Here is a 48,524-nt window from a genome sequence, read left to right as displayed (position 1 = left end):
ACGCACCGGCGTTCACGCAGGTCATGGCTCGGTTAAGGGTGCCCCGGCGGGTCGGCCGTCCGCGGGTCAGACCGGAGGCGGTCCTGGCCGACAAGGCCTACTCATCCCGGGCGATCCGCCATCACCTGCGGCAGCGCGGGTCCGGGCGGTGATCCCGCAGCCCGCCGACCAGGCCGCCAATCGCAAACGGCTCGGCCGGCTTGGCGGCCGTCCGCCGGCCTTCGACCGTGTCGCCTACAAGCAGCGGAACACCGTCGAACGCTGCATCAACAAGCTCAAGCAGTGGCGCGGCCTGGCCACCCGATACGACAAGACCGCCACCATCTACCTCGCCGGACTCCACCTCGCCGCCATCTTCATCTGGTCGGCGAGATGATCCGAAGGAAAGGCCCTAGCCGGACCTGGCCGGGCCTGGCCGGGTGTACTGGGGCCTACTGGGGCCCGGCTGAGTTGTACCGGGTACTACTGGGCCCACTGGGTACTACTGGCCCACCGTGTCCTACCGGAGAGGTACCCCGCTCGTCCTTTCGGCCGGGGTGCGGGCGCCGACGCTTGGCCGGAAGGCCGATACCCGCAGGCGCGCCTCCTTCCTAGCGTGGGCCGGGTGACCACCGAGCCCCGCCTCCGCCGCACGCCACAGCCTCCGGGTCACGGTCCCGCCCACCCTGGCGACCACCGGACGACGGCGATCGCCGTCCTGCTGCTGGCCGCCTCCGCCGCAGCCGTCACCTGGCTGCTGCTCGGCAGCGGCGGCCACGAACTTCAGACCGTTCCCACGACGGCCTCCACCCTTGCCGGAACCGACCGGACTGACCGGACTGACTGGACCGACCGGACTGACTGGACCGATCGGGTCGTCCGGTTCGACCGGCTCAACCGGACCGCCCAGTCCGGCAGCGCCGCCCGCCCCGGCGGCGACTGTCCCGTACGAGCACCCAGGCCGTCCCGCGACGGCCCGGAGCCGCACTGTGCCGCTCGGGCTCCCGGCCCCCGCGCTTGCGAGCACGCCGGACGCCCGGGCCCGCACCCACCGGCCTGCTGCCGAATCCCGCATCCGCCCGTCTGCTGCCGGCCTCCGCACCACGACGGTCACTGCGCCCCACACGCCGCCCGCCGGTGACCGGGCCGGGCCCGGCCCAGCGGTTGCGGGGCGCGATCACCGCAGGTCAGATGGAACGCAGCGGAGGGACCCGGACCGATGCCGGGCACCGGGAACGGGACGCGGCGCACGACGTACGGCGCACGGACAGCGCGAGGAGCACAGGAGCACAGCAACACAGGGGCACAGGAGCACAGGGACACATGGCGATCAGCGTGGTCATCGCGGACGACCAGGAGATGGTCCGGACGGGCTTCCGGATGATCCTGGAGAGCCAGCCGGACATCGAGGTCCTCGCCGACGTCGTGGACGGCGCGGCGGCCCTGTCCGCGGTGGAGCGGCTGCGCCCCGACGTCCTGCTGCTCGACATCCGGATGCCCGAGGCCGACGGCCTGGAGGTCACCCGTCGGCTCGCCGAGCGCGCCGCCGCCCACCCCGAGTACGGGCACAAGCCGCGCATCGTCATCGTCACCACCTTCGACCTCGACGCGTATGTGCACGCCGCGCTGCAAGGCGGTGCCTCCGGCTTCCTGCTCAAGGACGCCAGCCCCGCCATGCTTGTGGAGGCCGTACGCGCCGCCGCGGCCGGTGACGCGCTGATCTCGCCCGCGATCACCGTACGGCTGCTGCGCGAACTGGCCCCCGCCACGGCCGCCGGCACCACCCGTACCCTCACCGAGCCGCTGACCGAACGCGAACAGGACGTCGTACGCGCCCTCGCCCGCGGCCGGACCAACGCCGAGATCGCCGCCGAACTCTATGTCTCGCTGTCCACCGTCAAGACTCACCTCGCCAACGTCCAGGCCAAACTGGATGCCCGCAACCGCGTCGAGATCGCCGCCTGGGCCTGGAAGAGCGGGCTCGCCGCGGGCGGCACCGGCGGCGGGCCGGCCGTATCGTGAGCCCGCTGACCGGCTGGGCCCGTGCCCACCCGCGCAAGGCCACCGCCGGCAAGGCCGCCCTCGCCGCGGTCCTGCTCTTCCTCATCGGCTTCGAGAGCGTCGCGCTGGCCCGGCAGCCCACCCGCCCGCACGCCACGGTCGTCGCCGCCGCTGTCGTCGTCTGCCTGTGTGCCGTACCCAACGCGCGCGTGCCACTGCGCGTCCGTGCCTGGACCGCCGCGAGTGTCTCCCTCGCCGCCTCGGTGGTCCTGATCGCCGGACAGCACGCTCTCGCGGTGTGGGGACTCGGCGAAGGCATCGCCCTGCTGGTCCTGCTCACCGGCGTGGTGCACCGCGCCCCCGGCCGCACCGCCGCGATCCTCGGTCCCCTGCTGGGCCTGGCCTGCGTCCTCGCCCCGATGCGCGACATCCGGCTGGGCCTGTGGACCGTCGTCTACGGCGTACTGACCGTCGTCGTCAGCGCCTATTCGCTGATCCTGCGCTGGCAGGACGCCCAGCGGATGCGTGACCTGGCCGCCGTACGGACCGCCGAACGCCTGGAACTCGCTCGCGAACTGCACGACGTCGTCGCCCACCATGTCACCGGCATCGTCGTCCAGGCCCGCGCCGCCCGCTTCACCGCACTCGACGGGCCAGGGGCGGACGCCGCCTTCGAACGGATCGAGACCTCCGGCGGCGAGGCGCTGAGCGCGATGCGCCGCCTGGTCCACGTCCTGCGGGAGAGCGCTGTCCGCGGCCGGCCGCTCGCCGGACTGGCCGACGTGCACACCCTCACCGAGGCATACGCCCGCACCGGCCCGCCCGTCGCCCTGCACATCGAGAAGGGCCTCGACGGGACGGTTCCCGCCGAAGTCGCCACCGCCGTCTACCGCATCGTCCGCGAAGCCCTCACCAACATCCGCAAGCACGCCGCGGACGCCACCGTCGTCCGCATCAATCTCCGTACCGTCCCGTCCGGCCTGGAACTGCGCGTCGCCGACGACGGGGGACACCCCGTCCGCCTCTCCGAACAGGCCAGCGGCGGCGGCTTCGGCCTGGCCGGACTCACCGAGCGCGCCGAGGCGATGGGCGGCCGGCTGACCGCAGGCCCCGCACCGGAGGGCGGCTGGGAGGTACGGGCCGTGCTGCCGCTGGGGGAGGGGGAGGCAAAGGTAGGGGAAGAGGACGGGGGGTACGGGAAGGAGCCCCCCGGCTGCCCCGGCTGCCCCGGCTGACCCGGCTGCCCCGGCTGGCCCCGCTGGTCCGGTGAACCCGGTGGCCCCAGCGGCCCGTACGAGTCGTACGAGCCGTACAAGACCTCCTCGGCACCGATTCGTTAGTCCAACACCTCCCGCCCCTTTGTCCATGGGCGCGCCCGCCGCGCACCCAGCACCCTGTCCCGCGACGGACAGAGCCGGTGCGAAGGACGGAGAGCGCTTGTGAACGGACCGACAGGAGCGGAACAACCGGCCGGAGCGCAGCCAACGGGTGCGGGGCGACCGGCGGGCGGGGAGCCGATGGACGCGGGGCAGGCGGCAGGCGCGGGTGCCGCGACCGCCGGGGGAGGACCGGCGTTCGTACCAACCCCGCCCGACGCCGACACCCCGCCCCGTGCCGACACCCCGCCCGGTGCCGCCACCTCGCCTGGCCTCGGAATCCCGCCCGGCCCTGCCACCTCGCCTGGCCTCGGAATCCCGCCCGACGCCGCCACCCCGCCCGGCCCTGCCACCCCGCCCGGCCCCGGAACCCCGCCCGGCCCCGGAACCCCGCCCGACGCCGAGCCCGGCCCCACCCGCAGGAAGCTCGTCGTCGGTACCGCGCTCGCCGGAATCGCCGCCACCCTCCCGCTCGGCGGCACCAGCGCGTACGCCGCAAGCACCGGCACCGCACCGTACCCGCGGCCCCGGGCCGGTGAGGCGGTGCTGCGGTCCGGCGCCCTGGAGGTCCGCGTCGACACCGGCTTCCCCCGCGTCCTCTCTTACACCGACCGGGGCACCGGAGCCGTCCTGCACGGCCAGCCCGACCCGGTCACCCGGCTCCTCATCGACGGCACCGTCCGCACGCCCCGGGTCACCTCCCGCCCGGCCGCCGACCGCATCACCTACACCCTCGCCTTCGACGGCGGCACCGAGATCGACGCCGAGATCACCGTCGGCGGATGGCACGTCGACTGGCGCGTCACCAGAATCGCCGACACCCCGGCCCTCCGCGTGGGAACCCTCCAGATCCCCGGGCTCGCCCTGCTGAGCGTCCGCAGCGACCAGCCCGGCGCCGCCCTCCTGGCCGCCCGGATCGACCTGGACAAGGCCAAGAGCGGTGACACCCTCGTCCGGATCACGCCCGTCACCCCGGTGGACGCCGCCCCTACCGGATGCGCGTACGCGGTGGCCGCCACCGGCGAACTGGCCGCCGCCGTCGAGACCAACACCGTGTACGACACGCCCAGCGGCGCCACCACCTGGGAGAACGGGCGGCTGTGGCGGCAGACCACCGCGAGCGGCGGCCACCGCTACGCGCGCCTCGGTTGCGGCCAGTGGACCCACCGCGCGGCCACCGCGCCCCTGGACGACACCGAACCCCTGCCGTACGCCACCGTCGTCCTCACCCGCGACCGCAACGGCGACGGCACCGCCGACTGGCAGGACGCGGCCATCGCGCTGCGCGACATCATGGTCGACCCGCTCGGCGCCGACGACCAGCACCTGCGCGTCGTCGCCCACATCCCCTTCAACTTCGCCAGCCAGGCCACCAACCCCTTCCTGGCCACCCTCGACAACGTCAAGCGGATCGCGCTCGCCACCGACGGGCTGCGGCAGTTCACGCTCCTGAAGGGCTACCAGTCCGAAGGCCACGACTCCGCCCACCCCGACTACGGCGGCAACCACAACACCCGCGCCGGGGGCCTCGCCGACCTCAACACCCTGCTGCGTGCCGGAAAGGTCTGGCACAGCGACTTCGCCGTGCATGTCAACGCCACCGAGTCCTACCCCGTCGCGCACGCCTTCTCCGAGACCCTGGTCGACAAGAACGACGCCCAGTGGGACTGGCTCGACCAGTCCTACCGCATCGACGCCCGCCGCGACCTGGTCTCCGGCGACATCGTCCGCCGCTTCCGGCAGCTCCGCGAGGAGACCGACCCCGCCCTGAACACCCTCTACATCGACGTCTTCCGCGAATCCGGCTGGAACTCCGACCGCCTCCAGCGCCACCTGCGCGCCCAGGGCTGGCAGGTGACCACCGAATGGGGCCACGGCCTGGAGCGCTCCGCCCTGTGGTCGCACTGGGCCAACGAGACCGACTACGGCGGCGACACCTCCCGCGGCATCAACTCCCGGCTCATCCGCTTCGTCCGCAACCACCAGAAGGACGTGTTCGCGGACAAGTGGCCCACGCTGCTGGGCGGCGCCCGGATGGGGAACTTCGAGGGCTGGGTCGGCAAGACCGACTGGCACGCCTTCTACACCGTCATCTGGGTGGACGCGCTGCCCGCCAAGTACCTCCAGGCGTACCCGATCCGCACCTGGCGCGATCATGAGATCACCTTCGAGGGGCCGACCGGCACCACCGTCACCGACACCGGCGGCACCCGCCGCATCACCACCGACGGACGCCTGGTGTACGACGGCGGCACCTACCTGCTGCCCTGGGAACCCCGCCGCGCCACCGACCCCGAGAAGCTCTACCACTACAACCCCGGTGGCGGCACGACCACCTGGACGCTGCCCCGCGGCTGGTCCGGCACCCGGAGCGTGTACGCCTACCGGCTCACCGACCAGGGCCGGAGTCGGCCGGAGCGGCTGACCGTACGCGGCGGCAAGGTCACCGTCACCGCCGCGGCCGGCCGGCCGTACGTCCTCTACCGCCGCCCCGCACCAGCCCAGGGCGGCCGCGGCTGGGGCCAGGGGAGCGGCGGACACGGCCGGCACGGGGCCGGGCGGACCGGACCCGGCTGGGGCGAGGGCACGCCGCTCGCCGACCCCGGCTTCCACTCCGGCACTCTCGACGCCTGGCAGGTCAGCGGGCCCGCCACCGTCGAGCCGAGCGCCCTCGGCGACTACGAACTGGTCGTCGGCGCGGGCGGCGCGGCAGCCGTCAGCCAGCGGCTCGCCCGCCTCGCGCCCGGCACCTACACGGCATCCGTGCAGGTGGAGGTCGGCGCGCGGCCGGGGGAGCGGCGCCGGGCCACGCTGGAGGTGCGCACCGGCGACGGCGTCACGGCCGCCAACTGGACGGAGACCTCCACTGCCGGGAACTTCGTCGCCGCCGACCGCAAGCACGGCACTCGCTTCCAACGGATGTTCACCCCCTTCACCGTCCCCGAGGGCGGCGGTCCCGCCACCCTCACCCTCCGCACCGCGGCGGGCACTCCGCGTATTCGATTCGACAACGTGCGGGTGGTCGCCGCGGTTCCCGCCCGCCGGCCGGGCACCGTCGCGTACGAGGACTTCGAGCACGTACCGCAGGGCTGGGGCCCCTTCGTCAAGGGCGACGCGGGCCAGGTCACCGACCCGCGCACGCACATCGCGCAGCGGCACGCGCCCTTCACCCAGCGCGGCTGGAACGGCAAGAGCGTCGACGACGTCATCGACGGCGGCCAGTCCCTGAAGTCCCGCGGCGAGAACACGGGACTGGTCTACCGGACCGTGCCGCACACCGTGCGTTTCCTCCCCGGACGCCGCTACCGGGTCAGTTTCCGCTACGAGAACGAGAAGGCCGGCCAGTACGCCTGGATCACGGCCGTCGACGACCCCGGAGCCCGCGAACTGAGCCGCACCCCGCTGCCCGTCGCCACGCGGCCCACCTCGCACGCCTACGAGTTCACCGCCCCGGAGAGCGGCGAGGCGTGGGTGGGACTGCGCAAGACGGGCGGCGACGGAAAGGCGGAATTTGTCCTGGACGCCTTCGAGGTACGGGAAGCCTGACACGTCAGGCACCGGCGACCGGCCGGCCCGGCAACGGAAGACCGACGCGTCAGGGCACCAGGCGGGGCGCCTCTGCCCGCTCCCCCTCAAGGGCGGGGGCGCCCTCCAGCTCCAGCAGGAGCAGCTCGTTGGTGCCCGGACGCAGCGCCGAGCCGGGGACGAACAAGGTCCGCTGCGGACCGGCCGCCCAGTAGCGGCCCAGGCAGAACCCGTTCACCCAGGCGAAACCGCGCGTCCATCCGGACAGTTCGAGGGCGGCGTCGCCGGGGGAGGGCACGGACAGCGTGGCCCGGTGGAGGCCCGGCTGCCCGGAACCGAAGGGGCGGTCGCCGTATACCCTGAACGGCACCCGCCGCACCGCCGCCGCGTCCTCCAGCGCGTCCAGCCGCAGCCCCCGCGCCCGTACCCCGTGCAGGTACTGCCGCTCGTGCAGCACCCCGCCCCTGATGCCCTTCGGCTCCCCGAGCCGCGGACCGTAGTTGACGCGCCCCAGCGACTCCACCCACAGCTCCACAGTGGCGGGCCCGGACACCGCCGCACCGATCTCCGCGTCCTCCTCGCACAGGGTCGGCCCGCGCGCCCCGTCCACGTACGTCACCGCCAGATCGCGCAGCCCCGCCACCCGCAGCGGAAGCGGCCCGCGCGGCCCGGGGACCTCGAAGCGGTACCGCACCACACCACGGTCCACGTCCAGCTCCTCGAATGTCGGCGGCACACCTGACGCCACCTCGGGACCACCGAGGACCTCCAGCACGTCCGTGAGCGGCGCCCACCCGCCGGACTCCGCCCGTACGGGCGCGGCGAGGACCGGCGGCGGTACGGGGACCTCCGGCAGCGGGCCCGGCGCATACGCGGCCAGGACCTCGCGGAACCGGCGGAACTTCTCCGTAGGGTGCCCGCGTTCATCGATCGGCGCGTCGTAGTCGTACGACGTGACGGTGGGCTGCAACACCCCGTCGTGCAGCTCGCCGGAACGATTCGCCCCCGCCCAGCCCCCGAAGTTCGTACCGCCGTGCGCCATGTAGACGTTGACCGACGCACCGCACTCCAGGATCTCCCGCAGCGCGTCCGCCGCGTCCCCCGAAGAGCGCGCCACCGAAGCGTCACCCCAGTGGGAGAACCAGCCGCACCAGAACTCCATGCACATCAACGGGCCGCCCGGCTGATGACGGCGCAGCGCCGCGAAAGCCTCCCGCGCCCCCGAACCGAAGTTGGCCGTCGCCAGGACACCGGGCACCGAACCGCCGGTGAGCATGTGGTCCTCCGGGCCGTCCGAGGTGAACAGCGGCACGCTCACCCCCAGACCGCGCAGCAGATCCACCATGTGCGCCAGGTACTCCCGGTCGCTGCCGTACGACCCGTACTCGTTCTCCGCCTGCACCATCACCACCGGACCGCCCCGGTCGTACTGGCGCGCCACCACCTGCGGCAGCAGCCGCCCGAACCACGCGTCCACCGCCCGCAGGAACTCCGCGTCACGGGTCCGCACCCCCCGCCCCAGCGGGCCGGTCAGCCAATGCGGCAGCCCGCCGTTCTCCCACTCCGCGCAGATGTACGGACCGGGCCTGACCAGCGCGAGCAGCCCCGCCGCCCGCGCCGCGTCCAGGAAGCGGCCCAGCGCCTCAGGATCGCGGTGGACGCCCGGCCGCGGCTCGTGCAGGTTCCAGGGCACGTACGTCTCGACGCAGTTCAGCCCCATGGCGCGCAGCATCGCCAACCGGTGCCCCCACTGCGCCTCGTGCACCCGGAAGTAGTGCAGGGCCCCCGACAGCAGCCGCATCGGCCGCCCGTCCCGCTCGAAATTCCGCTCGCCCACCACGAACTCGCCCATACCGCCCACCCTGTCCCGTTCCGCCGTCCCGGCCCGCCCGGTGCTCGGCCCGTCCGCCGTCCCGGTCACCCTCACCTCTGGCGGCACGGGAATCCATGGACAAAGATCGGCAGTGATTGGACGGAACTCGGACGGAACTCGGGCGGCACAGGGGCAAGACCGGCCAGTAAGCGCAAGCAACCGGCCGACCGCACACGGACGCGGACACGGCCGCGCCACGGACGGACTCGGCGCGGCGCGCCACCCCGTACGAACACGCCCCCGTACGCGGAGACGGGAGGACGCCCGCATGTACCACACCTGGATGCGGTACTTCACACCGCGCCCGGTCCACCACCGGCTCGGCCTGGTCTGCCTCGGCGTCGGCCTTCAGCACGGCACCCTGCCACCCGTCGGCCCACGCGTCCTCGACCACCACGTCGCCGTCGTCGTCCACGCCGGCCGCGGCTGGTTCACCACCCCCGACGGCACCCGGGCCCCCGTCACGGCCCCCGCCCTCCTGTGGCTCCTCCCCGGCGTCCCCCACCACTACGGCGCCGACCCGCACACCGGCTGGGACGAAAGCTTCGTCGACTTCACCGGCCCCGCCACCACCACCTACACCGAACTCGGCTACATCGAACCCGACCGCTCCCTCGTACCGCTCGCCGACACCGCCGCCGCCCGCACCGCCATCGGCCGCATCACCCGCGCCGCCCGCCGCGGCAACCCGCTCCTGGAAGTCGAGACCGCCGCCGCCGTCCACGAACTCCTCGTCGCCCTGCGGCGCGCCCGCGCCGACACCGACGCGGACGGCGACCCCGTACTCCAGGCCCTCGCCCGCGACGCGTTCCTGCCCCTGTCCGTCGCCGAACACGCCGCCCGCCACGGCATGACCCCCGCCGCGCTGCGCACCGCCGTACGCCGCGGCGCCGGATGCAGCCCCAAGGACTACCTCCTGGCCATCCGCCTCGGCCACGCCAAAGAACTCCTCGCCGCCACCGAACTCCCCGTCGCCGCCGTCGCCCGCCGCGTCGGCTACACCGACCCGGCCTACTTCAGCCGCCTGTTCACCCGCCGCGTCGGCACCGCACCCGTCCACTTCCGCGCCCGCCAGGGGCACCACGTCCCCGGCGGCTGGTCCACCCGCGTACCCGACCCCGACGACCCGCCGCGGATCGGCTGAGACGGCCACGGCCCAGGGCACGCCGCCACGCACGCGGGGCACGCCCGGGGCACGCGCGGAGCACCGAGGGGCCCGGCCGGACCGGGAAAATCACGGGTCGAGTGCGCGGTGTCAGTGCCGTACGGCAGCATGAGCACATGCCCGCACTGACGCGCGACGAGGCGCAGACCCGAGCCCGACTCCTCGACGTCCACCGCTACGTGATCGACCTCGACCTCACCCACGGCCCCGAGCACTTCGTGTCCCGCACGGCCGTCCGCTTCAGTGCGCGCACCCCGGGCGACACCTTCATCGACATCGCACCGCACGAGCTGCGCTCCGCCACCCTCGACGGCCGCCCCCTCGACCCGGCGACCCTCGACGGCAACCGCCTGCCGCTCACCGGCCTCACCGAAGGCGACCACGAACTCCGCCTCGAAGCGACCATGCCCTACTCCCGCACCGGCGAGGGCATGCACCGCTTCACCGACCCCGCCGACGGCGAGACCTACGTCTACACCCAGTTGTTCCTGGACAACGCCCAGCGCGTCTTCGCCGCCTTCGACCAGCCCGACCTGAAGGCCGTCTTCGACCTGAGCGTCACCGCACCCGGCGGCTGGACCGTACTGGGCAACAGCACCGCCACCCGCCAGGACGGCGAGGCGAACCACGTCGTCCTCGCCCCCACCCCGCCCATCAGCACCTACCTCGTCGCCGTCGCGGCCGGCCCCTGGCACACCGTCCGCACCGAACACGCCGGACTGCCCTTCGGCATCCACTGCCGCAGCTCCCTGGCCCCCCACCTGACCACGGACGCCGAAGAGATCTTCGACATCACCCGCCGCTGCTACGACCGCTACCACACCCTCTTCGACGAGCCCTACCCCTTCGACTCCTACGACCAGGCCTTCGTCCCCGAGTTCAACGCCGGCGCCATGGAGAACCCCGGCCTGGTCACCTTCCGGGAGGAGTTCGTCTTCCGCTCCGCCGTCACCCACGCCGAGCGCCAGACCCGCGGCCTGGTCATCGCCCACGAGATGGCCCACATGTGGTTCGGCGACCTGGTCACCCTCCGGTGGTGGGACGACATCTGGCTCAACGAGTCCTTCGCCGAGTACATGAGCTACCAGGTGCTGTCCGAAGCCACCGGCTACACCGACACCTGGACCGACTTCGGCATCGCCCGCAAGGGCTGGGGCTCCGACGCCGACCAGCGCCCCTCCACCCACCCCGTCGCCCCCGCGGACGTGCCCGACACCGACTCCGCCCTCCTCAACTTCGACGGCATCTCCTACGCCAAGGGCGCCTCCGCCCTGCGCCAGCTCGTCGCCTGGATGGGCGAGAAGGACTTCCTCGCCGGCGTCAACGACCACATCACCCGACACCGCTTCGGCAACGCCACCCTCGCCGACTTCGTCGACTCCCTCGCCCAGGCCACCGACCGGGACGTACACGCCTGGGCCGAGAACTGGCTGCGCACCACCGGCATCGACACCCTCACCCCCGTCGTCGGCACCGCACCCGGCGGCGGCTGGACACTCCGCGTCGACCGGGACGGCAGCCGCCCCCACCACCTCACCGCGGGCCTCTACGACCGCGACCCCACCGACCCCACCCGCCTCGTCGCCCGCGACCACCTCACCTGGGACATCCCCGCAGCGACACCCCAGGACCCCGGCACCGCCACGGCCGCCGACGCGCCGGGCACCTCCGCGGCTCCCGGTGCGTCCGGCGCCACACGGGCCGCCGGCACCAACTCCACCGGCGCGCGGGACGGCGCCCCGCAGCGCCTCCACACCGCCCCCGGCCCCCGCCCCGCCCTGGTCCTCCTCAACGACGGCGACCTCACCTACACCAAGGTCCGCCTCGACCCCACCTCCTGGGACACCGTCCGTACCGCCCTCTCCGGCCTGCCCGACGCCCTCACCCGCGCCGTCGCCTGGAACGCCGCCCGCGACATGGTCCGCGACGGCGAACTGCACCCCACCGCCTACCTCGACACCGCCCGCGCCCACCTCCCCTACGAGACCGACATCGCCATCGTCTCCGGCGCCCTCGCCTTCGCCCGCGCCCAGATCGCCGACCGCTACCTCCCCGCCGCCGACCGGCCCGCCGCACTGAACAGCCTCAGCACCATCGCCCGCGACATCCTGCGCCGCACCGAAGGCTCCGAGAACGGCGACGGCCAAGGACTGCGCCTGGCCGCCGTCCGCACCTTCATCGACAGCGCCACCACCCCCGACGGCATACAGGACTGGCTCTCCGGCGGCAGCGTCCCCGGTGGCCCCGCCCTCGACCCGGAACTGCGCTGGCGCATCCTCGGCCGGCTCGCCGTCCTCGGCGCCACCACCCCCGCCGCCATCGAGGACGAACTGGCCCGCGACCCCAGCGCCACCGGCCGGCAGGGCGCCGCCACCTGCCACGCCGCCCTGCCGGACCCGGCCGCCAAACAAGCCGCCTGGGACGCCCTGTTCGCCACCGACGAGCACACCGACCTGTCCAACTACCTCTTCAACGCCACCGCCGTCGGCTTCTGGGCCCCCGAACAGCTCGATCTCGTACGCCCCTACGTCACCCGCTACTTCCCCGCAGCCGTGGCCCTCGCCGCCCGCCGCGGCCCCGCCCTCGCCGACTCCGCCGGCCGCTACGCCTTCCCCACACCGCTGGTCGACACGGCCACTCTCCAACTGGGCGAGGAGTGCCTGCGCACCGCCGACCCGTCCCCGGCCCTGCGCCGCAAGCTCATCGACCAACTCGACGATCTGAGGAGGGCGCTGCGGGTACGGGGGGAGTGACGGCGCGGCGCGCGGTGGCGGCGGGCCGACGGGCTCGGCGAGCTTCGGCAGGCTCGACGGATTCGACGGGTCCGGCGGATTCGGAAGGCGCGGCGAGACGCGCGGTCCGGCGGCCTCGTCAGGCCCGGTAGGTCCGGCGGGGCCGCCGGGGGAGTGACGGCCGCCGAGCCCGCCGGGACGCGAGCATCGCCGGGGCGGCGCCGGGCCCCGCGGAGACGAGCGCGTACAAGAGGAAAGGTTCCGTCACGCGCCGGCCCCGCTTCCGCCCCCAGCCCCGGCCGCATCCGCTCCCGGCCCCGGCCGCATCCGGTCCCTGCGCGCCCCCGACCCCCGCCCGCAACCCCTACGGACTGCATAGCAGGCAATCCGATCACCGCCGCCCCACCCAGCACATGGGTACCCCTTTCGGGTTGAGCTCGCCCAGCTCGGCAGGTACGCCACCCGGCCCCGGCCAGTCTGTGGTGTGCCCGCTGTCGCGCACCCGAAGGACCGCCCATGAACACCCCGCCCCTCGCCGGCGGAGCCGCAGGCCCCGATGCCCTGCGCCCCCTCCTCGGCACCGTCCTCGACGCGCTGCGCGACGGTGCCGAAGCCCGGGGCGGCCCCCTGCCCGCCGGGGGCCCCGGCCGTGTCGCCGCACGGCTGCGGGAGGCCACCGGGCCCGTCCTCCCCGAGACCGGCCACGGTCCGCACGAAGCGCTGCGCGCCCTCGTCCGCGCCCTGGCCGAAGGCGCGGCCGACCCGGCCGACCCGCACTGCGCGGCCCATCTGCACTGCCCGCCGCTGGCCCTCGCCGCCGCGGCCGAGCTGGCCGCCGCCGCCCTCAACCCGTCCATGGACTCCTGGGACCAGGCCCCGGCGGCCTCCGCCCTCGAAGCCCGCACGGCCCGCGAACTCGCCGCCCTCGTCTACCCGTACGGACCGGACGGCCCTGCGCACCCCCACGGACCGGACGCCTCCGCACCCCCGTACAGGCCGGGCGGCCCCACACCCCCGTACGGACCGCACGCCTCCCCGCCCCCGTACGCCCCCGCACCCCCGTACGCCCCCGTCGGCCCCCCTCTCCCATACGACCCCGACGGCTCCCCCCACCCGTACGGCCCCGGCACCTCCCCGAGCGCCGGACAGCCGCACGCCTCCCACGCGCTCACGGACCACCCCAGCCCCTACCGGCCCGGCACCCCCGCGAACCCCGGACGTACACACGAGGACGAACAGCCCGACGCCCTCGTCACCACCGGCGGCACCGAGTCCAACCAGCTCGGCCTCCTCCTCGCCCGCGAACACGCCCGTACCCGCCACACCGAACCGCTGCGCGTCGTCTGCGGCGCCAACGCCCACCACAGCGTCCACCGCGCCGCCTGGCTCCTCGGCCTCCCAGAACCTCTCACCCTCCCCACCCCTGACGGCACTCTCGACCCCCACACCCTCCACACCGCCCTCACCGACCTCTGCCACCCCGGCAGCCCCGGTGCCCCCACCGTCCCCGTCCTCGTCTGCGCCACCGCGGGCACCACCGACACCGGCGCCATCGACCCGCTGCCCGCCCTCGCCGACCTCACCCGCACCCACGGCGCCCGGCTCCACGTCGACGCCGCGTACGGCGGCCCGCTCCTCTTCAGCGCCACCCACCGCCCCCTCCTCGACGGCCTGCACCGCGCCCATACCGTCACCCTCGACCTGCACAAACTCGGCTGGCAACCGGTCGCCGCCGGCCTCCTCGCCGTCCCCCGCGCCGCCGACCTCGCCCCGCTCACCCACCGCGCCGCCTACCTCAACGCCGACGACGACACCGAAGCCGGCCTCCCCGACCTCCTCGGCCGCTCCCTGCGCACCACCCGCCGCCCCGACATCCTCAAGATGGCCGTCACCCTCCAGGCCCTCGGCCGTACGGGCCTCGCCGACCTCGTCGACCGCACCCTCGCCGCCGCCCGCACCTTCGCCGGCCTCATCGACGACCACCCCGCCTTCGCACTCCACTCCCACCCCACCCTCAGCACCGTCCTCTTCCGCCCCACCGGCGCCGACGACACCACCGTCGCCACCATCCGCCGCCGCCTCCTGCACCAGGGCCGCGCCGTCCTCGGCCGCGCCGCCACCCCCACCGGCCTCTGGCTCAAAGCCACCCTCCTCAACCCCTACACCACCACCGACGACCTCGCCTCGCTCCTCAAACTCGTGGAAGGCCACACCCCCCGATGAGCACCACCCCCCACCCCGAAGCCATCACCCTCCAACTCCCGTCCCCGGACCCCGGACGCCCCGCCCACACCGGCCTCCGCACCGCCGCCACCCGGCCCCCCGACCCCGAACCCGCCACCCCCCGGCCGCCCACCGACCCCGACACCCCCCTGGACCTCGCCGGCATCGGCATCGGCCCCTTCAACCTCTCCCTCGCCGCCCTCGCCCAGCCCCTCACCCACCTGCGCACCGCCTTCTACGACCAGCGCCCCGCCTTCCGCTGGCACCCCGGCCTCCTCATCGAGGACGCCACCCTCCAAGTCCCCTTCCTCGCCGATCTCGTCACCCTCGCCGACCCCGCCAGCCCCTGGAGCTTCCTGAACTACCTCAAGTACCGGGAACGCCTCTTCCCCTTCTACTTCGCCGAGCGCTTCCACATCCACCGCGCCGAATACGACGCCTACTGCCGCTGGGTCAGCGAAAACCTCCCCGGCCTGCACTTCCGCCACCAGGTCGACGCCGTCCGCTGGAACAGCGACCGCGCCTCCTTCGAGGTCGACTACACCCAGCTCGGCGACGACGGCGAAGCCGAAGCCCTCGGCCGCACCCATGCCCGCAACCTCGCCCTCGGCATCGGCACCGTCCCCCACGTACCCGACCCCCTCAAACCCCTCGTCGACGCCCCCGCCGTCCCCGTCCTGCACGCCGCCGACTACCTCGCCCACCGCGAACGCCTGCTGGCCGCCGACCACATCACCGTCGTCGGCGCGGGACAGTCCGGCGCCGAAGTCTTCCTCGACCTGCTGCGCTCCCGCCCCACCGGCCGCGAAGGCCTCCACTGGCTGGCCCGCACCGCCGCCTTCGCCCCCATGGAATACAGCAAACTCGGCCTCGAACACTTCACCCCCGACTACACCCGCTACTTCCACGCCCTCCCCGAACCCGTACGCGACCAGCTCCTCCCCGGCCAGTGGCAGCTCCACAAGGGCATCGACCACGCCACCCTCGCCGCCATCCACGACGAGCTCTACCGGCGCACCCTGCACGGCGGCTGGCCCGACGCCACCCTCACCCCCGGCGTCACCGTCCGCACCGCAGGACGCGTCGGCACCACCAAGGTCGAACTCCACCTCGACCACCCCCACCAGGGCGCCCGCTCCCGCCTGACCACCGACGCCGTCGTCCTCGCCACCGGCTACCGCGAAGGCCGCACCGACACCCTGCTCGCCGCCCTCGACCCCTACATGCGCCGCGACGCCGCCGGGCGCCCCCGTATCGACGCCGACCAGCGCCTCCTCCTCGACCCCTGCGTCACCGGCTCCGTCTACGTGCAGAACGCCGAACACCACACCCACGGCGTCGGCACCCCCGACCTCGGCCTCTCCGCCTGGCGCAGCGCCACCATCCTCAACTCCCTCACCGACAGCACCACCTATTCCCTCCCCTCACGCACCGCCTTCACCACCTTCGGCCTGCGCCCCTCCCCGCCCCGCAACCTCACCGACATCCCCCGCCCCAACTCCACCCTCATCGAGAACCCCTGACCCACCCGGCCCAGGCTCCGCCCCTACGGACACCTGGGCCGCCGCACACCGCGCCGGATCAGCGCACCCCGGGGTCAGAACACCGGCACCCCGTCCCGGGTCAGCCGCCAGTCCTCGGCCGCGAACCGCGCCGGGTCGATCTCCCCGGTCTCCTTCACCCACCCGATGATCACATTCCGGATCTCCTCCGACGTCGACCACACCTGCGGCGCCTTCGCCACATGGGGGAAATTGCCGCCGCCGCTCGCCCGGTAGTTGTTCACCGCCAGCACGAACCGCGCGTCGTCCGCCACCGGCTTCCCCTCGAACGACAGTTTCCCGATCCGCCGCCCCGGCTCCCGCGCGATGTCGATCTCGTACGAGACACCGCTCACCGCGTCGTAGTTGTAATCCGGAATGCCGTCCGCATTCGTCAGCCTCGCCGGATCGACCGGACCGCCCGCCGGCGTCCGCACGTAATACCGCGCGGAGAACTCCAGATACTCCCGCAACTGCTTCCCGGTCAGCACCCGCGCCTCCAGCGTATTGTCGAACGGATACAACGCCGCCATCGACCGGATCGTCACCTCACCCGCCGGAACCGCCGCCGACCGCGAGAAGCACGAAGCCTGCGACAGCACCGGCAACTTCGCGTACGCACCACCCGCCAAAGCCTTCCGCACCGCCTCCGCCTGGACGAACGCGATGAAATCCAGCACCGGCGTGTCCCGGTACGGCGCCTGCGCCGCGGTCATCTCCGCCTTCGACCGCCCGATGACCTGATTGACGTACGCCACCACCTTCCGCTGCTCGGCACGCAGCAGCCGAGTGATCCGCGCATCCTCCGGCACGGTATTGGAATTCAGCACCTTCGCCGACACCGAATCCACCGACCAGCGCCCCCGCGACCGCACCAGCTCGAAGTCGAACACCGTCAGCCGCTGCCCCCACTTCAACGGCTCCGACAGCACCACCGTGCGTCCGGTCCCGCGGTTCACCACCCGCCGCTCCGGCACCTCCACATGCGCGTGCCCCACCAGAACCGCGTCGATCCCCGGCACCCGCTCCGCCACCAGGGCCGCCGCGTTCTCCACGTGCGGCAACTGGTCCCCGTACGACGACGTGCCGCTCGTCCCCGAATGCGCCGACACGATCACCACGTCCGCGCCCATCGACCGCAGCTTCGGCACCCACTTCGCCGCCTGCTCCTCCAGCCCCGGAAACGCCAGCTTCCCCTGCACATGCGCCTTGTCCCAGATCGCGACACCCGGATTCGTCAGCCCCAGCACCGCCACCTTCACCTGACCACCGCACGGCGTACGGAGCCGCTTCATCCAGTACGGCGGAAAAGCCGGCCGCAGCGACTTCGCGTCCACCGCGTTCGCCCCCAGCAACGGGAAGTCACAATGCTCCTCGAACTTCCGGAGCACCCCCAGGCCGTAATTGAACTCGTGATTGCCGAGCGCCGCCGCGTCGTAACCGATGGCGTTCATCGCCTTCGCCATCGGATGCACCGGAGCGTTCGGACCCGTGATCGGATCGACCCTCGCGTAGTAATACGCCAGCTGCGTACCCTGAATCGTGTCACCCGCGTCGATCAGCAGCGTATTGCGCGCCCCCTTCTCCTCCCGTATCCGCCGCACCAGCGTGGAAATCTTCGCCAGCCCCACATCGTTGTGGTCCTTGTCGTCGAATTCCGCGTCGGCCGCGTAGTCCCAGTTGAAGACATTGCCGTGCAGGTCCGTGGTCCCCATGACCGTGAAGGCGTAACGCCGCGCGGACCGTGCCCCACCGCCGGACACCGGTGCGGCCGCCGCCGACGGCGCCCCCGTACCGATGAGCGCGGCCCCCGCGCCCGTGGCGACCGAACTCCCCAGAAACTTCCTACGGCCGAGCGGCATGAACATCTCCTTCGACGAAACACGGCGGCAGCGGACATCGGCGACGGCGACGGGCCCCGGCGGCAACGCGACGGGACCATCGCCCACCGGGACACTCCGACCACTCCGCCCACCACAACACTCCGACCACCGCGACACTCATGGACAACGCGCGTAGATTCTGACTCAGCAGCCCCACCCGCAACAGTCCCCACAGGTTGCGATCAGATGACCGCCCGGCCCTTCCCCCGGCCCTTCCCTGACAAACACCCCGCCCCGTGCCAGGCTGCCCCCATGACCGACCCCGACACCCGGCCCGCCGCCCTCCCGTACGGCACCCCCGACGCACCCCGCCTCGCCGTACGCGGCGAAGCCCGCATCGAGGCCGACCCCGAGATCGCCCGTATCGACATCACCGTCCAGGCCCGCGGCACCGACCGCACCGCCACCCTCAAGGACCTCACCCACCGCAACGACCAGGTCCTCACCCTCGTCAAGAGCTACGGCGACGCCGTCGAGAAACTCGACACCGGCGCCTTCTCCGTCACTCCCGAAATCACCGCCAAAGGCCGCCACGAACGCGTACGCGCCTACCACGGACGCGTCCGCATCACCGCCACCCTCGCCGACTTCACCGCCCTCGGTGAACTCACCACCCGCCTCGCCGACCTCGACCTCACTCGCGTCGACGGCCCCTGGTGGGCCCTGCGCCCCGACTCGCCCGCCCACCGCGAAGCCCGCCGGCAGGCCGTGCGTGAAGCCGTCCAACGCGCCCGCGAATACGCCGAAGCCCTCGGCGCACGCCTCGACGCCGTCCTCGAACTCGCCGACACCGGCGCCGACGACGCCACGCCGATGCCGCTGCCCGGCGGCGCGTTCCGGTCCGTCGCCTACGGGGGAGCGGACGCGGCCGAAAGCGCCCCCGCTCTCGACCTCGAACCCGCGCGCCAAGAGGTGTACGCACAGATCAACGCCCGCTTCACGATGACCCGCCCCGTCCTGTGACCCGAGCGCTGCGACGTTCGCTTATCCGCTCATCGGAGCACCGGCGCGCGCATTCAACTACTTGTCAAGAGCCTTTCACGTAAAGGCCGTTGGGCAGTCACTTCCCCACAGTTCCCTACCTATGAGTAGGTCGTAGGGTCGAAGCATGCGCCGAGCAAAGATCGTCTGCACACTGGGACCCGCCACCGACTCGTACGAGCAGATCAAGGCACTCGTCGAGGCCGGCATGGACGTGGCCCGCTTCAACCTCAGCCACGGCACCTATGCCGACCACGAGGCGCGGTACGAGCGGGTACGCAAAGCATCCGAGGAGACCGGCCGCAGCGTCGGCGTCCTCGCCGATCTTCAAGGTCCGAAGATCCGACTCGGCCGGTTCCGCGAAGGCCCCGTACTTCTCGAACGCGACGACGCCTTCACCATCACCGTCCGCCCCGGCGTCGAAGGCGACCGCCACTGCTGCGGCACCACCTACGAAGGCCTCGCCGACGACGTCACCCCCGGCGAACGCATCCTCGTCGACGACGGCAAGGTCACCCTCCAGGTCACCGACGTCCGCGACACCGAGGTCCACACCAAGGTCGTCGAAGGCGGCATGGTCTCCGACCACAAGGGCCTCAACCTCCCCGGCGTCGCCGTCTCCGTCCCCGCCCTCTCCGAGAAGGACTGCGAAGACCTCCGCTGGGCCCTGCGCATCGGCGCCGACATCATCGCCCTCTCCTTCGTCCGCAGCGGCGACGACATCGACGACGTCCACCGCATCATGCGCCAGGAGAACTGCTTCCGGCCCGTCATCGCCAAGGTCGAAAAACCTCAGGCCGTCGACGCCATCGACGACATCGTCGCCGCCTTCGACGGCATCATGGTCGCCCGCGGCGACCTCGGCGTCGAAATGCCCCTGGAAACGGTCCCGATCGTCCAGAAGCGCGCCATCAAACTCGCCAAACGCAATGCGAAGCCGGTCATCGTCGCCACCCAGATGCTCGACTCCATGATCGAGAACTCCCGGCCCACCCGCGCCGAAGCTTCCGACGTCGCCAACGCCGTCATCGACGGCACCGACGCGGTGATGCTCTCCGGCGAGACCAGCGTCGGCAAGTACGCCACCGAAACCGTACGCACCATGGCCCGCATCGTCGCCGCGGCCGAGGAAGACATCCTCACCAAGGGCCTGCCCCCGCTCACCGACCGCAACAAGCCCCGTACCCAGGGCGGCGCCGTCGCCCGCGCCGCCGCCGAGATGGGCGATTTCCTCGGCGCCAAGTTCCTCGTCGCCTTCACCCAGTCCGGCGACACCGTCCGCCGCCTCTCCCGCTACCGCTCACCCATCCCCCTCCTCGCCTTCACCCCCGAACCGGCCACCCGCTCCCAGCTCAACCTCACCTGGGGCGTCGAGACCTTCCTCGGCCCCAAGGTCGACTCCACCGACGAAATGGTCGCCCAGGTCGACGAAGAACTCCTGCGCATCGGCCGCTGCGAACGCGGCGACGTCGTCATCATCACCGCCGGCTCCCCACCCGGCGTAGCCGGCTCCACCAACCTGGTCCGCGTCCACTACATCGGCGAGGACGACTTCCCGAAGTAACCCGTCATCCGCGGACGGCACTTCAGTACTTTGGCCCGACGTGCACATCCATCAGCGCCACAGAGGCACGGCGGGCCACCGACACGTTCTGCGCGCGGCGGCTGTGACGGGCCTGACGCCACGCCACACCCACCGCGTCCAGCGTGTCCGTACAGAGCCGGACGATGTCTGCGGACGCATTGGTGAAGAAGTAGCGCGGATACTCGTACCGCTTGCGCTCGCCGCCCACGAGGCGGGTCGCCCAATTGGTGATCCGGCAGCCGTCGGAGTGGAAGAGGCCACGGAGGAAATCCCAGGGGTGGGCGTCGACGACGTGCTGCTGCCAGGGTTCCAGGACGATCGGGCGGTCGTGCTTCTTACCGGGCCCGTGCTGCGGGAAGAGACAGGGCCAGTGCGCGCTGTAACAGGACACCATGACGCAGCCCTGCTTACGCACCAGGCAGACGCTGTTGCCGGTTCCCGCACGCAGTACAGCCGTACGGCAAGCATCGATGAGGCCCGGCCACGCATCCGCACACGCGATCCGCATGACGAAGCCGCCGCGCGGGTGCGGACTGATGCAGCCGTCCCCCAGGTAGAGCCCGAGCAGATACGCGTACGCGGCGGCGTCGGCGGGCGGCCGCGGCACACTCGCGCACCGGACGCACTCCGTCCTCGGGCGGGCGAGCGGCTCCAGCCTGACCCGCCACTCGCGCATCGCCGACCGCGATATCCCGGTCTCCTTGCTGACGGAGTTGAGGCTGCGCCCTTGGGCCAGGAGGGCCAGGGCGCGTTTGCGGGTGGCGAGGTCGTACACGGTCGTGTTCCGCCTTCGGGGGATCAGTACTTCGGGCCGATGTGGGTGTCCATGAGTGCCACGGAGGCGCGCTTGGCCACGGAGATGTTGAACGGGGCGTCGAACTTCGGGGTGGCCTTCCATTCGATGCCCACGGCCGTCAGGGTGTCGGAGCAGATCCTCAGGATGTCCTCGGACTTGTTGGTGAAGAAGTAGCGCGGGTATTCGTACCGCTTGGACTGGCCGCCGACGAGCTGACTGGTCCAGTTGGTGACCCGGCAGCCGTCCGAGTGGATCAGGCCGCGGATCAGTTCCCACGGGTAGGCGTCGACGATCTCCTGTTGCCACGGCTCCAGGACGATGGGCCGCTCGTGCTTCCTGCCGGGGCCGTGCTGGGGAAACAGGCACGTCCAGTGCCGGGTGTAGGACTTCACCTCCACGCACCCCGTCTTCTGGCGTCGGCCGGTGGACGGCATGGCCATCACTTTGCGCATGGCCTCCTCGGCCTCGTCGACGAGGCCGGGCCAGGCACCACCGCAGTAGACGGACAAGTGGTGCTGTTTCGATTTCGAGACGGTGTGGCCGTCGCCGAGATAGAGGCCGAGTAAGTACGCATAGGCCCTGCGGTCGAAGGGCCGGGGAACGCAACGGGGGCAATCGTGGGCGCGCTCGAACGGCTCGCCGCGGCGCTTGCGGTCTTCGTGGCGCCACCAGCCGACGGTTCCGCGCGGGACGCCGAGTTGCTGCGCCACCACGCGATTGGTGACGCCCTGCCGTAGGGGAGTCAGAGCTCGCTGACGCGTATCAAGGTCGTACATGAATACGAGCTTGGCGGGATGGCTGCCCGAGCGGACTGATTCGCTACTGCGTTCACCGCGTAGAGTGAAGATCGCCAACCGCTGGATTACCTTCGAATCGAAGGTAAAGTGCCCTGGGTGGGATTCGAACCCACGCTGTCGGTGGTTTGAGCACCGTGTCTCTTCCGCTGGACTACCAGGGCTTACCTTGAAAACCAAGGCTAGCGGAGACCCGCCGTGCCTCAAACATACAGGAGATAGGTAGGCTCATGGGGCACCACCTGCCTGGAACGAGGAGACCCGTGAGCGCCGCCGAGCCCGAGCAGCCCGTCGCCGAGGACGATCAGTCGCATGTCCCGCCGCAGACGACCCGTGTGGTCATTGCCGAGGACGAGGCCCTCATCCGTCTCGATCTCAAAGAGATGCTGGAGGAGGAGGGGTACACCGTCGTCGGCGAGGCCGGGGACGGGGCGAAAGCCGTGGAGCTGGCGCGGGAGCACCGGCCGGACCTGGTGATCCTGGACGTGAAGATGCCGGTCCTCGACGGGATCTCCGCCGCGGAGCAGATCGCCGAGGAGAGCATCGCGCCGGTGCTGATGCTCACCGCGTTCTCGCAGCGCGAACTGGTGGAGCGGGCGCGGGACGCCGGGGCCATGGCGTACCTGGTCAAGCCGTTCAGCAAGAGCGACGTGGTGCCGGCGATCGAGATGGCGGTGAGCCGTTTCACGGAGCTGAAGACGCTGGAGAAGGAGGTCGCCGACCTCACCCAGCGGCTGGAGACCCGCAAGCTGGTGGACCGGGCGAAGAGCGTCCTGCAGACGCAGTACGGGCTGACCGAGCCGGCCGCCTTCCGCTGGATCCAGAAGACGTCGATGGACCGCCGGCTGTCCATGCAGCAGGTCGCCGAGGCCGTCATCGAGGACGCCGAGGAGAAGAAGCAGCAGAAGGACCAGCAGAAGGACAAGGACAAGAAGGCCAAGGAAGGCGAGTAGCGGTCAGGGCAGGCGCGCGGCGGCGGGGGTGCGCGGTGCCGGGAGGCCGAGCAGGACGCGTACGTCGTCGGCCTCGGGGACGCGCAGCGTCGTGAAGAGCCGTAGCGCCTCCTCCCAGGTGACGTGCGCGCGTTCCGGCCGGCCGGCTGCCCGCAGGGCGTGGCCGAGGGTGACGAGGACGGTGGCGCGTCGCCAGGTGCCGCCGTTGATCCGGAGAGTGCTGAGGGCGTCTTCCGCGTGGCGTGCGGCTTCGCGGGGCTGTCCGGCTTCGAGGAGGGCTTCGGCGAGCCGGTAGAGGGTGAGCCCGGCCCACAGGCTCTGGCGTTCTTCGTGGAAGAGCGCCAGAGCTTCGGCGTACCGGGACCGTGCCGCGTCCGGTCTGCCCGCCGCGGCCAGGGTGACTCCCGTCGTGTACAGGCCGTGGGCCAGCCGGACGGAGGCGCCGAGGGCGCGGTAGTGGCGGAGGGCGCGGTCCGCGGCGGCCAGGGCTTCCCGCTTGCGTCCGAGGCCGAGCAGGGCGCGGGACTGATGGGCGAGTGCCGCCGCTTCGCCGTACCGGTCGTCGTCGTGCCGGAAGGCGTCGAGGGCCTGGGTGAAGTAGGTGAGCGCGGCCGTGAGGCGGTGGGCGGTCAGTGCTTCGACGCCGCGGAGGTTCAGGGCTCGCCCGCGTACGACGGGGTCGTCGGCGAGCTGTCCGAGGGTGCGGGCCGCGCGGGACTGGATCTCGGCTTCCCGGAAGCGGCCGAGCCGGGCGCGGGCGCGGCTGAGGAGGAGGCGGGCGCGGGCTTCCGCCGGGGTGTCTCCTGCTTCCTGGGCGGCTTCGGCCAGGGTGTGGGCGGTCTGCTCGTACTGGGGGAGGAGGACGGCGGAGCTGAGCAGGTCCTGGGTGAGGAGGAGCAGGTCGGTGGCCGGGCGCAGCTCGTGGGGGCTCCGTCCGGGGGCGGCGGCTTGGCGTGCGGCGGCCAGGAGATTGGAGCCTTGGGTGAACACCCAGTCCAGTGCGGCGCTGCGGCTGGGGAAGACGGTGCCGGGCCGGGTGGCCGGGGTGAGGTGGTCGAGGAGCCGGTCGCCGGGGCATTTGAGCTGGTGGGCGTCGGTGGCGGTGGCGAGGTAGTGGTGGAGCAGCCGGGTGCGGGCGGCTTCGCGGGCCGGTGGGGGCTCGTCGCGTCCGGCGCGGGAGCGGGCGTAGAGGCGTACGAGTTCGTGGAAGCGGTAGTGGCCGGGGGCGGCGGACTCCAGGAGGGATGTGTCGACGAGGGATTCGAGGAGTTCTTCGGTGGCGTCGGTGCTGTTGGCCTTGTCGGAGTCGGAGTCGGAGTCGGAGTCGGCGTGCGCGTCGGTGTCGAGTAGGGCGGCGGCCGCGGGGAGGGAGATGTCGGGGCCGTCAGCGAGGCCGAGGAGCCGGAATGCCTGTGCCTGCCGGGGTGTCAGTCGTCGGTAGGTGAGTTCCAGGGTGGATGCGACGGCGAGGTCGCCGGTGCGCAGTTCGTCGAGGCGGTGGCGTTCGTCGGCGAGTTTGGCGGCGAGTACGGAGACGGTCCAGGTGCGGCGGGCGGCGAGCCGGGCGGCGGCGATGCGGATGGCGAGCGGTAGGTACCCGCAGGCGTGGACCACGTTCCTGGCTGCTTCGACTTCTGTGGCGACGCGCTGTTCGCCGACGATGCGGGTGAAGAGGGTAAGTGCCTGGTCCGGGGGCATCACGTCGAGGTCGACGAATTGGGCGCCGTCGAGGCCGACGAGGTGGGAGCGGCTGGTGACGAGGGCCGCTGAGCCGTTGGTGCCGGGCAGGAGGGGGCGGACCTGGGCGGCGTCGCGGGCGTTGTCGAGCAGGACGAGGACGCGGCGGTCGGCGAGGAGGGCGCGGTAACGGGCGGCGCGTTCGTGGACGCCGTCGGGGATGTGGGTTTCGGGGGTGCCCAGGGCGCGAAGGAAGGACCCCAGGACGGCTTCGGGGGCGGTGGGGGCATGGGTGGCCTGAAGGTCGACGTAGAGCTGGCCGTCGGGGAAGTGGTCGCGGACGAGGTGGGCGACGTGGACGGCGAGGGTGGTTTTGCCGATGCCGGCCATGCCGCTGATGGCTGAGACCGTCGTGGATGGGCCTTGGGCGGAGATGAGCTGTTCACCGAGTTGGGCCAGGGTGGCTTCGGGGGCGACGAAGTCCGGGACGGTGGCGGGCAGTTGCAAGGGGATGACGGGGGGCGGTTCGTCGGTGTTCGGGGGCGCGGGGAGGCCCAGTTCGGGATCGGCGGTCAGGATGCGCTGGTGCAGGGCGGCGAGGGTGGGGGAGGGGTCGACGCCGAGTTCGTCGGCGAGCAGGCGGCGGGTGTCGGCGAAGACGGCGAGCGCTTCGGCCTGTCGGCCGCTGCGGTACAGGGCGAGCATGAGGAGTTCGCGGAGGCGTTCGCGCAGGGGGTGTGCGGCGGTGAGCGCGGTGAGTTCCGGGACGGCTTCGGTGTGGTTGCCGAGGTCGAGGTCGAGTTCCAGGCGCGTCTCCAGGAGGGAGAGGTGCCATTCCTCCAGGCGGGTGCGCTGGTTGTCCGCGTAGGGGCCGGTGAGGTTGGCCAGTGGTTCGCCGTCCCACAGGGCGAGGGCGGAGTTCAGGAGGTCGCGGGCCGCGCAGCGGTCACCGGCGGCGCGGGCGTTCTCGGCTTCGGCCGCGTACCTTTCCGCGTGATCGAGGTCGAGGTCGAGCGGCTGGTTGCGCGACCCGCGCAGTGCGTAGCCGCCGGACTCGGCGACCAGGAGGTCCGCGTCGGCTCCGAGTGCTTTGCGGATGCGGGAGGCGTATGTGCGGAGGGCCGCGAGGGCGGCGTGCGGTGGTTCTTCGCCCCAGAGGGCGTCGACGAGTTCGGCCGCGGTGGTGGTCCGGCCGCCGCGAAGCAGCAGGGTGGCGAGGAGGGTTCGCTGCTGCGGGGAGCCGGTCGCGAGTGGTGTCGCGCCGCGCCAGGCGCGTACGGGCCCGAGGACGGTGAAGCGGACGGAGTTCTGGTGGGGGTCGGGTGCGCTGCGGTTCGGTGGGGGGCTTTTGACGGGGGGCGGGGGGGCCTGAGTGGTGGCGGGGTGGGGTGTGGCGGTGGTGATCGGCGGGGCGGGTGTGGTCGGGGGCGTTGCGTCGTTCTTGATCGCGGTGTGGAGTACCTGGAGGCGGGGTGGCAGGCTGGTGCCGTGTGCCGACTCCAGGGCCGCTCCGTAGCGTTCGAGGACGCGCAGGGCTTCGGCGGTGCGGTCGGTCCTGTGGAGGGCGGTGGCGAGGTGGGCGTGGAAGGTCTCGTCGTGGGGGTGTTCGGTTACGAGGGCGCGCAGTTCGGGGATGGTGCGTGCGGCGTGTCCGGTACGGAGGTCGGCTGTGATGCGCAGCCCGAGGGCTTCGGTACGCAGGTCATCCAGGCGTTGTATGTGGGGGGTGAGCCCGGTGCCGGTGGCGAGGCCGGCGAGGGCCGGGCCCCGCCAGATGGCGAGGGCGTCGGTCAGCAGGGTGTGGGCGACGGCGGGGCGGTCTTCGGTCAGGTGGACCCTGGCCTTGTCGACGGCGGTGACGAAGCGGCTCAGGTCGATGTGGTCCGCGGGAAGGTGCAGGGCGTAGCCGTCCTGCGCCCAGGTGAGGAGCCGGCGTCCGGTGCCGTGGCCGGCGGTCTTGTCGAACTGCCGGCGGATGCGGTGGACGTGGGTCTGTATCTGTTCTCTGGGGGTGGCGGGTGGGTCGGTGCCCCAGATGTCCGTGGTGAGGGCGGGGAGGGGGACGGTCTGGCCGTGGTGCAGCAGCAGGGCTGCGAGCAGTGCCTGCTGGCGGATGGCGGACGGGGTGATGTCGACGCCGTCCAGGGTGAGCTGAAGTGGTCCGAGGACCCGCGCTTCAAGATCCATCGCGTCGGTCCGCGGTGTCGTGAAGGGCGGCGTCGTACAGGGCTGCGTGATGCGGGGCGGTGCCGTGTGGAGCCGTGTCGTGGAGCGCGGTGCCGTGCAGGAGGGCCGCGTGGGCGTGTGCCAGAGCGGGCGGCCGGATGCCGTCGGTGCGGTGCCGTCGTTCGAGTTCTTCGCCGAGCAGGCGCGTGGCGCGGCTCTCCGCTCCGCCCGCGCACAGGGCGCGGGCCAGGGCGACGACGATGCTCTCGTCGTCGGGGTGCCGGTCGCGCAGGTCCTGGAGGGCGAGGGTGGCGCGGGTGACCGCTCCGGTGGCGAGCAGCGCGGTGGCCCGGCGTTTGCCGGTGTCCAGGTGGATCTCGGTGAAGGTGCGCCGGGTGGCGCGTACGAAGGCGGAGGGCTGGAGGCCGGTGAGGGGTTCGCCGCGCCACAGGGCCAGTGCCGCGTCGAAACGGGCGAGGGCGCCGTGGTGGTCGCCTCGGGCCTGGTGGTCGGCGCCGTCGTCGGCGAGGTGGCGGAAGCGGTCGGTGTCCACGTGGCCGGGGGCGACGTGGAGGACGTAGCTGACGTTCTCCGGGGTGTGGCCCGGGTGGGTGGCCAGGCGTGCCGGGTGCTCGCGGCCCGGGCCTTCGTACCGCGCCAGGGTGCGGCGCAGGTGGTGGATGTGCAGGTGGATCGCGGAGATCGCCGATGCGGGTGGCGGGCCGGGCCAGACGCGTTCGCGGAGCGCGGCGACGGTGAGGGCCTGTCCGGGCTGGAGGAGCAGGGCGGTGAGGACGGCTCTGCGCTGCGGGGGGCCCAGTGCGACGGGCGTGCCGCCGTAGTGGGAGGTCACCGGCCCCAGCAGGCCGAAGCGGAGCGTTGCCATGTCGGTGTGCCCCTTCCGGTGCTCCAGTGCGCTGTACGCGCTGCCGATGAACTTAACAGTGCATTCAGTGGACGTTAAGTGAGCGTGGATCAATGCTGGTTGGAGCCTTGGTCGGGGCGGTATAAAGGGGGTGTGTGATGCGTTCATCGTTCGTTTACAGGGTGCATCCACTCTTGCATGACAGCGTCCTGAGACTCATGCCTGGTCCGGCGCGCTTTCGGCGGGGCCCCGGGGGTGGTAGCCCGGGAGCCCTGCCTCGCCGTTTTTCTTTCCCAACTGTGGCCCATGGGGCGCGGTTTGGGCTACCGTCGTTCCGACTCTTCGCGTCGCCGTGTTCCGGCCGCGGGCTCCCTTACCACGGGCCTGTCCGGAGCGTTCCGCGGTCGTGCGCCGAGGTCGCCCGCTGGACTAGGCATGGTCGAAGGGAGAGTGCGTCATGCACTCGGATGTCTGGATGTGGCTTGCCGCCGGGGTGGTGGTGACGCTGGCCTTCTTCGGGCTGGTCGCCTACCTCGTACGGGAGTTGAAGTCGACGCGTCGGCTGCCGGCGGTGCTCGCGGCCGTCGCGGTTCTCATCGGGGCGCTGCCGGCGGTGCTCTACGCGCTGTATCACGCGGTGGTGGCGACTCTGTAGGGCCCGGGGCCGGGTGGGGCTCCGGGCCGGTGTTTCTTCGGCCGGAGCCCCGATCGCCCACAGTCCTGGACCCCCGCAGTCCCGAACCCCCGCAGTCCCGAACCCCCGCAGTCCCGAACCCCGCTGCCCCGGAACCCCGCAGCCCCGATACCCCGAACTCCCGCACCCCAGGTACCCCGAACTCCCGTGTCCCCGGCCCGCCTTCCTCAGTCCTCCCCCAGATAGGCCTTGCGCACGGACTCGTCGTGCAGAAGTTCCTCCCCGGAACCGGACAGGACGACGGTGCCGGTCTCCATGACGTGGCCGTGGTCGGCGAGAGAGAGCGCGGCCTGGGCGTTCTGTTCGACCAGGAGGATGGTGGTGCCCTGGGCGCGCAGTTCGCGGATGGTGTCCATGATCTTCTGCATCATGATGGGGGACAGGCCCATGGAGGGCTCGTCCAGCATCAGCAGTTTGGGCCGGGACATCAGGGCGCGGCCCATGGCGAGCATCTGCTGTTCGCCGCCGGAGAGGGTGCCGGACGCCTGGCGGCTGCGTTCGCCGAGGATGGGGAAGAGGTCGTAGACGCGCCGGATGTCGGCCTCGATGCCGTCCGGGTCCTTGCGCAGGAACGCGCCGAGCTTGAGGTTTTCGGCGATGGTCAGACGGGGGAAGAGGCGGCGGCCTTCGGGGGAGTGGGCCAGGCCGCGTTCGACGATCTTGTGGGCGGGGACGCCGGTGAGCGGCGCGCCGTCGAAGGTGATCTTCCCGGTGAGGGGTTTGAGGAGGCCGGAGAGGGTGCGCAGGGTGGTGGTCTTGCCGGCGCCGTTGGTGCCGATGAGGGTGACGACCTGGCCGGCCTCGACGGTGAAGGAGATGCCTTTGACGGCTTCGATCTTGCCGTAGGCGACGCGCAGGTCCTCGACCCGGAGGAGCGGGGATGTGGTCATCGGGCGTCTCCTTCCGGGGCGGGGCCGCCGGGTGCGGAGTCGCCCGGCGGGCGGTCTTCGGGCGGGGAGTCGGCGCGGGGGGCCTCCTCCTGGGCGGCGGGGCCGTGGCCGGCGGCGCGGGCCTGTTCCTCCGCGGCCCGTACCTCGGCCGCCTCTTCGGCGCCGGGTGCGTCCTCGAAGGGCGTGCCGAGGTAGGCGGCGACGACGCGTTCGTCGGCCTGGACGGTTTCGGAGCTGCCTTCGACGAGTTTCTCGCCCTGGACGAGGACCGCGACGCGGTCGCAGAGGTTGAAGATGAAGCGCATGTCGTGCTCGATGACGAGGACGGCGGTGCCCTGGTCGCGGATGGCGAGGACGAGGTCGCGGGTGGCGCGGGTCTCCTGGGGGTTCATGCCGGCGGTGGGTTCGTCGAGGAGGAGCAGGCCGGGGTCGCTGGCGAGGGCGCGGGCGATCTCCAGCTTGCGCTGTTCGCCGTAGGGCAGGTTGCGGGCGAGGTGGTCACGTTTGGCGGCGAGGCCGGTGAACTCCAGGAGTTCCATGGCGCGTTCCTCGGAGGAGCGTTCGGCCTTGCGGAAGCCGGGGCCGCGCAGGAGGGCGGACCAGAGCCCTTCCTTGGTGCGGGTGTGGCGGCCGACGAGGGTGTTCTCCAGGACGGTCATGTTGGCGAAGAGGCGGATGTTCTGGAAGGTGCGTGCGACACCGGCTTTGGTGACGAGGTGGGGTTTGCGGGAGAGGCGGGTGCCTCGGTAGCTGACGGTGCCTTCGGTGGGGACGTAGAGGCCGGTGAGGCAGTTGAAGAAGGTGGTCTTCCCGGCGCCGTTGGGGCCGATGAGGCCGACGATCTCGCCGGCCCGGACGGTCAGGTCGACGCCGCGTACGGCGGTCAGTCCGCCGAAGCGCATGGTGACGCCGGCGGCTTCGAGGACGGTGTCGGCGGTGCTGGTGGATGCCGTGGGTGGGGTCATGGTCTCGTCACGCCTTCGCCTGGGTGCCGCCGCCGAGGGCCTGGTCCCCGGCGGGCAGGCGCGTATCGGGTACGTCGAGCTGGCCGGTCTCGTGGAATTCGAGCTGCTTCCTGCGGTCGGGGATCAGGCCCTCGGGGCGGAAGCGCATGAGCAGGACGAGGGCGAGGCCGAACAGGAAGAGCTGGTAGTCCTGGAGGAAGTCGAGTTTGGCGGGGATGAGGAAGAGCAGGGCCGCGCCGACCAGGGGACCGCTGAGGGTGCCCATGCCGCCGAGGATGACGGCGGCGAGCAGGAACGCGGAGTTGGGCGGGGTGGGCCCGGCGAACTGGAACTGCTCGGGGGTGGCGGTGGTGACGACGTGGACGTGCACGGTGCCGGCGAACCCGGCGAGGGCGGCGCCGAGGGCGAAGGCGAGCAGGCGCAGCCGGAAGCTGTTGACGCCCATGGCGACGGCGGCGGTCTCGTCCTCCCGGATGGCGATCCAGGCGCGGCCGATGCGGGAGGCGGCGGCCCGGCGGAAGACCAGGACGACGACGGCGGTCACGAGGATCATCAGGAGGTAGTAGTTGCCGTAGGTGGCGATGGTGAAGCCGAGGATCTCGTGGGGTTCGCCGAAGTTGAAGCCGAAGATCTCCAGGTTGGGGATGTTGGGGATACCCATGGCGCCGTTGGTGACGTCGGGGCCGGTGGTGCCGTTGAGGTTGAGCATGGCGATACGGAAGATCTCGCCGAAGCCGAGGGTGACGATGGCGAGGTAGTCCCCGCGCAGACGCAGGGTGGGGGCGCCGATCAGTACGCCGAAGGCGAGGGAGGCGGCGGCGCCGGTCAGCAGGGCGGCCCAGAACGGGAAGTGGAGCCCGAGGGCCGATTCGGGGCTGCCGGAGACGAGGGCGGCCGCGTAGGCGCCGACGCCGAGGAAGGCCACGTAGCCGAGGTCGAGGAGGCCGGCCAGACCGACGACGACGTTCAGGCCGAGCGCGACGGTGGCGAAGATCAGGATGTTGGCGCCGATGATCGTGTACTGGTCGGTGTCCTGGGTGAACGGGAAGCAGGCCGCGGCGACGAAGGCCGCGGCGAGCGCGACGCCGCGGTGCCGTGCGGTGATCTCCGTGAGGCGGCGGACGAGTCCGGCGCGGAGCAGGGCGGGCGCGGCGAGCGCGACGAAGATCAGGTAGCCGACGAAGGGCGCGCCGTCCTCCGCGTCGATGCCGTAGGTGAAGACGTACAGCCCGGCGCCGAAGGCCGCGGCGATGACCAGGATCTCGCCCCAGGAGGGCAGGGGCCGTACGGGTTTGCGTGGCGGTACGGAGGCCAGGGCGCCGGTGAAGCGCTGCCGGGCGCCGGGCGCCGGGGCGGCCTCCGGGCCCGCCGGGGCGGGGCGGTCGGCGGGCAGGCCGAGGGCGCCCAGGAACGTGGCGAGCGCGGCGACGCCCGCGATGAAGCCGCCGGCTTCGAGGTTGACCAGGCCGCCCAACTGGACGGCGATGGCGCCGAGGGTGAACCAGGTGGCGGCGAGGGTGGCGAGGGACGCGAACAGGACGGGGGCGGTGCGGCCGGCCGGGGTGAGCCAGCCGAAGCCGCGGACGCCGAGGCCGGCGAGGGCGAACAGGAGGGTGAGGACGCCGCCGGCGAAGGTGATCAACTGGAGGCCGGCGGGGGAACCGTAGTAGGTGAGGTCGCCGGGGAAGTCGCTGCTCCAGGTCCAGGCCAGGGCGGTGGAGGCGGCGGTGGCGAGGGCGGCGGCCGCGGTGGCGAGGAGGGCGCCGCGTTCGGGGAGGGGGAGGACCCCCGGGGGACGCCGCGTCGCGGTCCCGGTTGTCTTCCCGGTGCCGTTGCCGCCGTTGGCGGGTGTGGTGGTGGTCATCGCTATCACGCCCGATCCGCGACGCGTTCGCCGAGCAGGCCCTGTGGCCTGAGCAGGAGGACGAGGATGAGGAGGACGAAGGCCCAGACGTCCTTCCAGGCACCGCCGCCGAACTGCTGCATGCCGGGGATCTCCTCGACGTAGCCGGTGGCGAGCGCTTCCGCGACGCCGAGGACGAGGCCGCCGAGCATGGCACCGTAGATGTTGCCGATGCCGCCGAGGACTGCGGCGGTGAAGGCTTTCAGGCCGAGGATGAAGCCCATCCGGAACTGCACCTCGCCGGTGCGCAGCCCGTAGGCGACGGCGGCGACGCCCGCGAAGACCGCGCCGATGGCGAAGGCCAGCACGATGATCCGGTCGGTGTTGATGCCCATGAGCTTGGCGGTGTCCGGGTCCTGGGCGGTGGCCTGCATGGCGCGGCCGCTGCGGGTGCGGGCGACGAAGAAGCCGAGGGCGATCATGCAGGCCGGGGCGGCGACGATCACGAAGAGGTCGCCGCGCTGGACGGTGGCGCCCAGGATCTCGAAGGAGTCCCCTTTGAACTGCGGGAAGACCCGGGCCTTGTTGCCCTCGGGGTACCACATCCAGACGGCCTGCTGGAGGGCGATGGACAGGCCGATGGCGGTGATCAGGGGCGCGAGGCGGGGCGCGCCGCGCAGCGGCCGGTAGGCGAAACGTTCCGCTGCCACGCCGACGAGTCCGGAGACGACGACGGCCCCGAGGAGCATCAGGGGCAGCGCGAGGAGGAGGGACGTGCCGGACGGCATGACGAGGTGGACGGTGAGCGCGCCGAAGCCGCCGACCATGAAGATCTCGCCGTGCGCGAAGTTGATGAGCTGGACGATGCCGTAGACCATCGTGTAGCCGATCGCGATGAGTCCGTACATCGCGCCGAGGATGAGTCCGTTGGCCAGCTGTTGCGGCAGTTCGTTCACCGCAGGGCCTCCGTGGGGTGGGAAGACGGTACGGGCGGTGGCGGCGAGCCCGTGTGCCGCGGGCTGCGCCGGAGGGCGTTCGTGGCGTCCTGGCGCGGCCCGGGGGCACTGGCCGGTGGGATGGAGCGGCGGGGCCCGGCGGGCCCGGGACCGCGGACGGTACGGGCCCGCCGGCCTCGGCGGTACGGGCCGGTCCGGCCGGGTCAGCTCTTGCCGGCCTTGTCGAACTTCTTGAACTCGGCGCTGAAGCGGGCGACCCACTTGCCCTGGTCGACCTGGTAGGCGGTGATCATGGTGTTGGTGGTGTCGCCGTACTTGTCGAAGGAGACGCGGCCGGTGACGCCGTCGAAGGAGACCTGGTTCATGGCGTCGACGACCTTCTTGCGCGCGTCGGCGGGCAGCTTGCCACCGTTGTCCGCGACGACCTTCTTGACGGCCTGGATCAGGGACCAGGCGGCGTCGTAGGAGGAGCCGCCGTACGCCTCGTAGCGGTCCTTGTAGCCGGCGGCCCGGTAGTCGTCGATGAACTTCTTCGCGGAGTCGAGCTGTTCGACGGGCTTGCCGACGGAGGACGCGTAGTCGCCCTGCGCCTTCTTGTTGAGCTTGATGTAGTCGGCGCTGTACATGCCGTCGCCGCCCATCAGGGGCACGGTGACGCCGCCGTCCTTGAGCTGCTGGCTCAGCGGCCCGGACGCGGGGTACTCGCCGCCGTAGAAGACGACGTCCGGCTTGGCCGCCTTGACCTTGGCGACGACGGCCTTGAAGTCGCGGTCCTCCGGGTTGACGTGCTCGGAACCGACGATCTTGCCGCCCAGTTTGGTGAACTGGGTGCGGAAGGAGGCGGCGAGGCCGGCGCCGTAGGTCTTCTGGTCGTCGATCACGTAGGCGTTCTTGAACTTGGCCTTTTCCCAGGCGAACTGGCCGTCGAAGGCGCCCTGCACCTCGTCGGTGGTGGCCGTGCGGAAGTAGGTGGAGAACTGCCGCACGCGCTTGTTCTGCTTCCAGTCCTTGCCCTGGGTCAGGTCCGGGGTGGTGTTGGCGGGGGAGACCAGCGCCACGCCGTTCTGCTCGGCGACCTGCTGCATGGACTGGGCGACGCTGGAGTTCAGCGGGCCGACGATGCCCAGGACGTCCTTGTCGCCGGCGAGCTTGGTGGCGTTCTGCTGACCCACGTTGGCCTGCGCCTTGTCGTCGAGCGGTTCGAGCTTGAACTCGACGCCCTTGACCTCGCCGGCCTTGTTGGCGTTGTCGACGGCGAGCTGGGCGGAGTTGCGGATGCCGAGGCCGAGGGCGGAGAGCTCGCCGGTGATCGGGGCGTCGAGTCCGATGGTCACGGACGTCTTGGACCCCTCGCCGCCCTTCTTGTCGTCGCCGCGGGAACCGCATGCGGAGAGTGTGAGGGCGCCTGCGGTGACCGCGGTGGTGAGTATGAGCAAGGAACGGTGACGCACGATCAGTCCTTTCCCTGGCGCGGTCGGGCGCGTCGCACGACCGTTTCGCGCGCCGGGCTGTACGGGTGGTACAGGGTCCGTGCTCGCAACGCGCGCCCGGCGGCGCGGTGACTGGCGGTGACTCTAGAGCGGTGCCCGGTGGCCTGACAGCGGCGCTGACCAGGATGTGACGCTCTTGTTATGACCGTCGATGAGCGTTTTGCCCTCATGCTCCTTACATTCGGCGCGGACGCCGAGCGGAGCGTGAACTGGCACTTCCCGCAGGGGATTTGAGGCCGATCATGGTGCGGACGTCCGCATAGCGGATGGGACGTGCGGGACAGGGGAGAGGCCCGTGCGGCAGAGGGGGCCCGGCGGCGGTGGCACCCGCCGCGCGGACTACGGAGCGTTACGGGACGCGGGGGCGTACGGCGCTGAGCGGACGACGGGGTGCGCGCGCCGGAGAGCGTACGGCGGCGGCCCCGCTCCCTCTCCGGGAACGGGGCCGCCAGGACGCCGTGGGGGCCGCGCTCGGAGCGCGGCAGGGCTGTCGGGCTGTCAGAGGGTCAGCCGCGGTGGTACACCGACGCGTCCACGTCGCGCAGCATGCAGGTCAGCCGGGCGCTGCAGACCCGCCTGCCGTCCTCGTCGGTGATCGCGACCTCGTACGTGGCGGACGAGCGGCCCCGGTGCACCGGAGTGGCCACGCCGGTGACCAGGCCGGAGCGGGCGCCGCGGTGGTGGGTGCAGTTCAGGTCGACGCCGACCGCCAGCTTGGTGGGGCCGCCGTGCAGCATCGCGCCGACCGAGCCGAGGGTCTCGGCGAGCACCGCGGAGGCGCCGCCGTGCAGCAGCCCGTACGGCTGGGTGTTGCCCTCGACCGGCATGGTGCCGACGATCCGCTCCGGCGCGGCCTCCAGGACCTGCACGCTCATACGCGTACCGAGGTGACCGGCGGAGAACAGCGCGGCGAGGTCCAGGCCGAGCCCGGCCCACTGGTCGATGATCTCCTGCGGAAACGTGGTCGCGCGCTGCTCGCCCATGTCCTGCGGCTCCGTTCGTGTGCCGGTGGCGGCGGTGCGGCGCGCCGGGGCGGCGCCGGTCCGACGCCGGTCGTTGAGTCGTGCACGTTCTTATCAGGCTACGGAGCGGCGGTACGGGCCGGGGCGGCGACCCGTACCGTACGCGCCTCCTGGTCACGCCTGCGCGGTCCGCTCACGCTCGCGGCTCCCCGTCACGCCTGTGGCGTCCGGTCACGTCTGCGGCGCCACCGGCTCCAGGCGGACCACCAGCGACTTCGAGGCGGGGGTGTTGCTGGTGTCGGCGGTGTGGTCGAGCGGCACCAGGACGTTGGTCTCCGGGTAGTACGCCGCAGCGCAGCCGCGCGCGGTCGGGTAGTGGACGACGCGGAAGCCGGGCGCGCGCCGCTCCGTGCCGTCGGTCCATTCGCTGACGAGGTCCGTGTACGAGCCGTCGGCCAGGTCCAGCGCGCGGGCGTCCTCGGGGTTGACCAGGACGACGCGGCGGCCGTTCTTGATGCCGCGGTAGCGGTCGTCGAGGCCGTAGACGGTGGTGTTGTACTGGTCGTGCGAGCGCAGCGTCTGGAGGAGCAGCCGGCCTTCGGGCAGATGCGGGTACTCCACGGGCGCGGCCGTGAAGTTGGCCTTGCCGGTGGCCGTGGGGAAGCTGCGGCTGTCGCGCGGGGCGTGCGGGAGGGCGAAGCCGCCCGGGCGGGCCACCTTGGCGTTGAAGTCCTCGAAACCGGGGACGACACGGGCGATCCGGTCACGGATCGTGCCGTAGTCCTTCTCGAAGTCCTCCCAGGGCGTGCGGCTGCCCGGCCCGAGGGCGCGGCGCGCGAGGCGGGCCACGATGGCGGGCTCGGAGAGCAGGTGGGGGCTCGCGGGCGCGAGGCGGCCGCGCGAGGCGTGCACCATGCCCATGGAGTCCTCGACGGTCACGAACTGCTCGCCGCCCGCCTGCACGTCGCGCTCCGTGCGGCCCAGGGTGGGCAGGATCAGGGCGCGGGCGCCGGTGACGACGTGCGAGCGGTTGAGCTTGGTGGAGACGTGGACGGTCAGCCGGGCGCGGCGTACGGCGGCCTCGGTGACGTCCGTGTCGGGGGTGGCGGAGACGAAGTTGCCGCCCATCGCGAAGAAGACCTTGGCGTCACCGTCGCGCAGGGCCCGGATGGCCCGTACGACGTCCAGGCCGTGCTCGCGGGGCGGCGCGAAGCCGAACTCCTTCTCCAGGGCGTCCAGGAAGGCGGGGGCGGGGCGCTCGAAGATACCCATCGTACGGTCGCCCTGCACGTTGCTGTGGCCGCGCACCGGGCACACGCCCGCGCCGGGGCGGCCGATGTTGCCGCGCAGCAGCAGGAAGTTGACGACTTCCTGGATGGTGGGGACGGAGTGCTTGTGCTGGGTCAGGCCCATGGCCCAGCAGACGATCGTGCGGCGGGACGCCAGGACCATCTCCAGCGCGCGCTCGATCTCCTCGCGGGTCAGGCCTGTGGCGGCGAGCGTGGCGTCCCAGTCGTCGTCTGCGCGGGCGGCCGCGGCGAATTCCTCGAAGCCGTGGGTGTGCTCCTCGACGAACTCGGTGTCGACGGCGCCCTCGGTCTCCAGGACGAGTCGGTTGAGCGTACGGAAGAGGGCCTGGTCGCCGCCGAGGCGCACCTGGAGGAAGAGGTCGGTCAGGGCCGTGCCGCGCCCGGCGAGGCCACGCGGGCTCTGCGGGTTCTTGAAGCGCTCCAGGCCCGCCTCGGGCAGCGGATTGATCGAAATGATCTTGGCGCCGCCGGCCTTGGCCTGCTCCAGGGCGGAGAGCATCCGGGGGTGGTTGGTGCCGGGGTTCTGCCCGGCGACGATGATCAGATCGGCCTTGTACAGGTCCTCCAGCAGGACGCTGCCCTTGCCGATGCCGATGGTCTCCGTCAGCGCGGAGCCCGACGACTCGTGGCACATGTTCGAGCAGTCGGGCAGGTTGTTCGTGCCGAATTCACGCGCGAAGAGCTGGTAGAGGAAGGCGGCCTCGTTGCTCGTGCGGCCGGAGGTGTAGAAGACGGCCTCGTCGGGGGAGTCGAGCGCGGTCAGCTCCTCGCCGATGATGTCGAAGGCCCGCTCCCAGGACACCGGTACGTACCGCTCGGCGCCCTCGGCCAGATACATCGGCTGGGTCAGGCGGCCCTGCTGGCCGAGCCAGTAGCCGCTGCGGTCCGCGAGGTCGGAGACCGGGTGGGCGGCGAAGAAGTCGGGGGTGACGCGGCGGAGGGTGGCCTCCTCGGCCACGGCCTTGGCGCCGTTCTCGCAGAACTCGGCCGCATGGCGGTGCTCGGGCTCGGGCCAGGCGCAGCCGGGGCAGTCGAAGCCGTCCTTCTGGTTGACCCGGAGCAGCGTCAGGGCCGTGCGGCGCACGCCCATCTGCTGCTGGGAGACGCGCAGTGCGTGGCCGATGGCCGGCAGGCCGACGGCGTAGTGCTCGGGCGGCGTGACCTCGGGTGCGTCCTGGATGGGGTCCGACGCGGGCGGCTTGCCTGCCATGACGCTCTCCCTTGAGCCGAGTGCTGTGCGGTTAGGGGTACGGCGCCGCCGACACCGCGGGGCGGTGATAGGTGCCGTATACAGAATCCTGTCACGGACGGCTGACGGTGGCGCCGCCGCGGTCGTCGCGGCGGGGATTGTCAGTGGGGCGTGGCAGGATCGGGGTGTGGCAGCAAAGGCAGCGAAGAAGAGCGAAGCGACCGGCACCGAAGCGGTGGAGGGCGGCCGTCCCCGGCTGCTCCTGATGGACGGGCATTCCATGGCGTACCGGGCGTTCTTCGCCCTGCCCGTGGAGAACTTCACCACCGCCTCCGGGCAACCGACCAATGCGATCTACGGCTTCGCGTCGATGCTCGCGAACACCCTGCGTGACGAGGCGCCCACGCACTTCGCGGTGGCCTTTGACGTCTCCCGCAAGACCTGGCGCTCCGAGGAGTTCCCCGACTACAAGGCGAACCGCTCCAAGACGCCCGACGAGTTCAAGGGCCAGGTCGAGCTGATCGGCGAGATGCTGGACGCGATGCACGTCAAGCGCTTCGCCGTGGAGGGCTTCGAGGCCGACGACGTCATCGCCACGCTCGCCACCCAGGCCACCGCCCAGGGCTTCGAGGTCTCCATCGTCACCGGTGACCGCGACTCCTTCCAGCTGGTCACCGACGACGTCACGGTGCTGTACCCCACCAAGGGCGTCTCCGAGCTGACCCGCTTCACCCCGGAGAAGGTCCAGGAGAAGTACGGCCTGAGCCCCGCCCAGTACCCGGACTTCGCGGCGCTGCGCGGGGACCCGTCCGACAACCTGCCCGGCATTCCCGGCGTCGGCGAGAAGACCGCCGCGAAGTGGATCAACCAGTTCGGTTCGTTCGCGGAGCTGGTGGAGCGCGCCGAGGAGGTCAAGGGCAAGGCCGGGCAGAATTTCCGCGACCACCTGGAGGCGGTCAAGCTCAACCGCGTCCTGACCGAGATGGTGCGCGACGTGGAGCTGCCCTGCGGCCCCGCCGAGCTGGCGCGCGCGGCGTACGACCGCTCGGCGCTGACCGTCTTCCTGGAGACGCTGGAGATCCGTAACCAGGGGCTGCGGGAGCGCCTGCTCGCCGCCGACCCGGGCGCGGCCGAGGCCGAGGACGCCGGGCCCGCGCCCGCCGAGGTGGAGATCGACGGCACGGTCGCCGGCGCCGGCGAGCTGGCCCCGTGGCTGGCCGAGCACGGCGGCAAGCTGCTGGGCGTCTCCACGGTCGACACCTGGACGGTGGGCAGCGGCAGCGTCGCCGAGGTCGCCCTGGCCACCGCCGAGGGCCCGGCCGTCTGGTTCGACCCCACCACGCTGGACGAGGCCGACGAGCGCGCCTTCGCCGCCTGGAGCGCCGACCCGGCGAGCCACAAGGTCATGCACAACGTCAAGGGCCTCCTGCGGGTCTTCGGCGAGCACGGCTGGAGCATCGACGGCGTCACCATGGACACTGCCCTCGCCGCCTACCTGGTCAAGCCCGGCCGCCGCTCCTTCGCGCTGGACGCCCTGTCCGTCGAGTACCTGGGCCGCGACTTGGCCCCGGCCGCCGAGAGCGACGGACAACTGGCCTTCGGCGCCGACGACCGTGCCCAGGCGGACGCCCTGATGAACCAGGCCCGTACGGTCCTGGACCTCGGCGCCGCCATGACCACCAAGCTCGACGAGGTCGGCGCGGCCGGTCTGCTGCGCGACCTGGAGCTGCCCACCAGCGTGCTGCTGGCCCGGATGGAGCGGGCCGGCATCGCCGCCGACCGGGGCTGGCTGGAGCGCATCGAGCAGCAGTTCGCCGCCGCCGTCCAGCAGGCAGTGCAGGAGGCGCACGCCGCGGCGGGCCACGAGTTCAACCTCGGCTCGCCCAAGCAGCTCCAGGAGGTCCTCTTCGGCGAACTGGGCCTGCCGAAGACGAAGAAGACCAAGACCGGTTACACCACCGACGCCGACGCCCTGGCCTGGCTCGCCGCGCAGACCGAGAACGAGCTCCCGGTGATCATGCTGCGCCACCGGGAGCAGTCCAAGTTGCGCACCACGGTCGAGGGCCTGATCAAGACGATCGCGGCGGACGGCCGTATCCACACCACCTTCAACCAGACCGTCGCCGCCACCGGCCGCCTCTCCTCCACCGAACCGAACCTGCAGAACATCCCGGTCCGCACCGACGAGGGCCGCGCGATCCGCCGCGGCTTCGTCGTCGGCGAGGGGTACGAGTCCCTGCTGACCGCCGACTACAGCCAGATCGAGCTGCGCGTGATGGCCCACCTCTCCGAGGACGAGGGCCTGATCGAGGCGTTCACCTCAGGCGAGGATCTGCACACCACCGTCGCCTCCCAGGTCTTCTCGGTCGCCAAGTCCGAGGTCGACCCGGAGATGCGCCGCAAGATCAAGGCGATGTCCTACGGCCTGGCGTACGGCCTGTCGGCGTTCGGCCTGTCCCAGCAGCTCGGCATCCAGCCCGACGAGGCCCGCCGCCTGATGGACACCTTCTTCGAGCGGTTCGGCGGGGTGCGCGACTACCTCCAGGACGTCGTCGACAAGGCCCGCGCCACCGGCTACACCGAGACGATCATGGGTCGCCGCCGCTACCTCCCCGACCTGAACAGCGACAACCGCCAGCGCCGCGAGATGGCCGAGCGGATGGCGCTGAACGCCCCCATCCAGGGCACCGCAGCCGACATCGTCAAGGTGGCGATGCTGCGGGTCGACGAGGCGATGCGGGCGGCCGGTCTCACCTCCCGGATGCTGCTCCAGGTGCACGACGAAATCGTGGTCGAGGTCGCGCCCGGCGAGCGCAAGCAGGTCGAGGAGCTGGTGCGGCGCGAGATGGCGGGCGCCGTGGAGCTGCGCGCCCCGCTGGACGTGTCGGTCGGCTCCGGCGGCGACTGGGAGTCGGCCGCGCACTGAGCCGCGTGACGGGCGGGAGGCGCCGCGCGCACGGACGGGTGCGCGGCGCCGCTGCCTCCCGTCCGCGCGTGTGGCCGTCTACGACTGTGCGCCGGAGTGGTCGTACGCGGCCGTGCCGTCGGCCCGGGGCGTGCGGCGGTGCAGCAGCCGTACCGCCACCGCGTACAGCGGCAGCCCGAGGGCGAGGCCCGCTCCCGCGCCGAAGAGCACGGTCGGTATGTAGTCGAACCAGGTCACGGCCAGGTCCCCGTACGCGGCGCGGGCCCGCAGCGTACGGTGCACCGCGCCGCCGACCAGGCACAGCGCGAGCAGCGCCACGCCGAGCAGCCGCCGCCCTCCGGCCAGCGCCGGCAGCCCGGCCGGAGCGGGCGTGTCCGGCGCCTGCCGCAGTGCCGTCCACAGGAACCAGCCGATCAGGGCCAGGGCCAGCGCCGACGTGCCGTACTGGACGTACGTGCAGAGCGGGAAGCCCCCGACGGCCTCGTTGAGGACGGGCAACAGCCGCGTGCCCCAGCGCCCCGGATGCGTGAACGCGTCCCAGACGACGTGGGTCAGCGCGCCCAGCACCGCCGAGACGTAGAACCAGATGGCGAACGCCGCGAGCGGCCCACCGCCCGTCGGCCAGGGGCGACCGCGGACCACCGCGTACACCCTCCCGCGCCAGGCCGCCGGCAGCAGCGCCACCAGCGGTTCGCGGAGCAGCAGCCAGCCGCGGACGAGCAGGGCGGTGACCAGCACGTCCACCGTGAGCACGCCCGGCACCCCGTGTGTGACGTCGCCGAAGAGCATCGCGCCGGGCACCACGGTGTCCGCGTAGTACGTCAGGTCCGGCGCGAACGATCCGGCGACGAGAGCCGAGGCGACCAGCGGCCCACGCGCCGTCCCGGTCCGCCGCAGGGCCGGGAACACCGCGGCGGCATGGCTGAGTGTGAACGGCATGACTCTCTCCCTGATCGTTTAGGATCAGTATGTCTGGCGTTGAGAGCAGTAGATGCCCGCCGGAAGTTGTCGTAGTGTCACGTGAGTTGGGAGCGCCGGGGAGCGCTGCACGGCGCCGTGCGCGCGGTGGATCAACGCGGAGGGGACGGGCAACAGATGGCAGCCACATTCGGGCGGCGGCTCCGCAAAGGAGCGGCCTCGACGGCGGTGGCAGCGCTCGCGCTGGCCGCCCTGACCGCGTCCCAGGCGCCGGGAGCGGCCGAGGCCAGGACCGGGAACGCCACCGGAGAGCCCGTGGCACCGGCGGGCGACACGCCCATCGACGGCGGCTCGCCCTACTACACCGACCTGCCGCCCCTGAACAGCCCGGTCAAGCCCGGAGGTTCGCCCGGCACCGGCGGCCCGGCCGCCACCGGCCCGGCCGAGGCCGGCATCCCCGCCACCGTCCTGGACGCGTACAAGAAGGCCGAGGCCCGCGTCGCCCAGTCGGACCCCGGCTGCCGGCTGCCCTGGCAACTGCTCGCCGCCATCGGCAAGGTGGAATCCGGCCACGCCCGCGGCGGCGCCGTGGACGCCGAGGGCACCACCGTGCAGCGCATCACCGGACCGCAGCTCAACGGCAACGGCTTCGCGAAGATCACCGACACCGACCACGGCGTCTTCGACGGCGACACCACGCACGACCGCGCAGTGGGCCCGATGCAGTTCATCCCCTCGACCTGGTCCCAGGGCGGCCCCGACGGCACCGGCTGGGGTGCCGACGGCAACGGCGACGGCAAGAAGGACCCCAACAACATCTACGACGCCGCCCTCGGCGCCGGCCGCTACCTCTGTGCCAACAACCGCGACCTGTCCGTACAGGGCGACCTGGACAAGGCGGTCCTCGGCTACAACCCGTCGACGGAGTACCTGAACACCGTCCTGTCCTGGCTCGCCTTCTACCGCAAGGGCACCCACGAGGTCCCCGACGGCAAGGGTCTGCTGCCGGTGCACCGCGGTGGCTCGGGCAGCGGCCGGGACGTCGCCGCGGGCGCCGGGCCCACTCCGGGCCGTACGACCTTCCCCAGCCCCCGGCCCGGCACCGGACACGGCGACGGCGGCAAGGACACCGGCGGCAAGACCACCGAACCCGCCCCGGGCGGCAGCAAGCCGGGCGGCGGCAAGCCGACGACCCCGCCCACCGGCCCCGGCCCTTCCAAGCCCGACCCCACCGACCCGCCGACCACCCCGCCCACCAAGCCGCCGACCAAGCCCGCGCCGGTCACCGCCCTGGAGCGGCTCGGCGCGAAGGACCTCACGGCCACCGCGGGCGAGGACTTCGCCGAGCCGGTACGCGTACGGGCGAAGAACGCCGACGGCAAGCCGGTCGCGGGTGTACCCGTCGAGTTCCGCCTGATCGGCAGGACCGGTGCCCGTTTCGCGGGCAAGACCGACCATGTCACCGTCCCGACCGGCGCCGACGGCATCGCCACCGCGCCGAAGCTCGGCGCGGGCGACCAGGCCGGCAGCTTCACCGTGCGGGCGACCGCGGTGGGCCGCCAGGTCCCGCCGACCGACGTCCGCGCCACCGTCAAGGCCAAGCCCGCGCCCGAGCCCAAGGCCGACGCGCTGGCCCGCACCTCCGACAAGGAGCTGACGGCCAAGGCCGGCACCTCCTTCGCCGAGGGCGCCGTCGAGGTCGAGGCCACCTACCAGGGGAAGATCGCGGCGGGCGTCGCGGTCACCGCGACCATGGTCACCGACGACCCGAAGCAGCCCGTGGAGAACGACAAGGGGCCGTACTTCGCCGCGGCGGGCAAGGGCACGGCCAAGGATCAGGGCACGGCCACGGGTTCGGCCAACAACCAGGCCAACAACCAGGCCAAGGACCAGGAGAAGCCGGTCCGCAGCCTCACCCTCAAGACCGGCGCCGACGGCCTGCTCAAGCTGCCGGAGATCCGTACCGACCAGCACGCGGGCACGTTCCTGCTGCGTCTGACCACCGCGGACGGCGCGGTCCTGACCGTGCAACTGACCGTCACGACCTAGCCGCCGCGCGTACTCCCAAGCCACTGCCACCGCCGTCCCGCTCCCACCGAGCCGGACGGCGGTGGCAGTCGCGGTCCCGGGCCGCGGCCGCGGCCGTGGTGCAACGTGTTCTCATCTGCGCCGCCCGTTGCTACGGTGCCCCAGCCTCGACGCCCTGACGCCCGTACAGCTCAAGGGAGGCCGACCATGCGCGCACTGACCGCCGTCGCGATCGGACTGGCCGCGGCCTTCGCCCTGGTCCTCGCCGTCACCGCGGCCGGCGTGCCCAGCGGCGGGACCTCACCCGAACCGCTGCGCACCACGGTCCCCGCACACCCCTGAGAGGGAGGGCGCCGCCGCCATGCGACGCAAAGCCAGCCTGGTCCTGCTCGCCTTCGCCGTCTTCTTCGCGGCGCTGTCCCCGCTGCTGCGCTGGTACGCCTTCCCGCGGCTCGCCAAGGTCCCGCCGAACCAGTACCAGGACATGGTCCTGGAGGCGAAGCCCGCCACCCTCCTCGACTACGGCACGATGAAGGCCCGCCAGGTCCCCGAGGTCTCCATCGTCCAGACCCTCAAGGGCAACGTCGAGGAGTCCGAACGCATCGAGCGGACCGCCGGCCGCGACGTCGTGGTCTGGGACGCGCTCTCCCATGTCGTGGGCCCCGACGGCACCATGGTCTCCCAGATCCCCGAACGCTACATCTTCGACGCCCACACCCAGGAACCCGTGCACGCCACCGGCGAAATGGTCGACGGCGACCCCGTACGGCGTACCGGCATCGAGTTCAAGTGGCCCTTCCTCACGGAGCCGCGCGACTACGACTACTTCGACGCGCAGACCCGTACCTCCGCCCCCATCCACTACAAGGGCACCCGCACCTTCCGTGGCCTGGACGTGTACTACTTCGAGCAGACCATCCCCTGGACCAAGGTCCCGCTCCCGAAGAAGATGCCGGTCCAGGGCATCACCCCGCAGGCCGTCGAGAAGGCCGGCACCAGCCGCTGGTACAGCACCAAGCGGATGTTCTGGGTGGATCCGGTCACCGGCGCGCCCGTCAACGGGGAGGAGGACCACCGCGAGGAACTGCGCGGCGGCAGCCTCGTGCCCGGCGGCGGCAAGGTCACCGCCTTCTCCGGCCACGTCAAGATGCGGCCGGACTACGTGGCGGCCACCGTCGACCTCGTGACCTCGCAGCGCCGGCTCGTCCTGCTCCTCACCAGCCATCTGCCCTGGGGCTTCCTCGGCCTCGGCGCCGCGCTCCTCACCCTGAGCCTCGTGCTGGAGGCCCGCGGCCGCCGCCCGCACCGGGGCCGCCCGGAACCGGACCGCGCCGAGCGTGTCAGCTCCGCTTGAGACGCGCCGTCGTGTACCGGGTCGGCTGGGCGCCCGACGGGTCCTCGGGCCAGGGGTGCTTCGGGTACCGGCCGCGCAACTCGGCCCGTACGGACCGGTAACCGTCCTTCCAGAAGGACGCCAGATCGGCCGTGACGGCGGCCGGGCGCCCGGCGGGGGACAGCAGATGTACGAGGACGGGGACGCGGCCGCCGACCACCCGGGGGGACTCCTGCCAGCCGAACAGTTCCTGGAGCTTGACGGCCAGTACGGGCTGCTCGCCGCCGTAGTCCACCCGGATCCGCGACCCGCTCGGCACCTCGATGCGCTCCGGCGCCAGCTCGTCGAACCGGACCGCCGCCCCGCTCGCCCACGGCAGCAACCGGGCCAGCGCCTGACCCGCGTCGACCCGCTCCAGATCGGCACGCCGCCGCGCCCGGCCCAGCTCCACCCCGAGCCACGCGTCGAGCTGCCCCAGCAGCGCCGCGTCCGACACGTCGGGCCAGTCGCCGCCCAGCACCCGGTGCAGGAAGGCCATCCGCTGCCGCAGCGACCGCGCGCCGTCGGACCAGCGCAGCAGCCCGAGCCCGTCCGCGCGCAAGCCGTCCTCCAAGGCCTCCCGGACGAGGGCGGGGGCGGGGGAGCGCAGTGGGCGGGCCACCAGTTCGACGGCGCCGAGCCGTTCGACGGAGCGGGCCACCACGTCGCCGTCGGCCCAGCGGACCTCCTCGCCCGCCGCGTACAGCGCCCCGGCCGCCGCACGCGCGGTGTCCTCGTCGATCACGGCCGCCAGCCGCACCCGCGCGGACGCCGCCGTCACCGGACGGTCGGCGACCGCCACGGCCAGCCACGGCGCGCTGCGCAGCCGTGAACCGTCCGCCGGCTCGGCGCCGGTCCCCGACGCCATCAGGAACGTCCCCGCGCCCCGGGAGCGCGCCACCCGCTCGGGGAATGCGAGAGCGGCGACCAGTCCGGCGACCGCGTCGTCACCGGCATCGGCACCGGCACCCGTACCGGCCCTGGCCCCTGCACCCGCACAGGCCCCTTCCCCGGCGCTGTCCGCGGGGCGGGCCGGGCCCGCCCCCGACGTCGCGTCCGTACGGTTCTCGGACCGCTTCCGCGAGCCGGCCGTCACCGCGGAGGCCAGCCGGCGGGCCTCCTGGCGCCAGCGGGCGCCGTAGGCGTCCTGCCCCCTCCGGGCCGTACGCCACGCGGCCGCCAGATCGTCCCCGTACTCCCGCGGCGGCTCCTCGCTCAGCAGCGCGACCACCTCGGCGGCACGGCGCTCGCCGACCTGCCGCGCGCCGTCCAGCAGGGCGCGCGCCAGGCGCGGGTGCAGGCCGAGCCGGGACATCCGTACGCCCCGGCCCGTGACCCGGCCGTCCGCGCCCACCGCCCCGATCGCCGTCAGCACCTCGCGCGCGGCGGCCAGCGCACCGGCGGGCGGCGCGTCCAGCAGGGCCAGACCCGCCGCGTCCGGATCACCCCAGCAGGCGGCCTGCAACGCGAACGCGGTGAGGTCCGCGACCTTGATCTCCGGCGCCGGGAAACGCGGCAGCCGCCCGTCCTCGCCCTCGGACCAGCAGCGGTAGACCGTTCCCGGCGCCTCGCGCCCGGCCCGCCCCGCACGCTGCCGCGCCGACGCCTGGGAGGCCCGTACGGTCGTCAGCGCGCTCAGCCCCCGCGCATGATCGGTACGGGGCTCCCGCGCCAGCCCGCAGTCCACGACCACCCGCACGCCCGGCACCGTCAGGCTCGACTCGGCCACCGAGGTCGCCAGCACCACCCGGCGCCGGTCCGCGCTGCCGGCCAGTACCGCGTCCTGGACGGCGGCCGGCGCCCGCCCGTGCACCTGCAACACCTCGGTACCGGCGTCCGCCACATCGCCCAACTGCCCCGCCACCCGCGCGATCTCGCCGACCCCCGGCAGGAAACACAGCACGTCCCCCGGCCGCTCACGCAGAGCCCGCCGCACCGTCGCCGCGACGTGCCCGAGCAGCGCCGGATCGACCCGCATGCCGTGCGCGGGCCGCACGGGCCGCTCCGGCGGCGCCCAGACGACCTCCACGGGATGGGACACCCCTGCCGCCTCGACCACCGGGGCCGCGCCGTCGCCGTCGCCCGTGGTGTCGTTGCCCGCGGTGGTGCCGTCACGGCCCAGGAGGCGGGCCCAGCCCGCCGCGTCCGTCGTCGCCGAAGCCGCGATCAGCCGCAGCTCCGGGCGCAGCGTCGCCCGTACGTCCAGGAGGAAGGCGGCGGCGGTGTCGGCGTCCAGGTGCCGCTCGTGACACTCGTCGAGCATCACGGTGTCGACGCCCGACAGTTCGGGGTCCCGCTGCAACCGTTGCAGCAGCACACCGGTGGTCACGACCTCGACGACCGTACGGGGCCCGGCCCGGCGCTCACCGCGCACGGTGAAGCCGACCCGGTCGCCCACCTGCTCGCCCAGCAGCCAGGCCATCCGCCGGGCGGCGGCGCGGGCCGCGATCCGGCGTGGCTCGGCGACGAGGACGCGGCGGGGGGTGTCCGCAGGGGAGTACGGGCCGTCCTGACCGGTCAGACCGGCCAGCGCCAGCGGCACCAAGGTCGTCTTGCCGGTGCCCGGGGGCGCGCAGAGCACCGCCGCGCCGTCTGCGGCCAGCGCTCGCTCCAGGGAGGGCAGGGCGGTCCGTACGGGCAACTGGGCGAGGGCGTCGTGGCGGATCACGCCACCAGTTTCCCGGAACGGTTCGGGCGGGGTGGTGCGGGGCGCTGCCGGACCGTTCCTTCAGCCAGGCAGCCAGGCAGCCAGGCAGCCAGGCAGCCAGGCAGCCAGGTGGGCAGCCGGCCCGTCGGCCAGCTCGTGACGCAGACGAACTCAGTCCGCGACGCAGACAAAGATCGCCGTACCGGGAATCAGATTCCC

The 48,524-nt window shown here is 72.4% G+C and carries 31 protein-coding genes, 1 tRNA gene and 2 pseudogenes (1 of these 34 cut by a window edge); 16 read left to right on the top strand and 18 right to left on the bottom strand.

Features of this window, described 5'->3' with window-relative positions; translation table 11 throughout:
- The 4 genes and pseudogenes from ACZ4QV_RS29030 to ACZ4QV_RS29015 form a co-directional block, all read left to right on the top strand.
- Nucleotides 1-376, top strand: a pseudogene (locus ACZ4QV_RS29030) (transposase); the annotation flags it as partial.
- Between the two features lie 926 nt (nucleotides 377-1,302).
- Nucleotides 1,303-2,001 carry a response regulator transcription factor gene (locus ACZ4QV_RS29025; RefSeq protein WP_361636811.1) on the top strand — a complete coding sequence of 233 codons (699 nt, stop codon included), beginning with the start codon at nucleotides 1,303-1,305 and terminating at the stop codon, nucleotides 1,999-2,001.
- Nucleotides 2,002-2,006: 5 nt separating this feature from the next.
- Entirely contained in the window at nucleotides 2,007-3,215 is a 1,209-nt protein-coding gene (locus tag ACZ4QV_RS29020; RefSeq protein WP_361636823.1) for a sensor histidine kinase, read from the top strand.
- A 282-nt stretch (nucleotides 3,216-3,497) separates the two neighbouring features.
- Complete coding sequence (locus tag ACZ4QV_RS29015; protein WP_361636808.1) at nucleotides 3,498-6,902, top strand: endo-alpha-N-acetylgalactosaminidase family protein; 3,405 nt, start codon at nucleotides 3,498-3,500, stop codon at nucleotides 6,900-6,902.
- Nucleotides 6,903-6,951: 49 nt separating this feature from the next.
- Here ACZ4QV_RS29015 and ACZ4QV_RS29010 read toward each other — a convergent pair whose 3' ends face one another.
- Nucleotides 6,952-8,733 carry a beta-galactosidase gene (locus ACZ4QV_RS29010; protein ID WP_467763585.1) on the bottom strand — a complete coding sequence of 594 codons (1,782 nt, stop codon included), beginning with the start codon at nucleotides 8,731-8,733 and terminating at the stop codon, nucleotides 6,952-6,954.
- Nucleotides 8,734-9,022: 289 nt separating this feature from the next.
- Between ACZ4QV_RS29010 and ACZ4QV_RS29005 the strand changes: the two genes are divergently transcribed.
- From ACZ4QV_RS29005 to ACZ4QV_RS28990, 4 genes are all read left to right on the top strand, one after another.
- Nucleotides 9,023-9,898 carry a helix-turn-helix domain-containing protein gene (locus ACZ4QV_RS29005; RefSeq protein ID WP_361636802.1) on the top strand — a complete coding sequence of 292 codons (876 nt, stop codon included), beginning with the start codon at nucleotides 9,023-9,025 and terminating at the stop codon, nucleotides 9,896-9,898.
- Nucleotides 9,899-10,035: 137 nt separating this feature from the next.
- On the top strand, nucleotides 10,036-12,672 hold the full coding sequence (pepN, locus tag ACZ4QV_RS29000) for an aminopeptidase N (protein ID WP_361636799.1): 2,637 nt from the start codon (nucleotides 10,036-10,038) through the stop codon (nucleotides 12,670-12,672).
- A gap of 495 nt (nucleotides 12,673-13,167) precedes the next feature.
- Nucleotides 13,168-14,874, top strand: a complete 1,707-nt coding sequence (locus ACZ4QV_RS28995; RefSeq protein ID WP_361589211.1) for a pyridoxal phosphate-dependent decarboxylase family protein — start codon at nucleotides 13,168-13,170, stop codon at nucleotides 14,872-14,874.
- Entirely contained in the window at nucleotides 14,871-16,397 is a 1,527-nt protein-coding gene (locus tag ACZ4QV_RS28990; protein ID WP_361142693.1) for a lysine N(6)-hydroxylase/L-ornithine N(5)-oxygenase family protein, read from the top strand. The genes ACZ4QV_RS28995 and ACZ4QV_RS28990 overlap by 4 nt, the downstream gene beginning before the upstream one ends.
- Nucleotides 16,398-16,471: 74 nt before the next feature.
- Here ACZ4QV_RS28990 and ACZ4QV_RS28985 read toward each other — a convergent pair whose 3' ends face one another.
- Nucleotides 16,472-18,277 carry a bifunctional metallophosphatase/5'-nucleotidase gene (locus tag ACZ4QV_RS28985; RefSeq protein ID WP_361636793.1) on the bottom strand — a complete coding sequence of 602 codons (1,806 nt, stop codon included), beginning with the start codon at nucleotides 18,275-18,277 and terminating at the stop codon, nucleotides 16,472-16,474.
- A gap of 273 nt (nucleotides 18,278-18,550) precedes the next feature.
- On the opposite strand from ACZ4QV_RS28985, the gene ACZ4QV_RS28980 reads away from it, so the two are divergent.
- Complete coding sequence (locus ACZ4QV_RS28980) at nucleotides 18,551-19,261, top strand: SIMPL domain-containing protein (RefSeq protein ID WP_361636790.1); 711 nt, start codon at nucleotides 18,551-18,553, stop codon at nucleotides 19,259-19,261.
- 145 nt (nucleotides 19,262-19,406) lie between these two features.
- Nucleotides 19,407-20,843, top strand: a complete 1,437-nt coding sequence (pyk, locus tag ACZ4QV_RS28975) for a pyruvate kinase (RefSeq protein ID WP_361636787.1) — start codon at nucleotides 19,407-19,409, stop codon at nucleotides 20,841-20,843.
- Nucleotides 20,844-20,865: 22 nt separating this feature from the next.
- Here the strand turns inward: pyk and ACZ4QV_RS28970 are convergent, their stop codons facing one another.
- The 3 genes from ACZ4QV_RS28970 to ACZ4QV_RS28960 all read right to left on the bottom strand — a co-directional run bounded on the left by ACZ4QV_RS28970 (nucleotide 20,866) and on the right by ACZ4QV_RS28960 (nucleotide 22,618).
- Nucleotides 20,866-21,639 (bottom strand): transcriptional regulator, encoded by a 774-nt coding sequence (locus ACZ4QV_RS28970; RefSeq protein WP_361142684.1) that lies wholly within the window; start codon nucleotides 21,637-21,639, stop codon nucleotides 20,866-20,868.
- Nucleotides 21,640-21,662: 23 nt separating this feature from the next.
- The gene (locus tag ACZ4QV_RS28965) at nucleotides 21,663-22,436 is read right to left on the bottom strand and encodes a helix-turn-helix domain-containing protein (RefSeq protein ID WP_361636784.1); all 774 of its coding nucleotides are present in this window, start codon (nucleotides 22,434-22,436) and stop codon (nucleotides 21,663-21,665) included.
- A gap of 109 nt (nucleotides 22,437-22,545) precedes the next feature.
- Nucleotides 22,546-22,618 (bottom strand) — tRNA-Leu (locus ACZ4QV_RS28960).
- A 99-nt stretch (nucleotides 22,619-22,717) separates the two neighbouring features.
- On the opposite strand from ACZ4QV_RS28960, the gene ACZ4QV_RS28955 reads away from it, so the two are divergent.
- The gene (locus tag ACZ4QV_RS28955; protein ID WP_361142679.1) at nucleotides 22,718-23,407 is read left to right on the top strand and encodes an ANTAR domain-containing response regulator; all 690 of its coding nucleotides are present in this window, start codon (nucleotides 22,718-22,720) and stop codon (nucleotides 23,405-23,407) included.
- Nucleotides 23,408-23,410: 3 nt separating this feature from the next.
- Here ACZ4QV_RS28955 and ACZ4QV_RS28950 read toward each other — a convergent pair whose 3' ends face one another.
- The 3 genes and pseudogenes from ACZ4QV_RS28950 to ACZ4QV_RS28940 all read right to left on the bottom strand — a co-directional run bounded on the left by ACZ4QV_RS28950 (nucleotide 23,411) and on the right by ACZ4QV_RS28940 (nucleotide 28,136).
- Entirely contained in the window at nucleotides 23,411-26,956 is a 3,546-nt protein-coding gene (locus tag ACZ4QV_RS28950; protein ID WP_467763588.1) for a BTAD domain-containing putative transcriptional regulator, read from the bottom strand.
- Nucleotides 26,957-26,992: 36 nt separating this feature from the next.
- Nucleotides 26,993-27,271: pseudogene (locus ACZ4QV_RS28945) on the bottom strand (AfsR/SARP family transcriptional regulator); the annotation flags it as partial.
- The gene (locus tag ACZ4QV_RS28940; protein ID WP_361589221.1) at nucleotides 27,261-28,136 is read right to left on the bottom strand and encodes an AfsR/SARP family transcriptional regulator; all 876 of its coding nucleotides are present in this window, start codon (nucleotides 28,134-28,136) and stop codon (nucleotides 27,261-27,263) included. The gene ACZ4QV_RS28940 and the pseudogene ACZ4QV_RS28945, both read right to left, overlap by 11 nt.
- Nucleotides 28,137-28,572: 436 nt before the next feature.
- Between ACZ4QV_RS28940 and ACZ4QV_RS28935 the strand changes: the two genes are divergently transcribed.
- Complete coding sequence (locus ACZ4QV_RS28935; protein WP_361142671.1) at nucleotides 28,573-28,770, top strand: hypothetical protein; 198 nt, start codon at nucleotides 28,573-28,575, stop codon at nucleotides 28,768-28,770.
- Nucleotides 28,771-28,976: 206 nt separating this feature from the next.
- Here the strand turns inward: ACZ4QV_RS28935 and ACZ4QV_RS28930 are convergent, their stop codons facing one another.
- From ACZ4QV_RS28930 to ACZ4QV_RS28900, 7 genes are all read right to left on the bottom strand, one after another.
- A complete protein-coding gene (locus ACZ4QV_RS28930) occupies nucleotides 28,977-29,699 on the bottom strand; it encodes an ABC transporter ATP-binding protein (protein WP_361142669.1) in 723 nt (240 codons plus the stop codon).
- Nucleotides 29,696-30,664, bottom strand: coding sequence for an ABC transporter ATP-binding protein (locus ACZ4QV_RS28925; protein WP_361142666.1), 969 nt, complete (start codon nucleotides 30,662-30,664; stop codon nucleotides 29,696-29,698). Before ACZ4QV_RS28925 ends, ACZ4QV_RS28930 begins: the two co-directional genes overlap by 4 nt.
- Nucleotides 30,665-30,671: 7 nt before the next feature.
- Nucleotides 30,672-32,528 carry a branched-chain amino acid ABC transporter permease gene (locus tag ACZ4QV_RS28920; protein WP_361142663.1) on the bottom strand — a complete coding sequence of 619 codons (1,857 nt, stop codon included), beginning with the start codon at nucleotides 32,526-32,528 and terminating at the stop codon, nucleotides 30,672-30,674.
- Nucleotides 32,529-32,533: 5 nt separating this feature from the next.
- Nucleotides 32,534-33,463, bottom strand: a complete 930-nt coding sequence (locus ACZ4QV_RS28915) for a branched-chain amino acid ABC transporter permease (RefSeq protein ID WP_361142660.1) — start codon at nucleotides 33,461-33,463, stop codon at nucleotides 32,534-32,536.
- A 203-nt stretch (nucleotides 33,464-33,666) separates the two neighbouring features.
- Nucleotides 33,667-34,899 (bottom strand): branched-chain amino acid ABC transporter substrate-binding protein, encoded by a 1,233-nt coding sequence (locus tag ACZ4QV_RS28910; RefSeq protein WP_361145113.1) that lies wholly within the window; start codon nucleotides 34,897-34,899, stop codon nucleotides 33,667-33,669.
- Nucleotides 34,900-35,459: 560 nt separating this feature from the next.
- Nucleotides 35,460-35,936: a PaaI family thioesterase gene (locus tag ACZ4QV_RS28905; RefSeq protein ID WP_361142657.1), complete on the bottom strand. Its 477-nt coding sequence runs from the start codon at nucleotides 35,934-35,936 to the stop codon at nucleotides 35,460-35,462.
- A 210-nt stretch (nucleotides 35,937-36,146) separates the two neighbouring features.
- Entirely contained in the window at nucleotides 36,147-38,435 is a 2,289-nt protein-coding gene (locus tag ACZ4QV_RS28900) for an FdhF/YdeP family oxidoreductase (RefSeq protein ID WP_361589230.1), read from the bottom strand.
- 166 nt (nucleotides 38,436-38,601) lie between these two features.
- Between ACZ4QV_RS28900 and polA the strand changes: the two genes are divergently transcribed.
- Nucleotides 38,602-41,340 carry a DNA polymerase I gene (gene polA, locus ACZ4QV_RS28895; RefSeq protein ID WP_361142652.1) on the top strand — a complete coding sequence of 913 codons (2,739 nt, stop codon included), beginning with the start codon at nucleotides 38,602-38,604 and terminating at the stop codon, nucleotides 41,338-41,340.
- Nucleotides 41,341-41,418: 78 nt separating this feature from the next.
- Here the strand turns inward: polA and ACZ4QV_RS28890 are convergent, their stop codons facing one another.
- On the bottom strand, nucleotides 41,419-42,279 hold the full coding sequence (locus tag ACZ4QV_RS28890; protein WP_467763584.1) for a DUF4184 family protein: 861 nt from the start codon (nucleotides 42,277-42,279) through the stop codon (nucleotides 41,419-41,421).
- Between the two features lie 156 nt (nucleotides 42,280-42,435).
- On the opposite strand from ACZ4QV_RS28890, the gene ACZ4QV_RS28885 reads away from it, so the two are divergent.
- The 3 genes from ACZ4QV_RS28885 (at nucleotide 42,436) to pgfA (ending at nucleotide 45,640) form a co-directional block, all read left to right on the top strand.
- Nucleotides 42,436-44,307: a lytic transglycosylase domain-containing protein gene (locus tag ACZ4QV_RS28885; protein WP_467763583.1), complete on the top strand. Its 1,872-nt coding sequence runs from the start codon at nucleotides 42,436-42,438 to the stop codon at nucleotides 44,305-44,307.
- Nucleotides 44,308-44,493: 186 nt separating this feature from the next.
- Nucleotides 44,494-44,628 (top strand): SPW_0924 family protein, encoded by a 135-nt coding sequence (locus tag ACZ4QV_RS28880; protein WP_361142645.1) that lies wholly within the window; start codon nucleotides 44,494-44,496, stop codon nucleotides 44,626-44,628.
- Between the two features lie 19 nt (nucleotides 44,629-44,647).
- Nucleotides 44,648-45,640 (top strand): cell envelope lipid trafficking protein PgfA, encoded by a 993-nt coding sequence (pgfA, locus tag ACZ4QV_RS28875; RefSeq protein ID WP_361142643.1) that lies wholly within the window; start codon nucleotides 44,648-44,650, stop codon nucleotides 45,638-45,640.
- On the opposite strand, the gene hrpB is transcribed toward pgfA, so the two are convergent.
- Together hrpB and ACZ4QV_RS28865 are read right to left on the bottom strand one after the other, a co-directional pair.
- Nucleotides 45,627-48,326 (bottom strand): ATP-dependent helicase HrpB, encoded by a 2,700-nt coding sequence (hrpB, locus tag ACZ4QV_RS28870; RefSeq protein WP_467763582.1) that lies wholly within the window; start codon nucleotides 48,324-48,326, stop codon nucleotides 45,627-45,629. The genes pgfA and hrpB overlap by 14 nt on opposite strands.
- Before the next feature lie 150 nt (nucleotides 48,327-48,476).
- Nucleotides 48,477-48,524 carry the end of a class I SAM-dependent methyltransferase gene (locus tag ACZ4QV_RS28865; protein WP_361142637.1) on the bottom strand. Its footprint extends 819 nt past the window's final position, so only the last 48 of its 867 coding nucleotides appear in the window; the start codon falls outside the window, past its right edge — the gene reads right to left on this strand; its stop codon occupies nucleotides 48,477-48,479.

The sequence above is a fragment of the Streptomyces sp. NPDC026394 genome (genome assembly GCF_055567735.1).
Note: the sequence above shows the minus strand (reverse complement) of the source record. Positions and strands in the feature narration are given on the sequence as shown.

Coding starts and splice junctions, on each gene's coding strand:
- ACZ4QV_RS29025 (WP_361636811.1), top strand. CDS start 1,303: ATGGCGATCAGCGTGGTCATCGCGGACGACCAGGAGATGGTCCGGACG.
- ACZ4QV_RS29015 (WP_361636808.1), top strand. CDS start 3,498: ATGGACGCGGGGCAGGCGGCAGGCGCGGGTGCCGCGACCGCCGGGGGA.
- ACZ4QV_RS29010 (WP_467763585.1), bottom strand. CDS start 8,733: ATGGGCGAGTTCGTGGTGGGCGAGCGGAATTTCGAGCGGGACGGGCGG.
- ACZ4QV_RS29005 (WP_361636802.1), top strand. CDS start 9,023: ATGTACCACACCTGGATGCGGTACTTCACACCGCGCCCGGTCCACCAC.
- pepN (WP_361636799.1), top strand. CDS start 10,036: ATGCCCGCACTGACGCGCGACGAGGCGCAGACCCGAGCCCGACTCCTC.
- ACZ4QV_RS28995 (WP_361589211.1), top strand. CDS start 13,168: ATGAACACCCCGCCCCTCGCCGGCGGAGCCGCAGGCCCCGATGCCCTG.
- ACZ4QV_RS28990 (WP_361142693.1), top strand. CDS start 14,871: ATGAGCACCACCCCCCACCCCGAAGCCATCACCCTCCAACTCCCGTCC.
- ACZ4QV_RS28985 (WP_361636793.1), bottom strand. CDS start 18,277: ATGCCGCTCGGCCGTAGGAAGTTTCTGGGGAGTTCGGTCGCCACGGGC.
- ACZ4QV_RS28980 (WP_361636790.1), top strand. CDS start 18,551: ATGACCGACCCCGACACCCGGCCCGCCGCCCTCCCGTACGGCACCCCC.
- pyk (WP_361636787.1), top strand. CDS start 19,407: ATGCGCCGAGCAAAGATCGTCTGCACACTGGGACCCGCCACCGACTCG.
- ACZ4QV_RS28965 (WP_361636784.1), bottom strand. CDS start 22,436: ATGTACGACCTTGATACGCGTCAGCGAGCTCTGACTCCCCTACGGCAG.
- ACZ4QV_RS28940 (WP_361589221.1), bottom strand. CDS start 28,136: ATGGCAACGCTCCGCTTCGGCCTGCTGGGGCCGGTGACCTCCCACTAC.
- ACZ4QV_RS28935 (WP_361142671.1), top strand. CDS start 28,573: ATGCACTCGGATGTCTGGATGTGGCTTGCCGCCGGGGTGGTGGTGACG.
- ACZ4QV_RS28930 (WP_361142669.1), bottom strand. CDS start 29,699: ATGACCACATCCCCGCTCCTCCGGGTCGAGGACCTGCGCGTCGCCTAC.
- ACZ4QV_RS28925 (WP_361142666.1), bottom strand. CDS start 30,664: ATGACCCCACCCACGGCATCCACCAGCACCGCCGACACCGTCCTCGAA.
- ACZ4QV_RS28920 (WP_361142663.1), bottom strand. CDS start 32,528: ATGACCACCACCACACCCGCCAACGGCGGCAACGGCACCGGGAAGACA.
- ACZ4QV_RS28905 (WP_361142657.1), bottom strand. CDS start 35,936: ATGGGCGAGCAGCGCGCGACCACGTTTCCGCAGGAGATCATCGACCAG.
- ACZ4QV_RS28900 (WP_361589230.1), bottom strand. CDS start 38,435: ATGGCAGGCAAGCCGCCCGCGTCGGACCCCATCCAGGACGCACCCGAG.
- ACZ4QV_RS28890 (WP_467763584.1), bottom strand. CDS start 42,279: ATGCCGTTCACACTCAGCCATGCCGCCGCGGTGTTCCCGGCCCTGCGG.
- ACZ4QV_RS28885 (WP_467763583.1), top strand. CDS start 42,436: ATGGCAGCCACATTCGGGCGGCGGCTCCGCAAAGGAGCGGCCTCGACG.
- ACZ4QV_RS28880 (WP_361142645.1), top strand. CDS start 44,494: ATGCGCGCACTGACCGCCGTCGCGATCGGACTGGCCGCGGCCTTCGCC.
- pgfA (WP_361142643.1), top strand. CDS start 44,648: ATGCGACGCAAAGCCAGCCTGGTCCTGCTCGCCTTCGCCGTCTTCTTC.